This window comes from Lentzea albidocapillata subsp. violacea (assembly GCF_900100275.1).
Taxonomy (GTDB): domain Bacteria; phylum Actinomycetota; class Actinomycetes; order Mycobacteriales; family Pseudonocardiaceae; genus Lentzea; species Lentzea violacea.
Genome location: NZ_FNET01000001.1, coordinates 1 through 57553 on the forward strand (window position 1 = coordinate 1; position 57553 = coordinate 57553).

Sequence of the window (57553 nt, forward strand, 5' to 3'; positions counted from 1 at the left end):
CGCTTCAGACCGTGTCAGGGGTGGCACGCACCGGGCCGGGCGGGGCGGACAGAACAGAGATGGGTCCTGGTGAGACAGGCTCCTATCAGGTCACTTCCGCCCGCCTGGTGACGTGCACGCGAGACCGCCAGGCCGGACGACAGATCCGGCGAAAGACACCCTGGTCAGTTGCTTTGAGGGTCAGACCAGCCCAGGCGATCCCGCCACAACATCCTCTCTGTTGCTTTGAGGGTTGCGTTGGCGGTGGGGTCCCATCACGAGCCGAGCCAAGAGCGGGCCACACCTGAGGGGTGAGGTCAAGTCGACGAAAAGCGTGTCGACTTGACCTCACCCCTCAGGTGCAGCAAGTGCTGTGGCGCGACTCGTGATGGGACCCCACCGCCTGGCCCGTATGGAAGGACGGCTCGCCTGCGGCGTCGCGTGCGATCTGTTGTTCTGACGCGGTGGTGCGTCGTTGGGGGGATTCCTGGTTGGCACGCAACGGTTCCATGGCGCACGTTGAGCTGATGCGTGGGTTGTGGGAGCCGTGGGATTAGGACCACCACCTTGTGGTCGACTCCGCCCTTGAGAGTTCGGATGGTCGGTGTCGCTTGTGGTGGAAGTGGTGCGGGGTCTGCGGTCAACAGGGGAGACCGCAGACCCCGGGGTTGTGGGCGTTAGGCGCTTTCTGTTGCGGCTGCTCGGCCTGCTGCTCGGCCGGAGAAGAGGCAGCCGCCCAGGAACGTGCCTTCCAGTGCGCGGTAGCCGTGTACGCCGCCGCCGCCGAAGCCTGCTACCTCGCCTGCTGCGTACAGGCCGCGGATTGGCTGGCCGTTCGCGTTTAGTACGCGGCCCTGCAGGTCTGTTTGGAGGCCGCCCAGTGTTTTGCGGGTCAGGATGTTCATCCTGATCGCGATCAGCGGGCCGGAGCCTGGGTCCAGGAGTTTGTGCAGGCTTGCCGTTCGGGCGAGGCTGTCGCCGCTGTAGGCGAGGGAGTTGCGGATTCCCATCACCTGCACGTCCTTGGTGAACGGGTTGTCGGTCTGCTGGTCGCGGACGGTGATCTGGCGGCGCAGGTCGTCCAGGTTGATCAGGTTCTGGCCGGTCAGCGCGTTCATGCCTGCCACTAGGTCCGGCAGGTTGTTCTTGATGACGAAGTCGACGCCCTTGTCCATGAACGCCTTCACTGGCGGCGGTGTGCTGTTGAGCAGCCGCATCGCGAGGTAGGCGATGAGGTTCTTGGCGGTGATCTCCGGGTTCTGCTCGGAGCCGGAGAGCACGAACTCCTTGTCGATGATCTTCTTGTTGAGGACGAACCACGAGTAGTCGTAGCCGGACTTGCCGATCATCTCCAGCGTGCCGAGTGTGTCCAGTGACGGGATGCCTGGGTTGGGGAAGCGCTTGCCTCGCGCGTCGAGCCACAGGGACGACGGTGCCGCCAGCACGCGGATGCCGTGGTCCGGCCAGATCGGCGTGTGGTTGATCAGGCCCTCGGTGTAGTGCCACATGCGGTCGCGGTTGACCAGGCGGCCGCCTGCCAGTTCGGTGATCGCCAGCATCCGGCCGTCCACGTGCGCGGGGACGCCGGTGACCAGTCGCTGGGGTGCGGGCCCGAGGCGGGCGGGCCAGTTGCGCCGTACCAGGTCCTTGTTGGCGCCGATGCCGCCGGAGGTGACGATCACCATGGGCGCGTACAGCTCGAAGTCCCCGATCTTCTTGCGGGAGCTGGGGGTGCCGCGTGCCGCGCTGCTGGGTTCCAGCAGGCTGCCGCGCACGCCGGTGACGGCGCCGTTGCTGGTGATCAGGCCGTCGACCTGGTGGCGGAACTTGAAGGTGACCTTGCCGTCGCGGACTCCCTCGCGCGTCTTCTTCTCGAACGGCTCCATCACGCCCGGACCGGTGCCCAGCGTCATGTGGAAGCGCGGCACCGAGTTGCCCGGGCCGTCCGCGAGCTGTCCGCCGCGTTCGGCCCAGCCGACGATCGGCACCCAGCGCACGCCGAGGCCGTACAGCCAGTCGCGCTTCTCGCCTGCGGCGAAGTTCAGGTACGCCTCTGCCCACTTCGCGGCCCAGTGGTCCTCGCCCAGGGGATCGTTCACGCCGCGGTCGAACCCGGCGGTGTTGAACCAGTCGGCGCGGGCCAGCTCCAGCGAGTCCTTGATGCCCGCGGTCCGCTGCTCCTGGGAGTTGACGAAGAAGAGGCCGCCGAGCGACCAGAAGGCCTGTCCGCCCAGGCTGGCCTCGGGTTCCTGGTCCAGCAGCAGGACCTTGCGGCCCGCCGCGGCCAGTTCGGAGGTCGCCACGAGACCCGCCAGGCCGTGTCCGATGACGATCACGTCCGCGTCGACTCTCGGCGCGGCCCCGGCGACTGCCTGCCCCAGAGCCCCGCTCGCGGCGATCGCGCCACTCGCGGCCAGCAGGTTGCGACGGCTGATGTTCCGGTCTGACATCCCAGGGCCTTCCTCGTTGAAGGGTGGAGCCAACGCGAATTACTCTCGCGTATAGCAACTAACCAGTAACCGGAGAGCGGGGGATAGGGTCCCGCCACCAAACGGCGACGGCTGTGTTGTGGCCGTCACACAACGTGGTGTTCGGGAGTCGACGTGCCGGGTATGTCCGCGATGGTCCGCCAGGTGCTCGCAGCGGTCGCCGCCGACGACAAGGTTGTCGAACGGGTCGTCGACGCGGCCCGCGGCAACTCGCCGGAGGTCGCCCGGCTGCCCGCGGAGGAGAACCGCCGGCACATCGCGTTCCTGCTGTCCGAAGGGGTCGCTCACCTCGAACGCGGCGGTTCGCCCGACGACGGCGACTTCTCCGCCGCGTTGTCGCTCGGGGCCGACCGCGCTGCCCAGGGCGTGTCGATGGCGGGGTTGCTGCGCGGGGTGCACGCCGGGCGCACGGAGTTGATCAGGGCGAGTGTCGAGCTCGCGCGGTCGCTTGGGGTCGACGACGGCACGATCCTGGACTTCATGATCGACCTGGACCACTACGTCGGCGCGGTCGAGCGGCACATCATCAGCGGCTACCACACCGCCGAAATACAGCTGTCGCGCACGGCCCGCGATCTGAACGCCCAGGTGTTGCGGCGGTTGCTGGTGTCCGGCGAGTTCCCGGACGTCTCCGAACTCGCGCGCGCCGGCCTGCGTCCCGACGGGCGTTATCACTGCGTGGTGTCCGGGGTGACCGACCCGAGCCACGCGCGGACGCTGGAACAGCGGCTGCACGCGTTCGGCGGCGTGTACGGGCTGGTCGAGGGGCGCCTGGCGGGACTCACGCACGTGCCGCCGTCGTGGTCGGACGATCTGCTCGTGGTGTCGCCCGCGACGGCACTGAAGTCGTTGCGGGGCACGTACTCGATGTGCACGCGCGCATTGGCGGCCGCGGGAGCTTCTCTGGGTGTGCGGTTGCTGACGGATCTCGCTGGTGAGACCGCTCTCGCGGCGTTCCCCGGGCTGGCGGACACACTCGCCGACGCGCTGCTCGGCCAGCTGGACCCGAAGAGCACGTTCCACCACGAGATGGTCGTGACGGCGTTGTGCTACCTGGACAACGGCGGCCGGCTCAGTGCGACGGCCACCGCTCTGCACATCCACGCGAACACCGTGCGGTACCGGTTGGACCGGCTGGTGGAGCTGACCGGCGCGGACCTCGGCGAGAACCCGGATGCGGGACGTTCACATGTGCTGACGACGCTGCACACCTGGTGGGCGCTGCGGTCGTGGATCGACCGCAGCGCCGGGTGACGCCCTTTAGAGGCGGTAGAAGTTGGCGTAGTGGTCGGGGGAGAAGTAGACCGTGCCGGTGGTGCGGTCGACGATGATCCGGTACGCGTCCCGGGACGCGCCGCAGGCACGCGGGTACACGTCGAACTCCAGGTAGCTGTGGCCCGCGGGCAGCTGGCCCTCGCGGTTCTGGTGCACACCGCCCGCGAAGTTGCACTGGCCGTTCGGCCAGCTGTTCCAGCCACGTGTGCTCGGGTAGCCCTTGCCCGACCAGGTCGAGTTGGCGGTGCGGGCCGCGGAACAGCGCGACTGCGTGCAGGAGCTGTAGACGGCGGCGTCGGCCGCGGGAGCGACGGCCGTGGTCACGCCGAGGACGGACGCGACGACGGCGAGGGCGGCGAACAGGCGACGTGTCCGGTGCGGTTGCAGGGTTTGCACTTCAGACCTCCATCGGCAGGGAACGAGGAACGTCGTGATCCTTTCTGTTGATCACCACGAGCTGATGAACGGCAGGGAACCATCCGCGCAACTGTGGCCACCCCAAGCTCGCACATCCGGCGCCCCCGCGCACGGCTCGGGCCGTCCACGACTCTGAACGCCCGAGTTGATCAACTCCGAACAGCCGATTGCGGATGCTGCCTCCGGCGATAGATTTGTCCAATGACAGCACGAAAGCACTTGTTGGTGCTGTTGACCTTGCTCGTGGCCGGGTGCACGGCCCCGCAGGACGGCAGACCTTTCCCCGCGCCCCGCGTCTCTTCTCCTGACACAGCAGCGAAAGAGCCGTCCACAAAGGTGCGTGCCGTGGTGGACGGCCGCACCGTCGAACTGGCGGACGGCACGCGTGCCCGCATCTCGCTGCTCGCCGAGCCGACGCCGTGCGCCGCTCCCGCTGCTCTCGACTTCGCCACGAAAGCGTTGCTGGACAAAGAAGTCCGGGTGAGCAGCATCACGCCGGGCGAGGTCTCGCTGGCGCTGCCGGACGGCACCGACTACGCGTTGCTGGCCGTCCAGTACGGCTTCCTGCGCACCGCTGGAGTGGACGGTGGCCCGCTGGTCGAGGCGGAAAGCAAGGCGGAGAAGGCGAAACTCGGCCTCTGGGCGCAGGGCGGATGTCCCACGCCTCCCTCGTCGACCAGCGTCACGGCTCCGCCGCCGGCCGCGCCGTGCATCGTGGTCTACCGGGTCACCAACCAGTGGGCCGGCGCGTTTCAGGCCGACGTGACCATCCGCAACGTCAGCGGCGCGCTGGTCGAGGGCTGGACGGTGCGCTGGCGGTTCGCCGACGGAGAGACCGTGGCGCAGCTGTGGAACGGCACGGTGTCCCAGTCCGGCGCCGATGTGAGCGTGACCAACGCCGGCTACAACGCGCTGATCATCAAGGACGGCTCGGTGACGTTCGGGTTCAACGGCTCGGCCACCGGGCCGATCTCGGCGCCGAGCGCGTTCAGTGTCAACGGGACTGCCTGCACGACCGGTTGAGGCCAGCCACTCGATGGAGTGGCTTTCCGCTGAATGGAAAGAGTCGGTCGACTCCGATGCGACGTTTGCCTAGCGTTCGTTCGTGTGACGACCAGCCAGGAAGAGATCAGCGACGAGATCGCGAAGATCCAGGCCGACTCACCGAGAGGTGCGCCGCTGCTGGACTTCGTGCCGTACCGCAGCACGGCGTTGCGTCACCCGACGAAGGAACCGCGCCACGTCGACCCCGAAGGCGCCGAGCTGCTCACGCCCGTCTTCGGCCACTCCGACGTCGCCGCGATCGAGGCCGACCTGACCGTGCAGCGCGGCGGCGAGCCGATCGGCGAACGCATCCGCGTGCACGGCCGCGTGCTCGACGGCGACGGCCGTCCGGTGCGCCGCCAGCTCGTCGAGGTCTGGCAGGCCAACGCCGCCGGCCGCTACTCGCACCAGGGCGACCAGCACCCGGCGCCGCTGGACCCGAACTTCACCGGCGTCGGCCGCTGCCTGACCGACGACGACGGCTGGTACTCGTTCACGTCGATCAAGCCGGGCCCCTACCCGTGGCGCAACCACCACAACGCCTGGCGGCCCGCGCACATCCACTTCTCGTTGTTCGGCACCGACTTCACGCAACGGCTGATCACGCAGATGTACTTCCCCGGCGACCAGCTGCTGGCGCTGGACCCGATCGCGCAGTCGATCACCGACCCCGCCGCCCTGGCGCGGCTGATCGCGTCGTACGACCACTCGCGGTCCGAACACGAGTGGCTGCTCGGCTACCGCTGGGACATAGTGCTGACCGGCAGCCACGCGACCTACCTGGAGCCGTCCGATGACTGAAGCGACTCCCGGCCAGACCATCGGCCCGTTCTTCCACCACGCGCTCGCGTTCCCCGGCGACTCCGAACTGGTGCCGTTCGGCTCGGCCGGATCCGTGGTGCTGCACGGCTACGTCCACGACGGCGCGGGCGACCCCGTGCCGGACGCGATGATCGAGATCCGCCAGTCCGACGCCTCCGGTGACGTGCCGCGCGTCGGCGGGTCGCTGCGGCGACGCGGTGCCGGCTTCACGGGCTGGGGCCGGTCCTGCACCGACGGCGCCGGACACTACTGGTTCAGCACCGTCGAGCCCGCGCTGCCGTTCTTCGCGGTGACGGTGTTCGCGCGCGGCCTGCTCGACCGGCTGTTCACCCGCATCTACCTGCCCGATGCCGCGGACGCGATCGACGGGCTCGTTGCCTCGCGGGAGTCCGACGGGCGCCTCCAGTTCGACATCCACCTGCAGGGGCCGTCCGAGACGGTGTTCTTCAAGTTCCCGCGGACGTGATCGTGCTGCCTGGATCTCATCGTGCCGCCGGCCTCGTCGACGATGCCGCGCTGGTGCGGGCGATGCTGGAGGTGGAGGTCGCCTGGGCGCGCGTGCTCGGGACGTCGCTCTCGCTCGGCGACTGGGTTCCGTCGCTGGACCCGGCCGAGGTGGAGGCCGCCGGCAACCCGGTGCTGCCACTGGTCAACGCCTTGCGGGCGCGCGTCTCCGGCACCGTCCACACCGGACTCACCAGCCAGGACGTGCTCGACTCCGCGCTGATGCTACTGGCGCGCGGGGCTTTGGAGCGGATGTCGGCGGACCTGGACCGAATCGCCGGTGCGCTGGCAGGGCTGGCGGACGAGCACCGGTCCAGCGTGATGGCGGGCCGGACGCTGACACAGCACGCCGTGCCGATCACCTTCGGCCTCAAGGCCGCGCGGTGGCTGGTGGGCGTGCTCGACGCCATCGACGAACTGGACGTCGTGGCTGTCGCTTTGCCTGTGCAGTGCGGGGGTGCGGCTGGGACGATGTCGCGCGTGCCGGATCCGGTCGCGGCGGCGTCGGCGTTCGCCGGACATCTGGGGTTGGTGTGGCCCGGAATGCCTTGGCACACCTACCGTGCGCCGATCACGCGGCTGGGTGACGCGGTGGTGCGTTGTTGTGACGCGCTGGGGGTGATGGCGGCGGATCTCTTGACGTTGGGACGGCCGGAGATCGGCGAGGTTCGCGAGGGGTTCGTGGCCGGGCGGGGTGGGTCGTCGACCATGCCGCACAAGCGGAACCCGGTGCTGTCGGTGCTGGTGAACAGCGCGGCTCTGCGGGCTCCCGGGCTGGGCGCGCAGCTGCACCTCTGTGCGGCGCGGGCGGTGGACGAGCGGCCGGACGGGGCCTGGCACGCGGAGTGGCCGGCGTTGCGGGCGTTGCTGGAGCTGGCGGTGGTGGCGGCGTCGCAGGCTGCGGAGCTGGTGGAGGGGCTTGAGGTGCGTGCGGACGTGATGGCGCGGCGGGCCGCCGAGGCTGCTCCGGATCTGCTGGCGGAGCGGGGTGGTGGTGCCGATTCGGGCCTGTTTGCGGAGCGGGGCGGTGGTGCCGATCCGGATCTGCTGGCTGAGTCGGGCGGCGGCACTGATCCGGACCTGCTGGCTGAGCGGGGCGGTGGTACCGACTCGGGCCTGCTGGCTGAGCGGGGCGGCGGCATGGATTCGGGCCTGCTGGCTGAGCGGGGCGGTGGCATGGATTCGGATCTGCTGGCGGAGCGGAGCGGTGGTACCGACTCGGGCCTGCTGGCGGAGCGGGGTGGTGGTACCGATCCGGGCCTGCTGGCGGAGCGGGGCGGTGGCACGGCTCCGGATCTGCTGGCGGAGCGGGGTGGTGGCATGGATTCGGCCCTGTTGGCGGAGCGGGGCGGTGGTACGGACTCGGACCCGCTGGCGGAGCGGAGCGGCGGGACCGATCCGGCCTCATACCTCGGGGCGGCGGAGGTGTTCGTGGACGAGGCGCTCCGTCGGAATCGATCCCGATTGGCCCCCTCCGGGGGAGCACGGAGGCCCCCACTCCAATCGTCTCAGAGGGGTCTGACAGAAAATGACGACTGAGCTGAGCCTGACGCGGCTGGCTGGGGCCGAAGGGTCCGGGCAGTTGCTGGTGGTCGGACCTTCGCTGGGCACGTCGGTGAGCCTGCTGTGGCGGGACTGTGCGGCGGCGCTCGGTGACGGGTTCGAGGTGATCGGGTGGGATCTGCCCGGACACGGCAACGGTGCGCCGGCCGAGGAGGCCTTTACCGTGCCGCGTATCGCGGACGAGTTGACGGAACGTGCCGGGGCGTTGGCGGGTGGGCGGGCGTGTGCTTATGCCGGGGTGTCGTTCGGCGGGGCCGTCGGGTTCGAGTTGGCGGCGCGGGGCGAAGGGCCGTTCGAGGCCGTTGTGGGCATCGGGGCGGCGCGGCGGATCGGCGAGCCGGAGATGTGGCGTGCGCGGGCCGCGTTGGTGCGGCGGGCCGGGACGTCGGTGATGGTGGACGGGTCGGCGCGGCGCTGGTTTGCGCCGGGGTTCGTCGAGCGGGTGCCGCGGGTCGCCGGGGGACTGCTTACGGCGCTGGCGGGGACCGACAACGAGTCGTACGCCTTGGCTTGTGAGGCGTTGGCGGTGTTCGAGGCCGGTGGGGCGGTCAGGCCACTGCGGGTGGTGGTGGGGGAGCACGACGTCGTGGTGTCGCCGGACGGGGCGGACGTGGTGCTTGCGGGATGTGGGCATCTGCCGCCCGCGGAGGATCCGGTGGCGGTGGCGCGGACGTTGATCGAGCTGCTCAGGGAGATGCGGTGTCCTACGACGACGGCATGAAGGTTCGGCGTGAGGTGCTCGGGGATGCGCATGTGGACAGAGCGGCACCGGACGAGTTCACCCGCGACTTCCAGGAGTTCATCACCAAGTACGCGTGGGGCGAGGTCTGGACGCGGCCCGGTCTCGACCGGCGGATGCGCAGTGCGATCACGCTCACGGCGTTGATCGCGCACGGTCATTGGGACGAGCTGAAGCTGCACGTCGCCGCGGCCGTGCGGAACGGGCTGAGCGAGGCGGAGATCGGCGAAGTGATCTTGCAGAGCGCGATCTACTGCGGGGTGCCGGCGGCGAACCACGCGTTCTCGGTGGCGCGTCAGGTCCTGAAGGAGGGCCTGTGAACGTTCACTCGGTGGCGATCAACCTCGCTTTCCCCTTCACCAAGGAGCTTTGATGACGCGCACCCAGGTCGGCATCGTCGGTGCGGGACCGGCGGGGTTGATGCTCTCGCACCTGTTGTCCCTCAACGGGATCGACAGCGTTGTGATCGATAACAGAACGCGCGCCGAGATCGAGAACACGGTCCGCGCGGGCATCCTGGAAGCCGACAGCGCGCGACTGCTGGCCGGCACCGGGGTGTCGGACCGGGTGCTGCGCGAAGGGCATCCGCACGAGGGCATCGACCTGCGGTTCGGCGGCGAGAGCCACCGCGTCGACTTCCGGGCCCTGGTGGGCGAATCGGTCTGGCTCTACCCGCAGACCGACGTGTTCGTGGACCTGGCGAACGCGCGCGAACGCGACGGCGGCGACGTGCGGTTCGGCGTCAGCGACACGTCGGTCGACATCACGCAGCCCGCGATCCGGTTCACCGACAGCGATGGCGTGCCGCAGGAGGTGCGCTGCGACCTGCTCGTCGGGGCGGACGGCTCCCGCTCGATCTGCCGCGCCGAGGTACCGGAAGCGTTGCGCAGGCACAGTTCTCGCGAATATCCGTTCGCCTGGTTCGGCATCATCACGGAGGCGCCGCGCAGCGCCCCCGAACTGGTCTACGCGCACTCGCCGCGCGGGTTCGCGTTGATCAGCCAGCGCACCGAGACCCACCAGCGCATGTACTTCCAGTGCGACCCGGAGACCAACGCCGCGACGTGGTCCGACGACCGGATCTGGGAGGAGCTGCAGGCGCGGGTCGCCGGCCCGGACGGGTTCACGCTCAACGAAGGCCCGATCACCGAGAAGACGGTGCTGCGTTTCCGGTCGTTCGTCGCGGAACCCATGCGCCACGGCAAGTTGCTGCTCGCCGGCGACGCCGCCCACACCGTGCCGCCGACCGGCGCCAAGGGCCTGAACCTGGCGCTGGCCGATGTGAGCGTGCTCAGTGAGGTGATCGAACGCGCGTTGCTCAAGAACGACCCGGACGCGCTGGACGAGTACGGCCCGCGCGCACTGGAGCGGGTGTGGAAGGCGCAGCACTTCTCCTACTGGATGACCACGATGCTGCACGCCCTGCCCGGCGCGACGGACTTCGACGTGCGCAGGCAGCTCGGTGAGCTGGCCTCGGTCGTCGGGTCGCAGGCCGGGTCGAGGTACCTGGCCGAGGGGTACACCGGCTGCCGGCCCGCTTGAGCGAGGCTGGAGCGCCGTCGCCGAGACTGTCCTGATGGACATCGCGGCACTGCGCCTCGGCAACATCGGGCGGCTCCAGTCGGCGGAGGACGTCGTCCGCTCGCTCGGAGCCGTGCAGGGCCAGGACTACGGCCAGTCGCTGTGGGCGATCGGGCTGCGCACCGCCGCGGCCCGCATCGCCGACGTCGAGGAGGCGCTGCGGACCGGACGCGTCGTCCGCACCTGGCTGATGCGCGGCACCATCCACTACGTCCTGGCCGAGGACGTCCGGTGGATGCTCCGCCTGTTCGGCGCCCGCGACCTGGCCCGGCTGACGCCCAAGGCGTGGCAGTACCACCACATGACGCCCGAGCTGATGTCGTTGGCGCGCAAGACGTTCGTCGAGGCGCTCAGCGGCGGCGGCTGCCTCACCCGGCGCGAGATGATCGACCTGATGGCGGGCGTCGGCATCCCGGACGACCGGCAGCAGAGCTACTTCACGTTCATCCACCTCGCCCAGGAGGGCCTGGTGGTGCCGGGCCCTCCGCGCGGCAAGGAACAGACATTCGTGCTGCTGGACGAATGGGCGCCGAAGCAGCGGTCACTGGAGGGCGACGAGGCGATGGCCGTGCTGGCGTCACGGTTCTTCGGCAGCCACGGCCCGGCGACCCTGGCGGACTTCGCGAACTGGTGCGGCATCGGCGTGCGCGAGGCCTCCCGCGGCCTGGCGGCGGTGAAGAACTCGTTGGTGCGTGAGGAGTTCGACGGCAAGGAGTACTGGCTGCCGCCGGACCTCACGCCGGGCTCGGGCGCGTTCGTGCTGCCCGCCTACGACGAACTGCTGATCGGCTACAAGGACCGCAGCGCGTTCTTCACCCGCTACGACGAGATCCCGATCTCCACCTACAACGGCATGTTCCACGCGACGATCGTCGAGGACGGCCAGATCGCGGGACTGTGGCGGCGGGTCCTGAAGAAGACCTCGGTGGACGTGGAACTGCGGCCGCTGCCGGGCTTCGACGTCGACCGGCTCGCCGAGCACATCGCGCGGTTCGGCGAGTTCCTAGGGCTGCCGGTGCGGACGGTCGTCAAGGATGCACCGGAGGCGGGTTCGTCGAAGGTCAGCTGGCGCTCCCGCAGGTGAGCACCTCCACCTCGCCGCCCCGGTGACCAGGCGGAACGACCGCGAGCGCGTCGGCAAGGGCGGCGCCCCACAGGGAACCAGGGCGGTCGTGACCGGCGGGAACGGCCAGGCCGCCGGACCGGGTGACCGGGACCAGGCGGGTGTCCGTCCGGTGAGCGCCGACGTCGGGAAGCCAGGCCGTGACCGGTGGCCGGGCGGTGTGGCCGCCGAGGGCGTCGAGCAACGGGTGGAGCAGGGTCAGCACGGCGGCCAGGGCAGCGAACGGGTTGCCGGGCAGGCCCACGACGCAGCGGCCGTCGGGCAGGACGGCGAGCAGCATCGGGTGGCCTGGGCGGCAGGCGACGCCGCTGACCAGGACCTCGGCGTCCAGGTCGGCGAGCACCCGGCGCAGGTGGTCGGCCGGGCCGACCGAGGTGGCGCCGCACGTGACGAGGACGTCGGCCTGGCCGGACGCGAGGGCGTCGACGAGGGCGGACGGGTCGTCGCGCAGGTGGGTGGTGCCGATGAGGTCGGCCCTGGTGAGCAGGCCGGGGAGCATCGGGCCGATGGCGTCGCGCACCCGGCCTGGGTGGGGCAGGCCGGTGTGGAGGAGTTCGTCGCCGGTCACGATCACGGCGACTCTCGGGCGGCGGTGGGCCAGGAGGGTGTCATGGCCGGCTCCGGCCGCCAGACCCAGGACGGCAGGGGTGACGAGGGAGCCGGCCGGGACGAGTTCCGCGCCGGCCGACCAGTCCTCGGCCTGGCGGCGGATGTGCTTGCCGGGCAAGGCGTCGGCGACCAGGAGGGCGCCGTCGGCCGAACAGAGTTCGACGGGAACGACCGCGTCCGAGCCGTCCGGCACCGGCGCCCCGGTGGCCACCCCGAACGCCTCGCCTGAACGCAGGAACGCCTCGGGCACCGGGTCTCCGGCCGCCACCCGGCCGACGATGCGCCACGGGCCGGGGCCCGTCACCGCGTAGCCGTCCATGGCCGAGGTGGGGCAGGTCGGCTGGTCGGTGAGGGCCCGCACGCCCGAGGCGAGCGCGAGGCCCAGTGCGTCGGGCAGGGCGAGTTCGGTCGCGTCCAACGGCTTCGCGGCGTCGCGTGCCGTCTGGCGGGCGAGCGTCCAGGGCATGGTCATCGTGGCTCCCGTGGTATAGCCTACCGGATACTGTATGCAATCCTCGGGACGGGGTGAAGGGCATGCCAGTCGCGACTTACGTACGTGATCACGTCGGCAGGCTCTACCGGGTGGGGGAGACCGACGTCGAGGCGTCGGGGCGTTCGCGTCGCACGGTGCTGTGGGCCGCTTGGGCGGCGATGCTCGCGGCCGGCATCGGGCAGTACGGGTTCGGAGCGCTGATCCCTCAGTTGCAGGACCGGTGGAGCGTGCCGGAGTTGTTCTGGGCACTGGCGTTGTGGACCGTCTGCCAGGCGGGCACGGCGTTTCCGGCGGCCTGGTTGAGAGAGCAGAAGCGGCTCACGTCCACCGGTGCGATGTGGATCGGGGCGGTGCTGTGCGGCGCCGGGCTGCTGACGCTGGGGCAGGGCTGGCTGGTCGGCTACGCGATCCTCGGCGGCGTCGGCGCGGGGCTGGTCTACGCGACGTGCCTCGGCGTTGTCGTGCGGTGGTACCCGGAGCGCGTCACGCGGAAGGTCGCGTTCGTCAGCGGGGCGTTCGCGTACGGGTCGGTGCCGTTCGTGCTGGCCGCCGGGCTGTTCTTCGGTGGCGGGTTCCTCCTGCAGGCCGGGATCGTGATCGCCGTCGTCGTGGCGGTGGCGGGCGCGTTGATGAAGGACCCGCCCGAGCACTGGTGGCCGCCGCACGTCCCGCCGCGTGAGTGGGCGCTCGACCGGGCGCGCGTGCCGAACCGGTCCGCGCTCAAGGAGTTCCGGACGCACGAGGCCATGCGGTGCGGCACGTTCTGGTGGCTGTACGGCGGTATCGCTTTCGCGGCGGCGGTGTCCCTCTACGATCTGGCGTACCTGCCGTTGTTCGTCGGCGACAAGGTGCTCGGAGGAGTCGCGCTGGCCACGCTGGCGGCGGCGACGGGCACCGGGCGCGTGCTGGTCGGGTGGATCTCGGACCGGGTCGGCCGCAGGAAGGCGCTGGTCTGGACGCTCGCGACGGGCGGGCTGGCGCAGTTCGTGTTGCTGTACTCCCAGAACGTCGCGGGGCTGCTGATCGGTGCCACGCTCGCGGGGCTCGGCACCGGCTGCTGCTACTCCCTGCTGGTCGGCGTGACGAGGGAGTACTTCGGCGAGACGAACGGCGCGCAGAACTTCGGTGTCCTTTACACCGCGAAGGCCGCGGGCGCGTTGCTGGCCGCTGTTGTCCTTGCCTCGCAAGGGCCCACGTTCGCGTTCGTCGCGGCGGGCGTGCTCGGGCTGGCGGGCGCGGTGCTCACCGCGCACCTGTCGCAACCGGGAAGGCCGCGCCTGTGAGCCGCCTGCCGCGGCTCGCGAAAGGCTGGCACCGGACGCCGGCGGACGGCTGTTGCCTGATGGAACTGACGTCCCTGCTCGCGGGCGAGGTGTGGTCCGACCGGCCCGCCTGCGTGCATCCGGTGCTGGCGTGCGTGGCGCGGTGCGTCAACGACCAGTCCACAGAGGATGGACGGCGAAGGCTGCTGCCCTTCGCCACCAAGGTGATCGGCACGGAGCAGGCGCCCGCCGAACGCCTGCTCGCCCACTGTGCGAGCAGGGCCGGGATCGTCGCGCCGAAGTGGTGGCCGCGCGACTGGGTCGTGGCCAGGGCCGTCCGGGCGATGTCCGGGGACGAGGTGTTGCGGCGGCTGCTCGACGAGTGCGTCGCGATCTGCTGGGAGGCAGGGCATGGGACGAGTGACGAGCAGGCGGCGCGTGGTGCGGCTGGTGGACGACGCGGCCACCGTGCGACCGGACACGCTGGCGGTCGAGGAACCACTGGAGATCCGCGTGCGGGGCAAGTCCCTCGCCGTGACCATGCGCACGCCGGGTGACGACTTCGACCTGGCCGCGGGCTTCCTGGTCAGCGAGGGTGTGGTGCGGGCGCCGTCCGACATCGTGTCGATCCGGTACTGCGCGGGCGCCACTGCCGACGGCGGCAACACCTACAACGTGCTCGACGTCGGACTCGCGGACGGCGTCGCGCCACCCGACCCGTCGATCGAGCGCAACTTCTACACCACCTCGTCGTGCGGCCTGTGCGGCAAGGCGAGCCTGGACGCCGTGCGCACCGTGGCGACCTGGCAGGTGGCCGCCGACCCGATCCGCCTCGACCCGAAAACGATCACGGAGTTCCCGACGAAACTCCGTGCCGCGCAACGGGTCTTCGACCGCACCGGCGGCCTGCACGCGGCCGGGCTGTTCGACGCCCAGGGCAACCTGCTGTGCCTGCGCGAGGACGTCGGCCGGCACAACGCCGTCGACAAGGTCGTCGGCTGGGCGACGCGGGGCGGCAGGCTGCCGCTGACGAGCACCGTGCTGATGGTGAGCGGGCGGGCGTCATTCGAACTGGTGCAGAAGGCGGTCATGGCGGGGATTCCGGTGCTCACCGCCGTGTCCGCGCCGTCCTCGCTGGCCGCGGACCTCGCCGAGGAGATGGGCGTGACGCTGGTCGGGTTCCTGCGCGGGACGTCGATGAACGTCTACACCGGCGGACACCGGCTGGGCGTCACGGCCGGAGCACGTTAGCCCGTAAGGCGTCCTCCCTGAGGATGATGCCGCGCGGCGGACGCGATCTTGAACGCGACGATCTACCGTTCCTCCCATGTTGACTGTCAGGGGGATCAGCCGGAGCTTCGGCGATCACAGGGTGCTCGACGAGGTGAGCTTCGACGTCCGGCCCGGCCGGATGACGGGCTTCCTGGGCGCCAACGGGTCGGGCAAGACGACCACGATGCGCATCGTGCTGGGGGTGCTCGCCGCGCACGGGGGAACGGTGAGCTGGAACGGCCAGGAGGTCACGGCGCAGACGCGGCCGGACTTCGGGTACATGCCGGAGGAACGCGGGCTCTACCCCAAGATGAAGGTGCGCGACCAGATCACGTGGCTGGCTCGGTTGCACGGCGTCGACCGGGAGACCGCGCAGCGCAACACCGACGCGCTGCTCGAGGACCTGGAGCTGACCGAACGGGCCGGGGACCGGCTCGAGGAGCTGTCGCTCGGCAACCAGCAGCGCGTGCAGATCGCTGCCGCGCTGGTGCACGAGCCGGCCGTGCTGATCCTGGACGAGCCGTTCTCCGGCCTCGACCCGATCGCCGTCGAGACCGTGCTGGACGTGCTGCGCAAGCGGGCCGCCAGTGGCGTGCCGGTGTTGTTCTCGAGCCACCAGCTGGCGATCGTGGAACGGCTCTGCGACGACGTCGTGATCATCTCGAAGGGACGGGTCGTGGCCAACGGGTCACGCGAGGAGCTGCGGGCCAGGCACGCGGGGAGCCGCTACGAGATCGTCGTCGCGGAGGACGCGGGCTGGGTTCGCGACGTGCCCGGCGCCAGCATTCTCGAGCTCGACGGGCCGCGCGCGGTGTTCGAGGCGGAACCCCAGCAGGTGCTCAGGGCAGCACTCGAACGCGGCGAGGTTCGCTCGTTCACGCCCGTCGTGCCCACACTGGACGAGATCTTCAGGGAAGTGATCTGACATGGCTCGGGCCTCCTTCAGCCAGGCGACGTGGCTCGTCGCCGAACGTGAGATGAAGACCTTGGTCACCACCAAGGGTTTCTGGATCGGGTTCGCCTTCACGATCGTCGGGTTGTTCGCGCTCACGATCCTGCCGACGGTGTTCGGCGGCGACGACCCGAAGGTCGCCGCGGTCGGCTCGGCCGTGCAGGTGGTGCAGGGCAAGGAACTCGACGTGCGGGAGGTCGGCACCGTCCAGGAAGCCGCCGACCTGGTCAGAGCCGACGACGTCGAGGCCGCGATCGTGCCGGACGGCGCCGGGGTCAAGGTCCTCGCGCTCAACGACGCGCCGGACGACGTGGTCGCCCAGCTCGTCCAGGCGCCCCCGGTGGAGCTGCTGGACGCCTCGGCGGTGACCTCCGGTCAGCGGGCCGTCACGGTCATCGTGTTCGGGCTGGTGTTCCTGATGTTCGGCATGGGCGGCGCGGCGATCGCGCAGAGCACCGTGACCGAGAAGCAGACCCGGATCGTGGAGATCCTCGTGTCGACGGTGCCGGTGCGGGCCCTGCTCGCCGGCAAGATCCTCGGGCACACGATCCTCACCCTGGGCCAGGTCGTCGTGCTGGCGCTCGCGGCACCGATAGCGCTGCGGGTCGCGGGACTCGGCGAACTGCTGGGGGTGGTGGCGCCCGCGCTGGGCTGGTTCGTGCCGTTCCTGATGCTCGGGTTCGTGCTGATCTCGTCGATGTGGGCGGTCGCCGGCGCGCTGGTCAGCCGCCAGGAGGACCTCGGCTCGACGATGGGCCTGGTCATGATCGCGGTGATGGGGCCGTACTTCGGCGTGCAGTTCTTCTTCGAGAACCCCGTGGTGCTGAAGTGGATGTCGTTCGTGCCCTTCACAGCCGGTGTCGCGATGCCGGTGCGGTTGTTCGCCGAACAGGCGAAGCCGTGGGAGGCGATCCTGTCACTCGGCATCCTCGCGGCGACCGTCGTCGCAATCCTGCTGGTCGCGTCCAGGCTCTACACCAACTCGTTGTTGCAGACCGGAGCCCGGGTGAAGCTGTCCAAGGCCTGGGCACCTGCAGAATAGGCCCATGATCGCTGATCCGATTCGCCTCGCCGTCGTCGGCCTGGGAGCCATGGGCACCCGGATGCTGACGGCGGCGCGGCAGCATCCCGGCTTCACCGTGGTCGCCGGCGTCGACGTCGTACCCCGCACGCTCGACATCCCGGTCGTCACGACGCTGGACGACGTGCTGTCCGATGTGGACGCCGTGTACATCTCGACGCCGCCCGCCTCGCACGCCGAGCTGGTGCTGAAGGCCTTCGCTGCGGGCAAGGCGGTGTTCTGCGAGAAGCCGCTGGCCGTCGACCTCGCCGAAGCCCGCGCGATGGCCGAAGCCGCTGCCGGACGGCCGAACGCCGTGAACTTCGCGCTGTCGGACATGGTGGCGACGATCGAGATCGAACGGCGGCTGCCCGAACTGGGCACGCTGCGCGGCGTCGAGATCCGGCTGCAGTTCCCGCGCTGGCCCAGGGCGTTCCAGGCCGAGGCGGCCTGGCTGTCGCGCTCCGAGCAGGGCGGGTTCGTCCGCGAGGTGTTGTCGCACTTCGTCTACCTGACCGACCGGATGCTCGGACCGCTCACGGTCGAGTCGGTGTCGGCGGACTTCCCCGAGCCCGGCGCGGCCGAGGTGGCGGCACGGGGTGTGCTGCGGGGCAGCGGCGTGCCGGTGCACGTGTCGGCGTTCTCCGGACTGGCCGGGCCCGAGGTCTACGAGTGGACCGCCTGGGGCACCGAACGATCGCTGCGTCTCGACCAGTGGGCTCTGCTGTCCACTTCGGACGGCGGCGGGTGGGAACCGGTGGCGCTGGAGCAGACCGGCTCCGACTACTCGCGGCTCACGCTGTTCGCGCAGGCCGTGCGGGGCGAGTACCCGCGTGACCTGGCGGACTTCGCCAGCGGGCAGCGGGTGGCCGAGGTGGTCGAGGCCTTCCTGCGGTAATGCGTCCGGCGGCACGATTCGGCAGAACCTCGGCCGGATGCGTGCCGCCGGCGTCGTCCTCAGCCGAGGACTTCGCGGAGCTTGACGCCGAACTCCTCCGGCTTGCCCGCGTAACCGAACTCGCCGCCGAGGAAACCACCGTGGTGGCTGGGGAACACCACCGCCTCCTGGCCGAGCAGGCGTGCCGTGTGGACGGCCGTGCGGCCGGTGAACGTGTCACCGGTCTCCTCGCCGACGGCGATCACGACGCGAGTGGGCGCGGCGGCCAGCGCCTGCACGCGCGGGTAGTAGTCGGTGATGGCGAGCGAGGTGGTCCCGAGCAACGGGTCGTCGCGCTTGCCGTCGTCCTCGGCCGGCATCCCGAACTGCGCGGGATCCGGCAGGGGCAACGCGAAGTACTCGTCGGTGTACTCGCCCTGCCACGAGCTCATCTGAATGAACGCCGCCATGCCCGCGCCCTGGCCCTTGGCCTGGTAGGCGTTCATGAACCCGTCGCGTGCCCGGCGAGCGGCGGCCGCGTCGGGCAGCACGTCGATGATCGGCGGCTCGTGCGCGACGAGCGTGACCACGTCGTCCGGGTACGCGGCGACGAGTTCGAGGGCCGTGACCGCGCCACCACTCGACGCGAACAGGTCGACCGGACCGCCGACGGCCTCGATCACCGCGTGGACGTCCGCGGCCTGGGTCTCGGGGGTGTTGTCGGTACGACCGTCCGAACGGGTGCTGCGACCGAGGCCGCGCGGGTCGTAGGTGATCACCGTGCGGTCGGGGAACTGGGCGCGCAACGCGACGAACCCGCTGGCGTCCATCGGCTGGCCGATCATCATCAACGGACGCCCACCGGAGCCGCTCACGTCGTACGTGATCGCGGCGCCGTCGGTTTCCAGAACATGAGTTTCCATGTGATTCTCCCCAGTGGAGTCGGGTCTGATCAGCCTAGTCACAGACGTGAACTCCGGAGGGCCGGCAAACCGATCGACCTGCATGTTCGCCACTGGTATCAAGGCTCGCATGACGCGAACAGCAGTGGTGACCGGCGGCGGCACGGGCATCGGCAAAGCGGTGGCGGCCCGGCTCGTGGAGCAGGGTCTGGACGTGGTGATCACCGGACGCAGGGAGGACGTGCTGAAGGCGGCGGCCGACGAGATCGGGGCACGGGCGGTCGCGTTCGACGCGTCGGACCCGGTGGCGGTGCAGGCGGCGCTGGACGATCTTCCGTCGCAAGTGGACGTTCTGGTCAACAACGCGGGAGGCAACGTGGCGCGGCGTCGTCCCGCGCCGGAGAACCTGGCCGGCCTGCGGGACCTGTGGATCGCGAGCTACGAGGCCAACGTGGTCAGCGCCGTGCTCGTGACGACCGCGCTGGAGCCGCGCCTCGCGGACAACGCACGGGTGGTGACGGTCGGCTCGATCGCGGGCCGGCGTGGTTCGGGTTCCTACGGTGCGGCGAAGGCCGCGGTCGAGGCGTGGACGGCGGATCTCGCGTTCTCGCTGGGAAGCAGGGGGATCACGGTCAACGTGGTGTCGCCGGGCGTGACCGAGGACACCGAGTTCTTCGGCGGCACCCTGAGCGAGGAACGGCGCAAGGTGCTCGTGGGCAACACGGCGAACGGCCGCGCGGGCACCCCGGCGGACGTGGCCGCGGCGATCGCGTTCCTGACCTCGCCGGAGGCCGGGCACGTCACCGCCCAGGTCATCGGGGTGAACGGCGGAGCCGGGCTCGGACGCTGAACCCGATGACCGCCAGCAGCACGACCACGAGCGCGATCCAGGAGAACTCCGCGAGGTAGTGCTCGGCGGCCTCTCCGACGAAGTAGACGGCCGCCGTCGTGCCACCGGCCCACGCGATGCCGCCGGCGGCGTTGGCCAGCAGGAACTTCCCGTAGTGCATGCCCATCGTGGCCGCGAGCGGACCGGACAGGATCCGCAGCAACGCCACGAACCGGCCGAAGAAGACCGCCCAGGCGCCGAACCGTTCGAACAGCGCCTGGGCGCGGCCGACCTTGTCCGCGCTGAAGTGGCTGGGGAACTTCTCACCCGCCCAGCCGAAGATCCGCGGCCCGAACCGCTTGCCCAGCGCGTACCCGGCGGTGTCGCCGATGATCGCGCCGGCGGACGCGGCGACGCCGACCCAGAGCGGCGAGACGCCGTCGTGGTGCGAGGCCATGAGCGCCGCCGCGACCAGCACGACCTCGCCCGGCAACGGGATCCCCATGCTCTCGACCCCGACCACCAGACCCACGAGGACGTAGACCAGCAACGGTGGAACGGCGTCGAGCCACTCGGTCAGCACATCCGTGATCTTCCTCCAACCGGATGGCATCGGCCACGAGACGCGCCCGTCTCGGTACTCTGCTGATCATCTGGACGAGGGGGCGGTTGTGGCGAGCCAGTTCGGCTTACTGCTGCGTCAATGGCGGCAGCGGGCGGGCTTGAGTCAGGAAGCGCTCGCTCAGCGCGCTGCCGTGGGCATTCGCACGGTGCGTGGGCTGGAGACCGGCGAACGGACCGATCCCCGCATGGGCACCGTGCGCGCGCTGGCGGACGCACTGGAACTCACGGGTGCGGAACGGACCGAGCTGTTCTCCGCCGCAGGGCGCGACGAACCGCTGGTCGTGGAGCCGGTCCGGTTCGACCCACTGCACGAGGCCGTCGAGACGTTGAAGGTCGCGGTCGAGGCCCGCTGGCGGCGCGAGGAGGAGCAGCGGCAGGTCCACGACCCGGTGCCGCTGCCGGTGCGGTGGGACGAGGCGCCCGCGACGTGGATGGACAGCCGGCTCAACATCGGCGCGGATGCCGTGCTCGGCGGGCGGCTGGACCAGGTCGTCGAGGTCTACCGCAGGGTCGGGTCGCGGCGGCTGGTCGTGCTGGGGCGGGCCGGGGCCGGCAAGACGGTGCTGACCACGCGGTTCGTCCTGGACCTGCTCGGTGCGCGGAACCCGGCCGATCCGGTGCCGGTGATCTTCCACCTCGGCGCGTGGCATCCCGGACGTCTGGGGCTCCGCGACTGGCTCGCCGGCCAGCTGACGCGTGACCACCCGTTCCTCGCGGCGCCGGGACCCGGCGGTGGCACGCTGGCGGCGGCGCTGGTCGACTCGCAGCGGGTGCTGCCCGTGCTGGACGGTTTCGACGAGATCGCGGCCGGGCTGCACCGGCCGGCGCTCAACGCGTTGAACACCACCACTCTGCCATTGCTGCTGACCAGCAGGGTGGACGAGTATCGCGACGCCGTCGAGGGCACGGACGTGCTGACGTCGGCCGCCACGGTCGTGCTGGCCGATCTGACGTGCGACGACCTGGCGGACTACCTGCCGCGCACCACCCGCAAGACCGGGCCGGGCGGCAACGCCTGGAAGCCCGTGCTGGACGAGGTGCGCAACGGCGGTCCGCTGGCGCAGGTGCTGACGACGCCGCTGATGGTGGCGCTGGCGCGGCGGATCTACAGCGACACCCCGGACCACGATCCGATCGCGCTGCTGGACTTCCACGAGCCAGAGCAGATCGAACGCCACCTGCTCGGCAGCTTCATACCGGCTGTGTACGGCGTGCATGCCGAACGCGTGCAGCCTTGGCTCAGCCATCTCGCCGTCCACCTGACCAGGCTCGGCACGCACGACGTGGCGTGGTGGCGGTTCGGCACGTCGTCGTCGGTGACCGGACTGACCGTCGGGGTGGCGGTCGGGGTCGCGGACGTGGTGCTGGAGGCCGTACTGGTGGGCGGGCTGGTCGCCAGGGGCGTGGCGTTCGCGGTGATGATCGGGCTGGTCACCGGGGTGTTGTTCGGGGTGGCGCACCGGTACGTGGTGAGCAGGACGCCGCTCGAACCCGTGCGGACCCGGCTGCGGCTGCGCGGCCGTGCCGGGAGACGGGTGTGGTCACGCGGACTGCTCGGGCTGGCGTTCGGCGGCGCGGTCGGTGCCGCGTACGGGCTGGTGCGCGCCATGGCGTACTGGCTGGTCACGCCCGGTTTCGAGATGACGGCCGGGGTGCTGGTCGACGTCGGCGTGTTCGGGCTGGTGTTCGGTTTCGGCGCCGGGATGGTGTTCGCCGTGGTCGCCGCGATGGAGGCACCGCTCGACGTGCGGTCGGCGGGCAGTCCCGACGGGTTGCTGGCGGCGAACCGGCGTGCGGTGCTCGGGCTCGTCGGGGTGATGGTGCCGGTGTTCGCGGTGTTCGTCGCGGGGGCCACCGGGGTCGTCGCGAGCGGGCTGACGGCGTTGCGGTTCGTGGTGGTGTGGAGTCCGACGACGGCCCTGGCGCTCGGGCTCGTCGGCGGGATCGGCGGTGGGCTGGCGTACGTGCTGAGCCTGACCGCGTGGGGGCAGTGGGTGGTGTTCGCGCGCGTCTGGCTGCCGCTGACCGGGAAGCTGCCGTGGGGGATGCCGGCGTTCCTCGACGACGCCTACCGGCGTGGCGTGCTGCGCCGGGCGGGTGCGGTCTACCAGTTCCGGCACGCGCGCCTGCAGGAGCATTTCGCGCGTTTGCGCTGATCAGACAGACCGGCCATAAGTGGCCGGTCGTCTGGCCTGTCTTTCGTCCGGCCCCGCTGTGATCGTTTTGCCGGGGACGGACGAAGGGGGTCGAGGGGTGTCGCCTGGTGAGATCAACTGGGAGGCGTACAGCCACGAAGAGTTGCATCGGATGCTGTGGCAGGACGCTGACGTCGCGGATGTGAGCACGGTCGCCGACGAGTGGACGCGTCACCGCGCCGCGTTGGACGCGCACGCCGAAGTGCTTCGGGAGCAGCGGGCGGCGTTGCTCGACGGGTGGGCCGGGGCCGCGGCGGAGGAGGCCGCGGCGCGGCTCGGTGCGCTGGCCGAGCGGATCGGGAAGATCAGCGAACTGGCCGCGGCGGGGCAGAAGGCCGCGCAGGACTCGGCCGACGCGCTGGCCGCGGCTCGGGCCGCGATGCCGCCGCCACCGTCTCCGGGGACGACGATGCCGGCGTTCGCCGGGCTGCCCAGCGCGCCGGGGTCGTTCGCGCTGCCGAGTGCACCGGGGTCGTTCGCGCCCGCGCCGTTCGCGTTGCCGGGTGCGCCGGGGTCGTTCGCACCCGCGCCGTTCGCGTTGCCGAGCGCGCCCGCCCCGATGGCCCTGCCGAGTGCGCCCACGATGCCCGCGGGAGCGACCTCGGGCTTCTACTTCTACTTCGGCGCCGCCTCCGCCGACCAGCAGAAGGCCCAGGCGGTCCGGGCGATGCAGACCTACGAGTCCAGCCTCAACGGCAGCGGCCGCCTCATCGAGGACGCCAGGAGCAACGTCCCGCAGGCCGCCCCCACGCCCCGTGCCGCGGCCGTGGCCCAGGTGAAGACGCCCAGTTCGGGCGGTGTGCCGTGGCAGCGGCTGGTGGGCGGTTCGGTGGCGACGGCCACGCGGGGCCCGGTGGTCGGCGGGGCCACCCCGGTCAGCCAGCAGCTCACACCGGGCATGCGGGCCGGGGTGATGTTCGGTCAGCACGGCGGAATCGCCGCGGGCGGCACTCTCACCGCCGACGCGCGCACGTCCGGCCAGAACAACGCGATGGGCGCGTCTCCGGCGGGAGCGGCGCGCAAGGACGAGGACCAGGAGCACGAGAACCAGATGCCGACGCTCGACCACGACCTGTTCGCGGTGACCGAACGGGTGTCTCCGGCCGTGATCGGGGAGGAACAGTGACCGGCTTCGAAGTCGCGCCCGACCAGTTGCAGGACCGGGTGAGGATCCTGGGCAGGCTGGCCGAGCTGACCGCCGACCTCGTGGCGACGTCGAGCAGGCTGGCCGAGCGGCAGCCGTTGCTCGGGACCGCGCCGCCCGCCCAGGACCTGTCGCGCCGGCTCAAGGACGCCGGGTCGGGGCTCGCGGGCGAGGTGGGGGCCGCCGAACGCGAGGTGCGCGAGTTCCGGCAGATGCTCGCCGACATCAGGTCCACCTACACCGAGACCGACGCCGAGCAGGAGCGGAAGGCGGACCGGTGATCGCCTTCGACCTGGTGGAGATGGACCTGCTCGCCACGCACGCAGGCGTGCGCTGGCCGTTCCCGCTGCGGGTGCCGTCGTTCGGCAAGCTCGCGGACGAACGCGCGCGGCTCCTCGCCGAGGCGGGCCACGGGTTGCAGGCGCGCGGACTGGCCGCGGCGCACGGACCTGTCGGCATGGCCGCGTCGCTCGTCACCGCGTTGCACGAGCACACCGCCGTGGTCGATCTCGTCGTGCCCGGCACGGGTGCGGTCGCGCTGGTCTACGGCGACGAAGCCGTGGTGTGCACGCAGTCCGAGAGCACGGTCCGGGTGGCGCACGTCGAGGCGGAGACGCTCGGCGACGAGCTCGTGGCGTTGGTCCCGCACGCCCGGCCCGCGCAGCTCATGCCGATCACCCTGCCGCCCGGCGCCGGACTCGACCTGGAGGTCACCGGGCAGGGCCAGGCGGGCGTGGTCAGGGGCGGGCAGCGGCAGGAAGTGTCCTGGTTGGACAGTGCGAGCGGACGGGTCAGGGTCGACGCCGGTGATGACGGCTGGGTGAGCGTCAACCCGCTGCGGCACCACGACCTGGTCCGCATGATCGGTGAGCTCGCCGCAGTCGCGCGAGCCTGATTGAGGGGGAGAAGTGGATCCAGCACAGTGGCTGGCGGACTACCAGGAACGCCTGGAGCGCGTCGCCTACAGCGCGCGGTCGGCGAGCGCGAGCCTGGCCGAGGTGGGGGCGAAGGCGACCTCGCCACGCGGTGAGGTCACCGTGACGGTGAACGCGGGCGGTGTGCTCGGCGACGTCGCGCTGACGCCGGCGGCGCGCAAGCTCGACGTCGACACGCTCGCGATGCTGATCGTCAGCACCGCGCGGGAGGCGCAACGGCTGGCGAGCGCGCGGATGACCGAGGTCATGGCGGACTACCTCGGCGAAAGCGATGCGTTGCACCAGATCACCAGGCACCTGCCGGAGGCCGTGCGATGAGCTTCACCGCCGACCACGAGCAGTTGCGCCGCCACGCCAGGACCCTGACCGGGTACGCCGACCAGCTGTCTGACACCGGCACCCGGTTGCCCGGCCAAATCGGTCAGTCCTCGCTCGGCTCGTTCGCCCAGTTCCTCAGCTCCGGCCTGAGCGGTCCGATGGGGGAGACGATGGGCGCCTTCGCCCACGTCGCGTCCACAATGGACAAGGTCGGTGAGGGCATGCGGCGGACCGCCGAGAACTACCAGCGCACCGACGAGCGCAACGCCGAGGACATCACGGGAGCGGGCCGATGACCGCCACCACGACGGACGCGGGCACGATCGCCGCGCTGCTGAACGAGCTCCGCACCACCACGAACGCCATCGCGGGCGACGAGTGGCTGTCGTCCGACCTGGCCGCCACGCCCAAGGCCCCGATGAGCGAACTGGGCTCGAACGGGAAACCGTTGCAGGCACTGGACAGCGCGGGCGCCGGTTTCCTCACGCCGATGATCTCGTTCCTGGAGGAGCCGCTGAACGAGCTGCGCGGCGACCCGGACGGCGTCGGGCAGGGCGCGGGCGAGTTCCAGAACGCGAGCAAGGCCGCGACCAGCCTCGCCGGCGAGTACGGCGCCAAGGCGAGCAGCGAGACCGACGGCTGGACCGGCGACAGCGCGGCCGAGTACGCCAAGACGGGCCAGGAACTCGTCGACGGCGTGCTGTCCGTGGCCGAGACCGCGCTGACCAACGCCACCGCGCTGATCAAGGCGGGCGAGGTGGTCGCGCAGGTGGTCGTCGAGGTGACGAGGCTGATCACCGAGGCGGTCGGCAAGATCGTGCCGATCATGACCCAGGCGATCGCCGCGGCGGGCGTGACGTTCGGGCAGAGCATCGCCGTGGCGATCCCGCAGTGCGTGCAGATCGCCGTCGAGTGCGGTGGGCAGATCGCGGCCAAGCTCGGCGAGCTGCTGGCCAGCGGCGAGAACCTGATCAAGCTGGTCGAGGGCGCGCAGGCGGTGCTGAAGATCGTGCAGCAGGCGATGTCGGTGATCGGGAACAAGGCGTCCGGCTCGGCCGAACTGCCGACGGCCAAGGAGGTGACCGCGTGAAGCGCCTCACCGTGCTCGTCTGCGCGCTCCTGCTCCTCGGTGCCGCGCCGGCGAAGGCCGACGACGGCGTGCAGACGGTGCTCGACCAGTACCTGATGCAGGCGGGACCGGGCGCCGCCGTGCACACCGGGTCCGGTACGCGGTCGACCGGCACCGGGAAGCTCCACGAGCGGCGCCCGATCACCGCGGCCGACCACTTCCGGATCGGTAGCCAGACCAAGACGTTCACCGCCGTGGTGGTGCTGCAACTCGTCGACGAGGGCCGCGCCGAACTGGATGCCCCCATCTCGCGGTACCTGCCCGGCGTGGTCACCGGCAACTACGACGGTGATGTGATCACCGTCCGCCAGTTGCTGCAGCACACCGCCGGGCTCGTCCGCGACGTCCGCGACGCGAAGGCGGGCCCGGGCGGCACGTACACGCTGGCCGAGCTCGTCCGCTCGGCGATGGACGAGCCCGCCCAGAACGCTCCCGGTGCCGCTCAGAACTACTCGAACGTCGGCTTCCTGGTGCTGGGCATGCTGATCGAGCGTCTCACCGGCAGGCAGGCCGGCGACGCGATCACCGAGCGGGTCATCCACCCTCTCGGCCTGACCGGGACCCGCTTCCCGGCATCCGGTGACCGTGCGCTGAAGACGCCTTTCCTGAACGGCTATCTGGGTGGACGCCTCGGCCAGCTCTTTTTCTGGACCGAGGCGACCACCGCCGTCGAGTTGTCGTTCTGGAGCACCGCCGGTGCCATGGAGTCCACTTTGGACGACCTCCAGCGGTTCTACCGCGCGTTGGTCGGCGGCAGGCTCGTCTCACCCGCGGCGCTGGCCGAGATGAAGCGCACCTTCGGCCCCGCCGACGTCTACGGCCTGGCCCTGGTGAAGATGCCGCTGTCGTGCGGCGTGGTCGCATGGGGTCACAACGGTGCCCTGACCACCGGGCACTACTCGTTCACCCTGACCACCGACGACGGCCGGTTCGCGTCGGTCGTGACCAACACGAACTGGCAGGGCTCCGGCAAGCCCTCGGCCGTCGACGTGGCCGACCGGGCGATCTGCACTAGCTAGTCAGGATCGCCCTGGCCAGGGCCGCGGTCTCGGACGGCGTCCTGCCGACCTTGATCCCGACCGCCTCCATGGCCAGCTTCTTGGCCTCCGCCGTGCCCGAGGAACCCGAGACGATGGCGCCCGCGTGGCCCATCGTCCTGCCCTCGGGCGCGGTGAAGCCGGCGACGTAGCCGACCACGGGCTTGGACACGTTGTCCCGCACGAACTCCGCCGCCCGTTCCTCCGCGTCGCCGCCGATCTCGCCGATCATCACGATCAGCTCGGTCTCCGGGTCCGCCTCGAACGCCTTGATCGCGTCGATGTGCGTGGTGCCGACGATAGGGTCGCCACCGATGCCGACGCACGTGGTGAAGCCGAAGTCCTTCAGTTCGTGCATCAGCTGGTACGTCAGCGTTCCCGACTTCGACACGAGGCCGATCGACCCCGGCTTGGTGATGTCCGCGGGGATGATGCCCGCGTTGGACTTGCCGGGACTGATGATGCCGGGGCAGTTCGGGCCGATGATCCGCGTGGCCCTGCCCTGGGCGTGCGCCCAGAACCGTGCCGTGTCGTGGACCGGGACGCCCTCGGTGATCACCACGGCCAGGCCGATCCCGGCGTCGATCGCCTCGATCACCGCATCGCCGGTGAAGGCGGGCGGGACGAAGAGCACCGACACGGTCGCGCCGGTCTCCGCCATCGCCTGGGCGACCGTGCCGTACACCGGCAGCGTCACGTCGTCGAAGTCCACGGACGTGCCGGCCTTGCGGGCGTTGACGCCGCCGACGACCTTCGTGCCGGCCGCGAGCATGCGGCGGGTGTGCTTGGCACCCTCCGAACCCGTCATGCCCTGCACGATCACGCGGCTGTTCTCGTCGAGGAAGATCGCCATCAGGACTCCTTGCCGGCCAGGGCGGCGGCACGGCCCGCCGCGTCGTCCATCGTGTGCGCCACGGTGATCAGCGGGTGCCGGGCCGCGTCGAGGATGCGGTGGCCCGCCTCGGCGTTGTTGCCGTCGAGACGGACGACCAGGGGCTTGTCGGCGCGGTCACCGAGCATGCCGAGGGCCTGCACGATTCCGTCGGCCACCGCGTCGCACGCGGTGATGCCGCCGAACACGTTCACGAACACGCTGCGGACCGACGGGTCCGAGAGGATGACGTCGAGGCCGTCGGCCATCACCTGGGCCGAGGCGCCGCCGCCGATGTCGAGGAAGTTCGCGGGTGCGGCACCGGCCAGCGCCACGACGTCCAAAGTGGACATGACGAGCCCCGCGCCGTTGCCGATGACGCCGACGGTGCCGTCGAGCTTGACGTAGTTGAGGCCCTTCTCGGCGGCCCGCACCTCCAGCGGGTCACCCTCGGCGCTGTCCTGAGGTCGAGAGTGCCGGAACGACGCGTTGTCGTCCAGTGTCACTTTGCCGTCCAAAGCGATGATCCGGCCGTCCTTGGTGCGTGCCAACGGGTTCACCTCGACCAGGGTGGCGTCCTCGGAGACGAAGACCTTCCACAAGGCGGAAGCGACCGCGTTCACTTCCGCGGCGATCGAAGGCGGGAACGCCGCGGATGCGTCGAAGGACGAGGCCGGCATCCGGGTGATGGAGTCCGCCATCTCCTCGATCTCCATGCCACCGGTGGCTGAAGTCATGCCGATGAACGTCCTGTTGGCACGATCGAGCAGGAACGACAGGTAGTACTCCTCGGCGATCTCGCTCGCCTCGGTGATCAGGACCTTGTGCACGGTATGGCCCTTGATGTCCATCCCGAGGATGGCTGTGGCCGCGGCCAGAGCTTCGTCGGGTGACGAAGCAAGTTTGATGCCGCCGGCCTTGCCGCGTCCGCCGGTCTTCACCTGAGCCTTCACGACGACGGTGCCGCCGAGTCGTGCGGCGGCCTCGCGCGCGGATTCAGGAGTGTCCGCCACGAAACCACGCGGAACGGGCACCCCGTACCGCTCGAAGAGGTCCCGCGCCTCGTGTTCGAAAAGATCCACCGTCTACGTCCTCTCGCCGAAAACTTGCGGCCATCTCTGGACATCCGGTTGGTAGCGGAGTAACGATATGCCTACCTCATACGGTATGCAATCTACAGTCGAAGCGCCAAGGGGAGCTGATCGCCGATGACGAGTTCCGCGGAGCCGGAGTCGATTCCTGAGTCCATCTCTGGTGGCCACCTGGTGGCGAAGGCCCTCAAAGCCGAGGGCGTCGACACCATCTTCACGCTGTGCGGCGGGCACATCATCGACATCTACGACGGCTGCGTGGACGAGGGCATCGCCGTCATCGACGTCCGGCACGAACAGGTCGCGGCGCACGCGGCCGACGGGTACGCGCGGATCACCGGCAAGCCCGGCTGTGCCGTCGTGACCGCGGGGCCGGGCACCACCGACGCCGTCACCGGTGTCGCGAACGCGTTCCGCGCGGAGAGCCCGATGCTGCTGATCGGCGGCCAGGGTGCGTTGAGCCAGCACAAGATGGGCTCGCTGCAGGACCTCCCGCACGTCGACATGATGACGCCGATCACGAAGTTCGCGGCGAACGTCCCGCACACCGCCCGCATCGCGGACATGGTGTCGATGGCGTTCCGCGAGGCCAACGCCGGCGCGCCGGGACCGTCGTTCCTGGAGATCCCGCGCGACGTCCTGGACGCCAAGGTGCCGGTGAGCGCCGCCCGAGTACCGGAGGCGGGCCACTACCGCGCGTCCACGCGCAGCGTCGGTGACCCGGCGGACATCGAGAAGCTCGCGGACCTGCTGGTGCACGCCCGCAAGCCCGCGATCCTGCTGGGCAGCCAGGTGTGGACGACGCGGGCCACGGACTCCGCGATCGACCTCGTCCGCACCCTCAACATCCCCGCCTACATGAACGGCGCGGGCCGCGGCACCCTGCCGCCCGGCGACCCGCACCACTTCCAGCTGTCGCGCCGGTACGCCTTCGACAACGCCGACGTCATCGTGATCGTCGGAACCCCGTTCGACTTCCGGATGGGGTACGGCCGAAGGCTGTCCGCGAACGCGACGGTCGTCCAGATCGATCTCGACTACCGCACCGTCGGCAAGAACCGCGACATCGACCTCGGCATCGTCGGTGACGCGGACCTGGTCCTGTCGAGCGTCGCGCAGGCCGCGTCGGGTCGTGAGGACAACGGCGCGATGGGCCGCAAGGTGTGGCTGGAGGAGCTGCAGGCGGTCGAGGAGAAGGCCCGGCAGAAGCGCTTGGAGCACCTGCGTTCGGAGGACCTGCCGATCCACCCGTACCGCCTGGTGAGCGAGATCAACGACTTCCTCACCGAGGACTCCATCTACATCGGCGACGGCGGCGACGTCGTCACGTTCTCGGGACAGGTCGTGCAGCCGAAGTCGCCCGGCCACTGGATGGACCCCGGTCCACTCGGGACGCTCGGCGTCGGCATCCCGTTCGTGCTGGCCGCGAAACTGGCCAGGCCGGACAAGGAGGTCGTGGCCCTGTTCGGTGACGGCGCGTTCAGCCTCACCGGCTGGGACTTCGAGACGCTGGTCCGCTACAACCTGCCGTTCGTCGGCATCGTCGGCAACAACTCGTCGATGAACCAGATCCGTTACGGCCAGGCGGCCAAGTACGGGCTGGAGCGTGAGCGCGTCGGCAACACGCTCGGCGACGTGCGCTACGACCAGTTCGCCAAGATGCTCGGCGGCTACGGCGAGGAAGTGCGCGACCCCAAGGACATCGCGCCCGCGTTGCGGCGCGCCCGCGAGTCCGGCAAGCCGTCGCTGATCAACGTGTGGATCGACCCCGACGTGTACGCGCCCGGAACCATGAACCAGACGATGTACAAGTAGGTGAGCTGACCAAAATGGGTAAAACTCAGGCCAAGGCCCTGGAGGGCGTCAAAGTCCTCGACATGACGCACGTGCAGTCCGGACCGTCGTCGACCCAGCTGCTCGCCTGGCTGGGCGCCGACGTCATCAAGCTGGAAACGCCGGGACGGGGCGACATCACCCGCGGCCAGCTGCGCGATCTGCCCGAAGTGGACAGTCTCTACTTCACGATGCTCAACTGCAACAAGCGGAGCATCACCCTCAACATGAAGGCCCCCGAGGGCAAAGAGGTCTTCGAGAAGCTCGTCGGCGACGTCGACATCCTCGTCGAGAACTTCGGCCCCGGCGTCGTCGAGCGGTTCGGCTACCCGTGGGAGAAGCTGCAGGAGCTCAACGAGAAGCTCATCTACGCGTCGATCAAGGGCTTCGGGCCCGGCCGCTACGCCGACTTCAAGGCGTACGAGGTGATCGCGCAGGCGATGGGCGGCTCGATGAGCACCACCGGGTTCGAGGAGGGTCCGCCGCTCGCCACCGGCGCGCAGATCGGCGACTCGGGCACCGGCATCCACCTGGTGGCCGCGATCCTGGCCGCGCTGTACCAACGGACCAACACCGGACGCGGGCAGCGCGTCCAGGTCGCGATGCAGGACGCTGTCCTGAACCTGTGCCGGGTGAAGCTGCGCGATCAGCAGCGGCTCACCCACGGGCCGCTGGGGGAGTACCCGAACGAGCAGTTCGGGGACGAGGTGCCCCGCTCCGGCAACGCATCCGGTGGTGGCCAGCCCGGCTGGGCGGTGCGCTGTGCCCCCGGCGGCCCGAACGACTACATCTACGTGATCATCCAGCCCGTCGGCTGGGCCCCGCTGACCGAGCTGATCGGCAGGCCCGAACTCGCCGACGACCCGGCGTGGAACACGCCGGAGGTCAGGCTCTCCAAGCTGGACAAGGCGTTCGCGCTGATCGAGGAGTGGACGGAGAAGCACACCAAGTGGGAGGTGATGGACAAGCTCAACGCCCACAACATCCCGTGCGGACCCATCCTGTCCACAAAGGAGATCATCGAGGACGAGACGCTGGCCGAGCTGGGCACCGTGGTCGAGGTCGAGCACCCCGAGCGCGGCGCGTTCAAGACGGTCGGCAACCCGCTCAAGCTCTCCGACTCGGTCGTCGAGATCCAGCGCCCGCCGTTGCTCGGTGAGCACAACGACGAGGTCCTCGGAGCCCTGGGCTACAGCGCCGACCGGCTGGCCGGACTGCGCGCCGCCGGCGTCATCTAACCTCTAGGAGACGGAATCTCATGCCGGACAACGGCTACGACCGCGCCGCGGTCGAGAACGTACTCGCGAAGGTGCGGGCGGAGGGACGATCGTCGCTCACCGCGCCGGAGGGCAAGCGGGTCTGTGACGCCTACGGGATCGCGACCCCGGCCGAGGCGCTGGCGAAGTCGTCGGAGGGCGCCGTCGCGTTCGCCGAGGAGATCGGCTACCCGGTCGTGCTCAAGATCGTCTCACCGGACATCCTGCACAAGACCGAGGCCGGCGGCGTGCTGGTGGGCCTGCGCAACGCCGGTGAGGTCGCCGAGGGCTACCGCACGATCATCCACAACGCCGGGAACTACAAGGCGGACGCGGACATCACCGGCGTCCAGGTCCAGCAGCAGCTGCCGACCGGGAAAGAGGTCCACGAGGTCATCGTGGGCGCCACCACCGACGAGACGTTCGGCAAGATCGTCGCGTTCGGGCTCGGCGGCATCCTGGTCGAGGTGCTCAAGGACGTCACGTTCCGGCTGGCGCCCACCAGCCAGGACGAGGCCCTGTCGATGGTCGACGGCATCGCGGCGGCGGAGATCCTCCGCGGTGTCCGCGGCGCGCAGGGCGTCGACGCGGGCAAGCTCGCCGACCTGATCCACCGCGTGTCGGACCTGGTCACGGACTTCCCGCAGCTCGCGGAGGTCGACCTCAACCCCGTGCTGGCGACGCCTTCCGGGGCCACCGCGGTCGACGTCCGGATCCTGGTGGACCCCGACGCCGCCAAACAACCGCACAGGTTCACGCAGGACGAGATCCTCGCCTCGATGAACCGGATCATGAGGCCGTCCGCCGTCGCCGTGATCGGCGCCTCGAACGAAGAGGGCAAGATCGGCAACTCGGTGATGAAGAACCTCGTCAACGGCGGCTACCAGGGCGAGATCTACCCGATCAACCCCAAGGCGGACGAGATCCTCGACCGCAAGGCGTTCGCCAGCATCGCCGACGTTCCGGGTGACATCGACGTCGCGGTGTTCGCCATCCCGGCCAAGTTCGTGCCGGCCGCTCTCGAAGAGGTCGGCAGGAAGGGCGTCGGCGGCGCGATCATGATCCCGTCCGGCTTCGGCGAGACGGGCAACATCGACCTGCAGAACGAGATCGTGGCGATCGCCCGCAAGCACGGCGTGCGCATCCTCGGTCCGAACATCTACGGCTACTACTACACGCCGGAAAACCTCTCGGCGACGTTCTGCACACCGTACGACGTCAAGGGCGGCGTCGCCCTCACGTCGCAAAGTGGCGGAATCGGCATGGCGATCCTCGGATTCAGCCGTTCCGCGGGCATGGGCGTCTCGTCGATCGTGGGTGTGGGCAACAAGGCCGACATCGACGAGGACGACCTGCTCACGTTCTTCGAGTCCGACCCGAACACCCAGCTCGTCGCGATGCACCTGGAGGACCTCAAGGACGGCCGGTCCTTCGCGGAAACGGCGAAACGCGTCTCGGCGAAGAAACCGGTCGTGGTGCTCAAAGCGGGACGGACCGACCAGGGTGCCAAGGCCGCGAGCTCGCACACCGGTGCACTCGCCGGCAACGACCGGGTCTACGACGACATCCTCAGGCAGAGCGGTGTGATCCGCGCTCCCGGCCTCAACGACCTGCTGGAGTACGCGCGCGGAATCCCGCTGCTGGCCACGCCGAAGGGCGAGAACGTCGTCATCATCACCGGCGCGGGCGGCTCGGGCGTACTGCTCTCGGACGCCTGTGTGGACAACGGACTCAGCCTGATGAGCATCCCGGACGACCTGGACGCGGCGTTCCGGAAGTTCATCCCGCCCTTCGGCGCGGCGGGCAACCCCGTCGACATCACCGGCGGGGAACCGCCCTCGACGTACCGGAACACGATCGCGCTCGGTCTCGCCGACGACCGCATCCACTCGTTGATCCTCGGCTACTGGCACACCATCGTCACGCCACCGATGGTGTTCGCGAAGCTCGTGGTCGACGTCGTGGAGGAGTACCGGGCGAACGGGATCCACAAGCCCGTCGTCGCTTCCCTCGCAGGTGACGTCGAGGTGGAGGAAGCGAGCGAGTACCTGTACCGGCACGGAGTGGTTGCGTATCCGTACACAACGGAGAAGCCTGTCGCAGTACTGGGCGCCAAGTACAGGTGGGCCCGTGCTGCCGGCTTGCTGTAGGTAGTCGCGAGTGGTCGTGGCCTTGGGAGAGGCCACGACCATTTTGCGGCAGTACAAGGAGAGATGGCCCGTCCGCGACCGTGAACACGCCCACGGTCGCGAACCCGCCAAGGAGGTCAACGAAGACAGCCGGTCCTCTGGAGGTTGTTAACCGTGGATGATCCAAATCTGGCCGCTCGCACAGATACCAGCACGCCACCTGAGAAGGAACGTGTCTGGGCCGCGGGCAAGCTGGAAGCGATGCCCATCAGGAAACTCCCCGACGCACCACCGTCGATCCACCTGCTCGGCCCCACGGTGTTCCTGGTGGCTCTTGGCGTGGGCATGGGCGAGTCCTACATGTGGCCACGCCTGGTGCTGGTCTTCGGACCGGACATCAGGTGGCTCTTCCTGATCGGCGTGACGTTGCAGGCCGTCGTCATGCTCGAGATGGCGCGGTACGCGATGGCGACGGGGGAGAGCATCTTCTTCGGCGCCGCACGCGTGTTCAAACCGATCATGTGGTTCTTCTTCGTGGTCGCGATACTCGTCTACATCTGGCCAGGTCACCTGTCGGCCGGAGCGGCGGCTCTGGAAAAGATCACCGGCATACCCTGGACGGTGTCGGCCTGCGTGGGCCTGATCCTGGTCGGGGTGCTGTTCAGCCTCGCCAAGGTCATCTACAACCTGCTCGAGAACCTGCTGTCCATCCTCATCGGACTGCTCGTCGTCAGCACCGCGGTGGTGGCGGCGATGGTCGGCACCTGGGGAGACCTGACCAGCACGGTGTCCGGCATGTTCCAGTTCGGGTACTTCCCGGCGCAGGCCATGTCACCGGAGTGGTTCCCGATCATCGTCGGCTCGATCGCGTTCGCCGGCCCGTCCGGCATGCAGCAGATGTGGTACACGCTGCACCTGCGCGACAGCGGCGCCGGCATGGGCGCGCACATCCCGAAGGTCCGCGGGCTGCGGCACGCGGGCGACGAGGAGAAGATGCCGTCCCGCGGCTTCATGTTCGACACCGACGACAAGGCGGAGCTCGCGAAGTGGAAGGGCTGGCGGCGCTGGGTCACGTTCGACGCGCTGTTGCTGTTCTGGGGCATCACGATGCTCGTCACGGTCTCTTTCACGGTCCTCGCCCAGTCGGCTTCACGGACCTCGCCGGACGTCAAGGCGCTCATCGAGTCCGGTGAGCGTGAGGCCGCTTTGAACGCCATGTCGGATGCCTTCGCGTCGGCGGGCGGACCGGTGCTCGGCGCGGTGTTCCTCGGGTTCATCGCGTTGATCGGCATGAACGCCACGCTGGGTCTGTTCGACTCGTTCTTGCGCGGCCAGGCGGACATGACGTACCACTTCGTCAAGGGCGCGAAGAAGTTCCGCATGTCGCACCTCTACGCCGGATTCCTCTGGGGTGTCATCACCTTCGGCATCCTGATCCTGCTGTTCGGGCCCGCCGACGGACCGGGCGCCATCCTCGACGTGCTCGCGTTCCTGTCGACGTTCGCCATGGGCGCCTACTGCGTGGTGCTCCTGCTGGTGAACAACCGGATGCTGCCCAAGCCCATCCGCCCCAAGCTGATCACGAACATCATCATCGGCTTCGGCGCGGTGTTCTACCTGGGCATGCTGTTCTTCAGTCTCGTCAAGTTCGGAGTAGTGGTGGGCTGAGATGGCGATCCGCGAAGGCTTTCCCAAAGAAGCGGTACCCGGCGCGTTCGTCGGTCTCGCCGCCGGGCTCATCGCGGGAGGGCTGGCCGCGCTCGTCGGCCAGCCGCTCGGGTGGGCACTCGTCACGACGGTGGCGCTCGGCCTGCCGCTGGGCGCGTTCGGCGGCGGCTTCAGCCTGCTGGTGGCGGCGGGCCGGTTACCGGCCGGACGGTTCGCTCCGGTCGCTCTGTACTGGCTGGTCGCGTTTCCCGTGGCTCGGCTGGTGCACGAGACCACCGTGAGCCTCGTGCTCGCCGGTCAGGTCCGGCTGCCCCCGGATCTGGCCGGTTTCCTCGCCTACCAAGGCATCGTGAGCCTCGGCTGGGCCATCGGTTTCCTGTGGCTGCACGAGCGCATCGCGATGCGCTTGCGACTGCGACATCTCTTGGGAGCCACCGCCTCCCGCTGACCTTCCGCCGAAGGAGCCAAGGATGTTGGATCTTCCCGTCTGGGTCTGGGTCGCGACGATGGGCGGCATCGCCGCGATCATCGCGTTCGACTTCTACCTGGTGGCGCGCAAACCGCACGAACCGTCGTTCCGCGAGTCGTTGTACTGGGTGCTCTTCTACGTCGGCCTGGCCGTCCTGTTCGGACTCGGCGTCACGGTGTTCGCCGGGCCCGGTTACGGCGGTGAGTTCTTCGCCGGCTGGATCACCGAGTACTCGCTGAGCGTCGACAACCTGTTCGTGTTCGTGATCATCATGGCCCGGTTCGCGGTGCCGCGGGAGTACCGGCAGAAGGTGCTCATCGTCGGCATCGTCCTGGCCCTGTTGCTGCGCACCGTGTTCATCGCCCTGGGAGCACAGGCGATCTCGCGGTTCGACTGGCTGTTCTACTTCTTCGGTGCCTTCCTGATCTTCACGGCGTGGAAGCTGCTGAAGCAGGACGAGACCGAGGAGGCCGACGTCCCGGAGAACGCCGCTTTGCGCGCGGTGAAGAAGTTCCTGCCGGCGACCACGGTCTACCACGGCGCCGCGTTGACGACGCGCATCGACGGCAAACGCGTCGTGACGCCGATGCTGATCGTCATGGTCGCCGTGGGCACCACGGACCTGCTGTTCGCGGTGGACTCGATCCCGGCGATCTTCGGGCTCACCAAGGAGCCGTACCTGGTGCTGACCGCCAACGCGTTCGCGTTGATGGGCCTGCGCCAGCTCTTCTTCCTGGTGGGCGGTCTCCTGGATCGCCTGGTGCACCTGAGCAAGGGCCTCGCGGTGGTGCTCGCGTTCATCGGGTTCAAGCTCATCTTCGAGGCGATGCACCACCACGGTGTCTCGTGGGCTCCGGAGATCCCGATCGTGGTGTCTCTCGGGGTCATCGTGGCGACGCTCGCCGTCACGACGGTATGGAGCCTGCACACCTCACGACGGGCTGCCCGTTCCGCCGTGGAGGATGCCGAGAGTGCGCGAAGGAGCGAAGAAGACGCTCCTGTCAGGGACTCTCAGCCGTGAATGCTGTGGCCTTCGGCGTCCTTGCGGAGCGTCCTGGCCACGGCCGCCTGGGCCTCGGCGTCCTTGCGCTGTTCCGTCAGCGCGGTGGACAGTCCGAGGCCCAGCGCGCGGCCGTCAGCGGAGGCACCGTTGCGCGGCTCGGTGAGGGAACGCGCGAACTTCTTCAAGCGGGACATGGTCTTCCTCCTGTCGATGGTGGTTCCCGGGGCGCGCAGAGACCTGACAGGCACTGCGCCACGGGAGGAACAGGGTTGCGGCCGGGGTCTGTCCCACCGGGTACCCGGTGGGAAACTTCCTGCGGGTCTTCGTTGACCCCGTCCCTGTCGCGATTCAGCATACTGCGTTTTGTATGCAATCGTCCGCCATCGTGTCGCGGATCACCCGTATGGCGCCAAATGACCGAATTGGGTGATCCGAGAGGTCAGTCGCTCTTAGTGGAGCTTTCGGGTGACTTGCGGTCGTGGTAGGTCTGGCGGGTCTGCTCCGCGTGGCGGTGCATGACCTCGCCGGCCCGTTCCGCGTCGCCGTCGGCGATGGCCGTGACCAGCTCGGCGTGCTCGTTCCAGGAGTCGCGGCTGCGCGGGCGGGCGATCGGGGTGTAGTACCAGCGCACCCGGCGGTCGACCAGGCCGATCATCTCGGACAGGACCTTGTTGCGGCCGATCGCCGCGACGGCCGCGTGCAGGTCGGCGTTCGCCTTGACCAGGCGCTCGACGTTCGCGGTGCCCAGGGCCTCCTCGCCGGCCTTCTGCAGCTTCCTGAGAAGCTTCACGTCGGCCGCGGTGGCGTGCTCGGCGGCGAGCTTGGCCGAGTAGGTCTCCAGCACGCTGCGCACGGCGAGCAGCTGGTCGGCCTCCTCCTCGGTCGGGGTGTGCACGAAGGCACCCTGGGCGGGGCGCAGGTCGACCCAGCCGTCGGTCTGGAGTCGTTGCAGGGCCTCGCGCACCGGCTGCCTGCTCACGCCCAGGTACTCGGCGAGCTCGGCCTCGACCAGATGCTGGCCGGGCGCGAGGGTGCGATTGATGATCAGCTCGAGCAGGGCGTCGTAGACGGCCTGTCGCAGCGGTGCGGGACGTTCGACCCGGCGGGTCGCCGCGGCACTGAGTGAACCGCGGGGCGCCCGGCGGCCACTGGGCAAAGAGGTCATGCCGGACAGAATACAGCTTTTCGTATGCAAAAAGCACTTCTAGAGATTTACCCGTGCTGTCCGTATACTGTATGCAATCTTAGCGAGCGGGGCGTGCTATGAAGATCGCTGTTCTCGGAGCCGGAGCGATCGGTGCCTACGTCGGTGCGGCTTTGCATCGTGCGGGCGTGGAAGTCCATCTGATCGCGCGTGGGGCCCATCTCGCCGCAATGCGTGAACACGGCGTGCGAGTGCTGAGCCCGCGTGGTGATTTCACCGCGCGTCCACATGCGACCTCGGATCCCGCGGAGGTGGGCGAGGTCGACTACGTTTTCCTCGGCCTGAAGGCGTACTCGTACGCGTCGTCAGGCGATCTGCTGGCACCGCTGATGGGCCAGGACACGGCCGTGATCGCGGCGCAGAACGGGATCCCGTGGTGGTACTTCCACGGCATGACCGGACATCCCCTTGAGGGACAACGGATCGAGGCGGTGGACCCTGGCGGGTCGGTCACCGCGGTGCTGCCCATGGAACGGGCGATCGGCTGCGTCGTCTACTGCTCGACCGAGATCGAGTCGCCGGGCGTGATCCGGCACCTGGAGGGCACGAGGTTCTCGATCGGCGAGCCGGACCGGTCGATCTCCGAGCGGTGCGTCGCGCTGAGCGAGGCGATGATCGCGGGCGGGCTGAAATGCCCGGTGGAGAAGGACGTCCGCGAGGACATCTGGATCAAACTCATGGGCAACGTGGCGTTCAACCCGCTGAGCGCGCTGACCCGCGCGACCATGGTGGAGATCTGCGACCACGACGACAGCCGCGACCTCGTGGCCCAGATGATGGCGGAGACCCTGACCATCGCGCGGGCCGCGGGCTGCGACCCGCAGATCTCCATCGACAAGCGCATCGACGGCGCCCGCCGCGTCGGGCACCACAAGACGTCGATGCTGCAGGACCTGGAGGCCGGGAAACGGCTGGAGATCGACGCGATCATCGCCGCCGTGGTGGAGATCGCGGAGCTGACCCGCGTGCCGGCGCCGACGCTTCGGCACGTGTACGCGGCGATCGACCTGCTGTCGCGGACGTCGCTGGTGTCCTGAGCTGATGCTGCGACAGCTGGAGCGGCTTGTCGGCCCTGGCCCGTGAACGCCACTTCGCGCGCGCCGCGGAGGCCTGCCACGCGTCACAGCCGTCGCTGTCGGCGGAGATCAGCAAACTCGAACGCTAACTCGGGGCGCCGATCGGGTCCTGCGGCCGCCGGTTCGAGGCGCTGACGCCGGAGGGGGAGCGGGCGACGAGCCGGGACGCCGTGGTGCGAGCACTGCAGAGCGGTCGGCTGGCCGGTTACGCCGGGGACGTGTGGTTCCCGCAACCCGCGCCCGCCGACCACCCGTGGCGGACGATGCCCCACCACGGCATGACGCCGCACATCTCCGGCAGTTCGCTGTCCGCGCAAGCCCGGTATGCGGCCGGCATCAGGGAGATCCTGGAGTCGTTCTTCTCGGGCACGCCGAACCGCGACGAGTACCTCATCGTCGACGGCGGCAAGCTGGCCGGCACGGGCGCGCATTCGTATGCGATCCGCGGCTGACTTCGATTAACTTCTCCCTCAATGACCGATTTGGGCATGTCTGGGGGAGCAAGTTGAGCAGGAAGATCTGCATGGCGGTGGCACTGGCCGGTCTCCTCGCGGCCTGCACCGGCGGCGGGCCGGTGGCGTCACCGGCCACCACCAGTTCGACGGCACCACCGTCGCCGGCGGAGCTGGACGAGCGTGTCAAGAAGGCGCTGGCGCCGCCCGGTGCTTTCGACGTGTTCGGTGGCAGGGTGGCGCTTACCAGTCCGGCGAACGACAGTGATCCAGGACACGAGCAGTCAAACGTGAGCGCCGCCTGCGGGGGTAGTCCGCTGCGTGTCGACAGCGGTATCTCGGTCAGCCGGTCCCGGGCCTGGACCGGCGGGGTGAACCTGGCCGAGAGTGTGCACGCCATGTCCGATCTGCCAGGATCGGTGCTGCTCACCACGGTGCAGCGGCGGTCGCGCCTCTGCACGACTTACTACCCTTATGGCCGGACTGCGCACACGGTGGTTCCGGACGTCCCACACGTCAAACCGCACGGCATCGACGAGTCCTACGTGTTCTGCGAACGGGTCGACCATCCCGAGATGCCGCTGTGGCAGTGCTACGCGTATCTCGCGCGGGGCACCCTTCTGGCGGTCATCTTGGAGGTGGGCAACCGGACCAAGGAAGCAGCGTTGCTGCGGCTCACCTCCGCCGTGCCGATCTTCGCGGAGTCACTGGTCAAGGCCTGAGCAGGCATCTCTGAACCCTGCAAGCCGGGCATCTCCGGCTTGCCAGGCAACAGAAACACAACTGGGGCTAGCGCATACCGAAGATTGCATACAGTATGGGCACAGGAGGTGCAGACGATGAGCAGGCGGAAGAAGACCGAGCCCTACGTGCGGCTGACCCAGCCACTGGTGCGCGACGCGGGAGTCCTGCGGCCGGCCACCTGGGACGAGGCGCTGGACAAGGCAGCAGAGGGCTTCCGCAGGAACGTGGCCAACGGCGGCCCGGACGCGTTCGGCATGTTCTCCTGTGCGCGGGCCACCAACGAGATGAACTACATGGCCCAGAAGTTCACCAGGGCCGTGATCGGCACGAACAACGTCGACAGCTGCAACCGCACCTGTCACGCCCCGAGCGTGGCCGGGTTAGCCAAGGTGTTCGGCAGTGGTGGCGGTACCTCCTCCTACCAGGAGATCGAGGACGCCGACCTGATCGTGCTCTGGGGGTCGAACGCACGGGAGGCGCACCCGATCTTCTTCCAGCACGTGCTGAAGGCGGTCAACAAGGGTGCGAAGCTCTATGTGGTCGACCCGCGGCTGACCAGCACCGGTAAGTGGGCGCACGGGTGGTTGCGGCTCAAGGTCGGCACGGACATCCCGTTGGCGCACGCGATCGCGCGGGAGATCATCGCGTCGAACCTCACCAACATGTCGTTCGTCGAGCGGGCCACCGAGGGTTTCCAGGAGTTCGTGAAGGCCGTCGAGCCGTGGACGCTGCCGGTCGCCGAGCTGGAGACCGGTGTGCCGGCCGAGCTCATTCGCGAGCTCGCGCACGCCTACGCCAAGGCGGATCGCGGTCAGCTCAGCTGGACGCTCGGCATCACGGAGCACCACAACGGCACCGACAACGTGCTGAGCCTCATCAACCTGTCGCTGCTGACCGGGCAGGTCGGGCGGTACGGCGCGGGGCTGAACCCGTTGCGCGGGCAGAACAACGTGCAGGGCGGCGGCGACATGGGCGCCATCCCCGACCGGCTGCCCGGCTTCCAGGACATCACGGATCCCGGTGTCGCCAAGAAGTTCAACGACGCGTGGGGCTCGAACTTCAAGGCCTCCAAGGGCTGGAACCTCACCCAGATGCTGGAGGCGATGGAACGCGGTGACATGACCACCGTGTACATCATCGGCGAGAACCCGGTGCAGTCCGAGGCGGACTGCGAGCACACGATCAAGCGACTGTCCAACTTGGACCACGTGGTGGTGCAGGACATCTTCCTCACCAAGACCGCGCAGCTCGCGCACGTCGTGCTGCCTGCCGCTGCGGCCTGGTGCGAGACCGACGGCACGTTCACGAACAGCGAGCGCCGGGTGCAGCGCGTGAGAAAAGCTCTCGCCCCACCCGAGGGCGCGCGTGACGACATCGAGATCATGGGCGAGATCGCCACGCGGCTTGGCGCGGACTGGCAGCACAAGGCCGGCCAGGACGTGTGGGATGAACTCCGCAGCCTGTCGCCGATTCACACCGGCATGACCTACGACCGGCTCGAGAAGCTCGGCGGCATCCAGTGGCCGTGCCCGGACGAGGACTCCCTTGAACCCAGCTTCCTGCACGGCCGGTTGTGGGAGGAGGACCCGGCGAAGCGCGGCATGCCCGCGACGTTCTCGCCGGTGCTGCACAGCCCGCCCGTCGACGAGCTGACCGAGGACTTCCCATTCCGGCTCACCACCGGGCGGCGGCTCGACTCCTACAACACCGGGGTGCAGTCGCACGGGTTCGAGTCGCCGATGCGCATGGGCGAGACGCTCGACCTCTGCCCGCAGGACGCCGAGACGCTCGGGGTCACCGCGGGTGAGGAGGTGTCGATCACCAGCAGGCGCGGGCAGATCCAGGCGCCGGTGCGGATCGACGACGGACTGACGCCGGGTCTGGTGTTCATGACGTTCCACTTCCCGGACGAGATCGACGTCAACGTGCTCACGATCGAGGCGACCTGCCCGATCGCGGGAACGGCGGAGTACAAGGCCGCGGCAATCCGCATCGAGAAGCTTCCGGTGAAGGTGGGCTGAGTGGATCTCAAACTGCTCGACGTCGAGCCGTCCGAGGCGGAACGCGTCGTCGTGGACCTGTTCACCGGCATGGGCCGGGACCAGTTGTTGCCCGCCCTGCACGCGGTCAACGACCGGGTCGGCTGGATCAGTCAGGGCGCGCTGAACCACATCTGCCGCGTCCTGCACATCCCTCCGGCCGAGGCGTACGGGGTGGCGAGTTTCTACTCGTTGTTCTCGTTGACCGAACGGCCGGCGAAGGTCGTGCACGTCTGTGTCGACCTGGCCTGCCAGGTCAACGGCGCGAAGTCGTTGTGCGACAGGCTGACCAGCGAGCTCGGTCCGGCGGGAGCGAAGAGCGGCTGGTTGCGCAGCCCGTGTCTCGGGGTGTGCGAGAAGGCTCCGGTCGCGCTTGCGTTCGAGGCGGGGGAGGTGGCGGCGGAGCAGCTCCTGGCGCCCACCACCGCCGAGGAGGTGATCGCGGTGGCGGCCGCCGGTCCCTCTCATGTGGACGGTGAGCGCGCGGAGGTGCCGCAGGCCGGGTCTCCTGGCCTGCGGTTGCTCCAGCGGGTCGGCGTCGTCGATCCGGAGTCGCTCGACGACTACCGGGCGACGGGCGGCTATTCGGCGTTGCGGACGGCTCTCCTGCTGGGGCCGTCGGGCGTGATTCGCGAGGTCACCGACGCCAAGCTGATGGGTCGCGGCGGTGCGGCGTTCCCGACCGGCCGGAAGTGGGACGCGGCCGCCCGCCAGCCCGTGCGCCCGCACTACCTGGTGTGCAACGCGGACGAGAGCGAGCCCGGCACGTTCAAGGACCGCCTGCTGATGGAGGGCGACCCGTACGCGGTGATCGAGTCGATGACGATCGCCGGGTTCGCGGCCGGCTGCTCGCGCGGCTACCTCTACCTGCGCGGCGAGTACCCGAGGGCGCTGCACCTGCTGCGCAACGCCATCGCGCGCGCCAAGGAACGCAACTTCCTCGGCGAGAACATCATGGGCCACGAGGGTTTCTCGTTCGAGATCGAGATCCGCCGCGGCGCGGGCGCGTACATCTGCGGCGAGGAAACGGCGACCTTCAACTCCATCGAGGGCTTCCGCGGTGAACCGAGGTCGAAGCCGCCGTTCCCGGTGGAGTCGGGGCTCTTCGGCAAACCGACGGTGGTCAACAACGTCGAGACGCTGGTCAACGTGCCGGTGATCCTCACGGAGGGATGCGAGGCCTACACCCGCATCGGCACCTCCGGTTCGGCGGGCCCGAAGCTCTTCTGCCTGTCTGGCAACGTCAGTCGTCCGGGCGTGTACGAGGTGCCGTTCGGCACCACGCTCGGGGAACTCCTCGATCTGGCGGGTGGCGTGCCGCCAGGCCGGGAGCTGCGAGCGGTACTGCTCGGCGGGGCGGCAGGCGGGTTCGTCCGCCCGGACGAGCTCGACCTGCCGCTCACCATGGAGGACGCGCGGGCGGCGAACACCACGCTCGGCTCCGGCGTCGTGCTGGTGCTCGACGACACGGCCGACCTGGGCAGCTTCCTGTTGCGCATCGCCGCGTTCTTCCGCGACGAGTCGTGCGGGCAGTGCGTGCCGTGCCGGATCGGCACCGTGCGGCAGGAGGAAGCGATGCACCGGCTCGTGGGCAAGCGTCCGCTGAGCACGAGCGCGGAGGATCTCCAGCTGCTGCGGGAGGTCGGGCAGGTCATGCGCGACTCGTCCATCTGCGGTCTCGGGCAAACAGCCTGGAACGCCATCGAATCAGCCCTCGATCGCCTGGGTTACGCGGAGGAGGCAGCATCATGACGATCGTCGAAATCGGACTGCCGAAGCGACTGGTCGAGCTGACCCTGGACGGCGAGTCCGTGCGCGTGCCGGAGGGCGCGACGATCCTGGACGCCTGCACTGCCAAGGGAAAGTCGATCCCGACGCTCTGCTACGGCGACACTCTGAGGCCGGCGAACGCCTGCCGCGTCTGCATGGTCGAGGTCGAGGGCTCCCGCACGCTCGTGCCGTCGTGCTCGCGCAAGGTCGAGCCGGGCATGGTCGTGCGCACGGACTCCGAGCGCACGACGCACAGCCGCAAGCTGGTTCTCGAACTTCTCGGGTCCGCGACGGACCTCTCCACCACGCCGCACGTGGACGAGTGGATGTCCGCGTGCGGTGCCGACCCCTCCCGCTTCGGCCCGCCGGCACCCCCGTCGACCGACCGGGACGACCGCCGCCCTGGCGAGCACGAGGAACCCGACGGCCAGACGGCCGCCACCGTGCGGCAGCCGACCAAAGTGGACAATCCGCTCTACGTCCGCGACCTGGGCAAGTGCATCATGTGTTACAAGTGCGTCGACGCGTGCGGCGACCAGTGGCAGAACACCTTCGCGATCTCGGTGGCCGGCCGCGGCTTCGACTCGCGGATCTCCACGGAGTTCTCCACGCCGCTGCCCGAAAGCGCCTGCGTCTACTGCGGCAACTGCATCGAGGTCTGTCCGACGGGTGCGCTGAGCTTCAAGCGCGAGCACGACAAGCGCGAGGACGGCACCTGGGACGAAGAGGCCCAGACGCAGACCACGACCATCTGCACGTTCTGCGGGGTCGGGTGCAACCTCACCCTGCACGTGCAGGACAACGAGATCGTGAAGGTCACGTCGCCGCACGAAAGCACGGTCACGCACGGAAACCTGTGCATCAAGGGCCGTTTCGGCTGGCAGCACGTGCAAAATCGCTGAGCAGTGACACCACTTCCGTAGTGGAGGGCCGCCCAATGTCGTTGATCCTCAAGCCCGGCACGTCGTGGCACGACGTCTACTCGCAGTGCGTGAAGGCCGCACCCGAAGCGTTCCACGAAGACCGGCTGCTCAACCACTTCGGCGGCGAGTGGAGTCGTTCCGGCGAACCGATGCCCGCCACCAGTCCGGTCGACGGTTCCACCATCGCGGGCCCGCCGTTCCTCGACTTCGACGTCGCGGGACGGGCGGTCGTCGCGGCCGTCGACCAGCACATCGAGTGGCGCAACGTGTCTCTGGCGGATCGCAAGGCGCGTGTGTCGGAGGCTTTGGACGCTCTCACCGAGCACCGCGACCTGCTGTCGTTGCTGCTGGTGTGGGAGATCGGCAAGCCGTGGCGGCTCGCCACGGCCGACGTCGACCGCTGCATCGAGGGCGTGCGCTGGTACGTCGGCGAGATCGACTCGATGCTGGCCGGTCGTGCGCCGCTGAACGGCCCGGTCAGCAACATCGCCTCGTGGAACTACCCGATGAGCGTGCTGATGCACGCGATGCTGGTGCAGGCGCTGGCGGGCAACGCCGTCATCGCCAAGGCGCCGACGGACGGCGGCGTCAGCTGCCTGACGCTGGCGACCGCGCTGGCCGTCCGGTCGGGGCTGCCGCTGACGCTCGTGTCCGGCAGTGGGAGCGAACTCGCGCCGGTGCTGGTCGGGTCGTCGTTCCTGGGCTGCGTGTCCTTTGTGGGCGGTCGCGATGTCGGCAGCGCCATCGCGACGCGCCTGGTCGACTCGAACCGGCGACACGTCCTGGAGCAGGAGGGCCTGAACTGCTGGGGCGTCTGGGAGACCGACTCCTGGGACATGCTCGGGACGCAGATCCGCAAGGCGTTCGACTACGGCAAGCAGCGCTGCACCGCCTATCCGAGGTACGTGGTGCAACGGTCGCTGTTCGACAAGTTCCTGAGCGTCTACCTGCCCGCGGTGCGGGACGTGCGGTTCGGGCACCCGCTCGCCGTCGCTTCGCCTGGCGACGAGCTGCCGGAGCTGGACTTCGGGCCGTTGATCAACGACGCGAAGGCCAAGGAGCTCGGCGACGTCGTGGACGAGGCGATCCGGGCCGGCGGTGTGCCGCTGTACCGGGGATCGGTGGACTCCGGCCGGTTCCTGCCGGGCCAGCAGACCGCCGCGTACCTCGCGCCGGTCGCGATCCTCGACCCGCCACGCTCGTCGGTGCTGCACCACGCCGAGCCGTTCGGGCCGGTCGACACGATCGTCCTGGTCGACACCGAGGCGGAGCTGCTGGCCGCCATGAACGCCTCGAACGGCGCTCTGGTCGCGTCGCTGGCCTGCGACGACGAGGCCACCGCGCGGCGGCTGAGCGAGGACGTGCAGGCGTTCAAGGTAGGTATCAACAAGCCCCGGTCGAGGGGCGACCGGGACGAGGTGTTCGGCGGTCGCGGCGCCTCCTGGCGTGGCGCGTTCGTCGGCGGCTCGCTGCTGGTCCACGCCGTCACCGAGGGCCCGCCCGACGAACGGCCGTACGGCAACTTCCCCTCCTACTCGCTCTACCCACCCACGTGACGTACCGGGCGGACCTGCTCCGCATCGTGCAGACCGTGGTGGCACCGAACGCCGCGGACGTCGACCAGCACTCCAGATTCCCGCGCGCCGCCGTGAACGCCCTGGGCACACGGGGCCTGCTGGGAATGACGATCTCGCGCACGGTCGGCGGGGGAGGCCAGGACGTCCGGTCGGCCGGCAGGGTGGTCGAGGAGGTCGCCAGGGTCTGCGGCGCAACGGCTTCCGTGCTGCGCTCGCACTACTCCGCGGCCGCCGTGCTGGACCGCTCCGGCCCGCACTGGTTGCGGGCCGAGATCGCGGCGGGCCGGCACCTGTCGACGCTGGCGGCTTTCGGTCCTACCGGCGAGATGTCGATCCACGGCGACGTGGTGCAGGTGCGGGCGCGCAAGAGCTGGGTGATCGCGGCCGGTGAGGCGGACAGCTACGTCTGGTCGTGCGGCTCGGCGTTGTGGCTCGTTCCCGCCGAGGCGCCGGGCCTGCTGGTCCCGGCCGATCATGCCGGGATGGGCCTGCGGGGGACCGTCGCCACCTGCGTGGAGGCGGATCCCGTGCGAGTGCCCGCGTCCAACCGGCTCTGGTCGGAGGAACTCGCGTTCCCGTGGTTCATGGTGCTCGGGGCGGCGGTGTCGCTGGGACTGATGGAGGGCGCGCTCGCGGCGGCGATCGGGCACCTCGGTGGCGGTGATCCGCGCACCCGGTCCGACCTCGCCCGGATGCGATTGCGCACAGATGCGCTCCGGGTGCTGTACAACGACACCCTGTCCGCGGTGACGTGGCATCCGGAACGGTCGGCGGACCGGGTCCGGCTGCTGGCGGTCACCGCGACCGAGGCCGCCGTCGCGGTGACGGACCTGGCGATGAAGGTGTGCGGGGACGCGGCCTTCCGCCGTGATCTCGGCATCGAGCGGCGGTTCCGGGACGCACGCGCGGCGGCCGCGATCGAGCCGACCGTCGACCAGATGCTGGACTCAGTCGAGATTTGAGGCCAGCGGCAGGAAGTAGACGAGAGCGTCGTCCACGCCGTCGAGACCGATGACGTCGTGGGCGATGTCGTCGTAGAACCCGCCGACGAGTCCGGTGCGGATGCCCAGGTTCGCCGCCGTGACGGTGAGGTTCTGGGCGAGGTGCCCGGCCTCGGTGAACGCGAACCTGAGCGCTCGCAGGCCGTAGGTCTGCCGCAGTGCGCCGAGTCTGATGTAGAGGGCCAGCACGGCGGGGGTGCCGGAGAGTTCCGTGGTGCCGGGGCCGAACCACATCGAGGTCGCTTCCAGGTCCCCGATCGGCGGCGCCTCGCCGAACCACGTCAGGGCGCGCTTGACCTCGTTCACCTCGTACCGGCCCCTGGCCAGGCCGTCGACGTTCAGCGCGATGAGCCTGATCCTGGCGCAGTACTGGGCTCCGGCGCTCGGGTACGGCCACCGGCCGTCCCTGGGGGACATGGAGTTCCACAGCAGGGTGCCGAGCTGTTCCGCGTTCAGGTCACCGGTGAGGTCGCGGCTGGTCCGGCGCGCTCTGAGCGTGTCGGTGTCCACGGTGGACGGCAACGACGTCGTGGCGGGCCACTGCTGCCTGTTCGGTGCGGCCTTGCGGGGCAGCTGGTCGTGGAAGCCCGGCAGGAACTTGCTCGCCTCCAGATAACGGCGGTCCGGCGCGGTCTCGCCGTCGTCGTGGAAGTCCGTCAGGCCGTTGGGGGACATGGCGGCGGCCGCGGTGGTCCAGCAGATCATGCGTTCTTCGTTGGGGGTGATGCCCAGGCGGTTGAGCAGCATGTGCAGCTGCGAGGCCCAGACGTACGGCAGCCAGACGTCGAGTCTCTGCTTGGCCTCGTTGATCGTGCTTCGCCAGTGGGCGACCGCGCCTCGCGGCTCGCGGTGCCAGCGCGCGGCCAGGTCGCGGCCGCGCTTGGCCATGAGCTGGTTGGCGGCGTGCTGGGAGCCGATGGTGGGCACGGGTGCCTGCTCCTGGACGTTGCGCCAGCCGGAACCCAGGCTGCGCAACCAGCTCGCGGCCTGTGGCAGGTTCAGGTCGAGCGCCTTCGCAGTGGCGATCGTGAGGTCGATGGCGGCGGTGAGGCGGGCGCTGTCCGTGTGGGTCGCCTTGAGCACGGCGACCGCTACTTCCGTGCTGTGGCAGAAGACTTCCTCGGCGATCGGCAGTGCCTGCGGGCCGCCGTACCGTTCGGTCTCCGGGACGTACTCGACCTCGCGGACGTCGCCGTGCGGGAGCCAGTCCGGTTCTCCCTGCTCCTGCGCGAAGTCCTGCGCCGCGATGAGCTCCCGCAGCCGCACTTCGAGCTTGTCTGCGTTCTGCGCGTTCCTGATCCTGACCCGGAGGTGCGGGCCGGTTTCCCAGTAGCGCAGGAAGTACCACTCCTGGCCGGCCATCGCGGGGGCCAGCGAGTCGGCGACGAACGTGTCGAGGTCCGCTCGGTTCCAGTTCACCCTGCAGTGCAGGCCGGTCCAGGTCACAGCTGCTCCAACGGCGGTTCAGGGGAACGGGTGGGGGTGGCCGGCGGTCCTGCCGAGGCGGGACAGGCCTGTCGTCCGGCGGTGGAGGTGGCCGAACGTCATGGGCAGCGTGCCCGGCACGATGACCTTGGCGCAGTGCAGCCCGAGGGTGTTCGTGGTGTGCGGGTCGGACTGGTCGACGGCGATCAGCTCCAGGCCTTTGCCACGCAGGTCTTCCGTGTAGCGGTCGAGCAGATCGCGCAGGTCCGTGTGATCTCGCCGGTCCGGGAGGACCTGCGGAGGCTCGTCGCTGACCAGGTTCGCGTACCGTTCCCTCGCCTCCGGGAGGGTGTTGACGGCGACGTGGTCGTCCATGCTCCGCACCTGCGTCGGGTCGCGGAGGAGGCCCAACAGGCGTTCTCTGCTGTAGTTCTCGGGATTCGCCCTTGCGCGGTCGGCGAACGCCTCGACGTCCACGGCCACCTCGACGGCGGCCGACCGCAGGGCCTTCGCCGGGTCCGGACTGGCGCCGGCGGCGAAGAACGCCTGGGGCAGGCCTTTCCCGGTGGTCCTGGCCAGGGTCAGCACGGCCGGGATGCCCAGGTCGTTGGTGGCGTTGAGGAACAGCAGCTCGTAGCCCAGTTCTTCGAGCCGGTCGGTGAGGTGGTGCAGCAGCGGGTCCGGTGGGAGCTTGATCCTGGTCAACGGCGTCTCGGCGTACCAGGCCAGCAGGAACGCGTCACGTTCGGCCACCTCGAACAGGCCGTGCAGCACCGCCTCGGTCAGGCTGTTGCCGAGCCCGCAGCCGTTGGACGTCTCGTGGACGAACCGCTGCTCTGCCGGTGTGTGCGCGGCCCAGTACGCGACCTGCTCCGGCACGAGGATCGGCCTTTTGTGCGTGTAGGACCAGCCTTCCGCCCAGCGCATCCTCAGGTCCGGGTGGTAGGCGTTGCCGAAGTCGTTGAGTCCCAGGCGTTCCGGGTCTAGTGCCTGGTCTGGTCCCAGTTCGGCGAACGAGATCTCCCTCGGGTCCGGGTGGCGCGGACGCATGCCGTTGCGGCGTTCGATCGCTTCGAAGATGGCCACGCGTTCGGCTTCTTCGAACGACGTGGTGCGGCCGTAGCCGGCGGTGTGGGAGTCGAGTTCGGCGGTGACCGTGGCGAGCGGCAGGTCTCCCGTGCGGAACAGCGCGGTGACCGGGCCGTGCCGGAAGTCGACCACGGTGTCCCTCAACCCGGTGCTCCTGTTCGGGGTGCGGAGTTCGCCGTTGGGAGTCCTGGTGTCCTCGTTGGCTTCGGGCGTCGGCGAACAGCAGTTGCCCGGCGTGATCCGGTGGGTGGACACCAACCCGAGGTCGGTGCGGATTGCGATCACGGTGTCGTGCTGCCGGCTTTCGAGTGCGGTCACCAGCGGCTGGAACGCCGGTGCGACAAGGCCTTTCAGCCGCACGTCGCGGGGCGCTTTGGCCGTTACGAGCCGTGCTGTCTCCGCGCAGCCGACGCAGACGTTCACGGTCGGGCCGATCAGGACGAGCCCGCCGTCCACGCGAGTCATCGGTAGGCCCTGAGGCCGGCGGCGCGGAGTTCCGGGTCGAGCCGGAGCGGCCTGATCCTGACGCCGGGCAGCATCGCGATCGCTTGCTGGAGCCGTTCTTCGCGGTCCCGCACGTCGGCGAGCCAATGCCATTGCCGGGTGACCCAGTCGGGGTGATCAGCGGGTTTGAGCGGGGCGGCGCCGTTGAGGTGGGCGGTGCCGGTGCGGCCTGCCTGGGCGTAACCGGTGGCGGCCAGGGCGGCGAAGGCCACGGCGTCCGCGGCCGTCGCTTCGACGGCCCACGCCAGAACGTGCCGCCCGTCGCTGATCTCCGCCTTGTGGACGCCTGGTGCGAGGCGCTCGGTCCGGACCACGGCGGGGATGCCGAACCTCGCGGTGAGCGCCTTCCACCACCTGTGCGCGGTCGGGTCGCCGGTCCACTCGTGCGCGTCGGCCGGCTCGCCTCGGTGGTGGCGTGCGGCCAGGCGGAGGGCGGCGCCTCGGGCGTGGGTCTCGTCGATGCCGATCACGCCGTCGGTCTTGAGGGCGTTGAGGGCGGCGTTGAGGCGGGCGCTGTCGGCCGTGGTGCCGATGCCCAGTGCGTCTCCCGAGGTGGCGAGGTTGGCCGGGACCTGGGGGAGAGGGCCGAACACCGGGGTGTCGACCGGGCCGAGTTCGTCGTCGGTGAGGGCTTCGAGGGCTTGCCAGGGATCGGACGGGGGAGCGCCGTGCAGGAGTGGGTGGTAGGTGGCGGTGAGGGGGTCGGCGTGGGCGACCAGGACCATCGGGTAGGTGCCCGTGGCCGGGTCCGGCAGGCCGGCGACGGCGCAGACGAGGCGGTGCACGGCGGCGGATCCGATGAGGGCGGCCAGGATCTCGGGCGGTTCGCCCGTGACGCCGAGTCGTGCGGCGGTTCGCATAGTGATTTCAGCGTTGACCGAAGACAACCCCGCTGTCGGTGGCAGTACATAGCCGACACCGGTGCCACAATCCGCTATGACGACGAGATCTCCTGCGGACACGACGAGTTCGCGGTTGCCGTCCGACCACTGAACCTTCAGCCCGACCGCCTCCACCGCCCGGACGGCCGCGTCCTCCAGCAGCCCATGGCCCGCCACGACCACCGTGGCCGCGCGAAGCCGCCGCCAGGCCTCCACCGGCTCCGCGGCCGCCGACTCCAGCCAGGCCGCCACCTGCGGAGCAGGCGCGTCCGCATCCCACGACGGCATCTCGACCAGCATGTCGTGCTCCCACAACTGTTCCAGGATCAGCGAGACCGCGGCCCGCACGGCCGGAGCAGTGCCTTCGGGTACCTCCAGGGAGGCGCGCGGGATCCCCGCCTCCAACTGCGGAGCCAGGCGCTGCCACACCTTCCACAGGCCGGAGCCACCGGAGAGCGTGCAGCTCGACGCCCAGCCGCGCAGGTGCAGGCCGTCGGCGGTCCGGGTGGCCTGGACGACCGGGCGCAGCCGCACGAGCATGCGCGTCACCCGACCTTCGGCAGGGCGGCGAACTGTTCGGCCCACGTGGTGCCCAGAATCTGCTGCGCGGCGTTGGCGAGCAGGTGGGCCGCGGCGTAACGCTCCATCGGGGTGACGTCGCAGATCGCCAGCAGCTGGTAGAGGACGTTGGTGCCGATGCGGTAGACGGCCATCGAGCGCGCGATCGCCGGGTCGGAGAGGTCCACGGTCCACATCGCTGTGTGGTAGTCGCTGAACTTCGTGCGCTCGCCGTAGTTGTAGCGGCGGATCGCGTCCTCGTCGCCGACCTCGTAGGCGCGTTCGCCGTGGCGGGGGTTGGGGTCCGCGGTGAGCAGGCCCGCGTCGTAGCGTTCCTGGGTGGTCAGGCGCAGGGCGATGGTCCAGGTCTGCCAGGCCGCTTCCAGGTGGGTGGTGGGGTGGCCCAGCGCCACCTGCTCGACCAGGGCGCGGGCGGCGGAAGCGTTCGCGGTCCAGATCGAGTCCAGTTTGGACCGGATGGTGCCGTCGGAGTCGTTGGCCAGCAGGAAGTCTTCTACGTGCGAGACGAACGAGTGGTAGCCGTACCGCAGGCCGGCCGGGTAACGGCTGGCGTGCACGGCCATCGCGGTCAGCGCCAGGGTTGCGCGAGGCACGGAGAAGGATTGGCGTAAGGCCGGAACGCCCAATCTCAGGCCTTCGGCGCGCACGTCGATGTGTGCTTCTGACAGGAGCGAACGCAGACGCGTGTCGTCGGTCGGTTCGATGCGCACGGAGTTGTTGGGGTGGAACGGGGTGAACGGCGGCAGGAGCAGTTCGGCGATGGCCGCCGACTCGGCGTGGGCGAGCAGAGAAGCCTCGTCCAGCTCCACAGTGGACGGATGAGCGGCCAGGTAGGAGCGCAGCAGGGTGGCCAGCAGCAACGCCGCGGTCGGTGAGGACGGGCCGGACAGCACGACCCGCACGTGCGGGCCGTGCAGCCAGTGGCGTTCCACGTGGCCCGTGATGTCGGGGAAGGCGGCCTCGGTGGCGGCGAGGGCGGGCAGAACGCCGTCCCGCAGCAGCGGTGCCTTGATCGGGTCGTGGTAGTAGCAGACGACGTCGGTCATCCGGCCCTCCGATAGGTCTCCGCGACGACCTCCAGCACCTGCCCGGACGGCACCGGGAGCGCCTCGGTCAGCCGGACATGATCGCCGTAGCGGGGCGTGAGGCGCGGCAGGCAACGCAGGTGCAACGCGTTGGTGAGGTCGGCGTACTGCGGTTTCGGGCCGTTCACGCGCGCCTCGAAGTCCTCGCGGGAGCTGATGACGCCACCCATGCCCGCGAACAGCTGCGCGGGCATGCCGTACCGGGCGCGCAATGCGGTCGCACCGGCCACGGAAGAGAACGCCTCTTCCAGAGCAGCGGAAGGGAAGTCCCAGTAACGCCGGCCTAGCACGACATCGCGGTAGCGCAACCGATCGGCGACGCGCACGTCACCGCAAACCTCGACGGGCTGCAACGGCGAGAGGTCGGCCGCGCCGCACGAGAGGTCGGCGTGCAGGGCAGCGACGCGGTCGGGTAGCGAGATCGGCATGAGGTAGCCGAGGTACAGCACGTCCAGCACGGCACCGTTGTCCCGGCGCCGCAGCCGCAGTTCGTCGGTCTCCTGGTCGTGGAAGATCTCCAGCGCGTCCGGTGTGTGGTCGGCCCAGCGCGGGTCCTCGCCGATCTCGGCGCGGCCGAGCAGCGGGTGCAGGTTCGGGTTGAAGCCCTGCACCGGCCGGTACTCGGCGAACCCGCGCGGGAACACACCGTCCAAAGTGGCCCGGACGGTCGCGTAGGCCTCGGGCGGCAGCAGGTCCAGGAACCGGCCGGGGAACCGGCCGAACCCGCCGTAGACGTGGTTCACCACCAGGCCGTCCGGCGACGGCTGGGCGAAGAACGAGTACGAGACGGGCCTGGTCTTCATCCACGCGGGCAGCAGGTCCGCGGCGGCGGTGACGACCTCGTCGGTGATCACGCCGTCCCGCACCAGATCGGCGACCTGCGCGCGGCTCGCCCCGAGACCTCCTGTCGGTGCACCGGACATGGCCTCGTGCATGAGCGGCGCGCACTCGGCGAGGCGAGCGGAGCCGCCGTGACCGAACTTCGTGACGAACAGGTCGCGTGAGTGCCGCCGGATCGCGAGGTGCCGGTCGAACAGCATCAGCAACGGGGTCAGCCCGGCCAGCGACCGCACGCCGTCGTAGCCGTGCGCACGGCCGAGCCGGACCGGCTGGGGCAGCACGACATCCTCGCTCAACGGCGTCACGCCGCCCAGGTCCGTCCCGACGACCGAGCCCAGTTCTTCCCACGCCGCGAAGAGGGCGGCGAGCGCGGCAGGCCGTTCAGCGGCGTCGATCTCGGCGAATGCCAGGGTGTCGCGGTAGATCGAGACGACGCGGTCGGCGAGTTCGGGACGTCCGGTGTCGCGCAGCCACGAGGCCAGCGCGGGACAGGCGGCGGGATCCTGCGGGTCCATCGGCAGCACCGGCACGAGCAGCTTGATGTCGAGCAGCAACGCGACGTAGTGCTGCGCGCGATCGGACTCGCCGTCGGGCAGCCGGGTCGCGAGCGCGCTGGCGAGCTCGGCCGGGCTGATGCCCTTGGGGTTCGCGCCGGTGAGGCCGACGAGGAACCGCAGTGGCGCGCTCGACGCCAGTTCCACGTCCTCCTGGATGCCGACGTACGCGCGCAAGGGTCCCCGAGCGGGAACGTCGCGGCGGAACTTCATCTGGCCGCCGTCGAGGTGTACATCGGGGGCGAGGCGGTGCGGGTGGTCGAAGAGGTGCGCGCGGTCGGCGAGCAGGGCGGCGGTCAACCGCGACAGCAGCACCTGGCTGACCCGCGTGACGGCGACCGGCGTGCCCCAGCCGGGTGTGGGCGCGTCGGGGGACCAGGTGGCCCAGCCGACCGCCGCGTACCAGGACAGGGGACTGGTCTTCGCCGTCGCGCGCAGGGCGTAGCGCAGCACGGTCGGTTCGGCCTTGCGGGAACGCTTGTCGCCCGCGCCCGCCCGCGCGAGTCCCTGCCACAGGTCGCGGCCGCTGAAGACGGCCGCTTTCCGCACGGACTCGTTGCCGCACAACGACGCGAGCACCTCGCGTTCGGCGGCGAGCGCGTCCGGCAGCAGCCGTTCGATCTCGTCGGTGAGTGCGGCCCGCCGGTCCATCGCGGACAACCACTCGCCGAGCTGTGGAAAGCGCGAGCCCAGCGAATCGGCCTCACCGCGCAGAGAGGGGCGAGGCGACCGTCCGTTGTGGACGTCGCGGCGCAACGGCAGCACGACGGTGCGGTGGTAGTCATCGGAGTGCGTGCCGGCGCTGTCGTGCAACAGGTCCGACACCGGGCCGGCCAGCGACGCCAGCGAGGCTTCCACCGCCGCCAGCGCCTCCACCGCCCGCCGGAACGGCGCTGCCGTCGCAGCGCCGTCCGGGTGCGGCAGGGCCGCCAGGCGCACGAGTGCGTATGGCGCTGTTTCTCCCTGCACGCGATCGCTCATGCGGTCTGGACGGGAGGCTGGGTGCAGCTGCTGCACGACGAGCTGCCGCACGAGCACGACGACGCGCCACCGGACGCGCCGGACTCCGGCAACGCGACCGAGTCGCGCAGGGAGGTGACCGCGAGGTCGCCGAGCTCCAGGTCGTCAGGGTCGAAAGAGAGATCCTTCATGCCGTGTCCTCACGTCTTCAGTTGTGGCGAACTCGCCCGCGGGCTGTTCGGAACAGGCTGAAGAAACGCGATACGGCACGGATCGCACTTTGCTTGATCGGCCGGTCAAAGACGTGAACGGACCTCGTCGGCCTTGGGCTCGCCCAGCTCCTCGAACAACGTCACGGACTCCAGCCAGCACTTCTCCGCGCCACGGCGATCACCGAACCCGTCCAGCGCCAGCCCGAGGTTGTCCAGCGACTCGGCCTGCCCGTAGAGGTCACCGATCGCCCGGAACGTCTCCAGCGCCCGTTCGACGTACGACACGGCCTCGGTGAAGTCGAGCAGCCCCCGGTACACCTCGCCGATGTTGTTGAGCAGGATGGCCTCGCTGTACGGGTCCTTGATGTCCGCGCGGATCTCCAACGCCCGCAGGTACCGCGACAACGCGACGTCGAACCGGCCCGCGTCGGCGTGCAGCAGCGCGATGTTGTTCAGCGTCACCGCTTCCGTGTGCAGATCGCCCAACTCGCGGGCGATTTCGGCGCACTGCTCGTAGCACGCCAGCGCGTCCTCGGGCCGGCCCTGCACCATGTGGACGATGCCGAGGTTGTTGAGCGTCGGCACCTGGCGCGACCTGTCGCCGGTCGCCCGGAAGATCGCGAGCGCCTGCTGGTAGCACTCGACGGACTCGTCGTGCCGCCGGACCTCGCGCAGCGCGATGCCCAGCGTGATCAGCATCCGGCCCTCGGCGCCGCGGTCGCCGACCGAGCGTGCGGCGGCCAGCGCGACGCCGTGCGTGTCGATCCAGTCCGCCCAGTGCTTGCGCAGGTTGAAGAAGTCCCACAGGCATTGAGCCAGGCTCCAGGACTGCTCGGGCAGCTCGTGCTGGGCGGCGTCGCGGATCGCGGCGACGAGGTTCGCTCGTTCCGTGTCGCACCACAGCAGGGCCGTGTCACGGTCCGCGAACGTGCGCGGGTGCACGGCCGGGTCCGCGGGACCGATCTCCAGTTTGCGCTGCGGGTTGAGCTGCAGCGCGCTGTGCCAGGACGTGTGCACGTACCAGTCGAGCACCCGGCGCCGCGCGAGTGCACGGGCCGGCGGCGGATCGGCGGCCATGACCTGCTCGACGGCGTACGCGCGCAGCAGGTCGTGCAGACTGTAGCGACCGGGGGTGTGCTGCTGC

At 69.7% G+C, this 57553-nt stretch carries 55 protein-coding genes (1 of these 55 cut by a window edge); 39 read left to right on the forward strand and 16 right to left on the reverse strand.

Features of this window, described 5'->3' with window-relative positions; genetic code table 11:
- Positions 1-656 precede the first annotated feature (656 nt).
- Entirely contained in the window at positions 657-2429 is a 1773-nt protein-coding gene (locus tag BLR21_RS00005) for an FAD-binding dehydrogenase (RefSeq protein ID WP_090003575.1), read from the reverse strand.
- A gap of 162 nt (positions 2430-2591) precedes the next feature.
- Between BLR21_RS00005 and BLR21_RS00010 the strand changes: the two genes are divergently transcribed.
- Positions 2592-3722, forward strand: coding sequence for a PucR family transcriptional regulator (locus BLR21_RS00010; protein WP_090003576.1), 1131 nt, complete (start codon positions 2592-2594; stop codon positions 3720-3722).
- A 6-nt stretch (positions 3723-3728) separates the two neighbouring features.
- Here the strand turns inward: BLR21_RS00010 and BLR21_RS00015 are convergent, their stop codons facing one another.
- On the reverse strand, positions 3729-4139 hold the full coding sequence (locus BLR21_RS00015; RefSeq protein ID WP_090003577.1) for a ribonuclease domain-containing protein: 411 nt from the start codon (positions 4137-4139) through the stop codon (positions 3729-3731).
- A 366-nt stretch (positions 4140-4505) separates the two neighbouring features.
- Here BLR21_RS00015 and BLR21_RS00020 point away from each other — a divergent pair, with 366 nt between their 5' ends.
- The 8 genes from BLR21_RS00020 to BLR21_RS00055 all read left to right on the forward strand — a co-directional run bounded on the left by BLR21_RS00020 (position 4506) and on the right by BLR21_RS00055 (position 11497).
- Positions 4506-5183 carry a cellulose binding domain-containing protein gene (locus tag BLR21_RS00020; protein ID WP_176929385.1) on the forward strand — a complete coding sequence of 226 codons (678 nt, stop codon included), beginning with the start codon at positions 4506-4508 and terminating at the stop codon, positions 5181-5183.
- 84 nt (positions 5184-5267) lie between these two features.
- Entirely contained in the window at positions 5268-6005 is a 738-nt protein-coding gene (pcaH, locus tag BLR21_RS00025) for a protocatechuate 3,4-dioxygenase subunit beta (RefSeq protein WP_256334338.1), read from the forward strand.
- Positions 5998-6492, forward strand: coding sequence for a dioxygenase family protein (locus BLR21_RS00030; protein ID WP_090003580.1), 495 nt, complete (start codon positions 5998-6000; stop codon positions 6490-6492). Before pcaH ends, BLR21_RS00030 begins: the two co-directional genes overlap by 8 nt.
- Before the next feature lie 2 nt (positions 6493-6494).
- Complete coding sequence (locus BLR21_RS43075; protein ID WP_256334339.1) at positions 6495-8069, forward strand: lyase family protein; 1575 nt, start codon at positions 6495-6497, stop codon at positions 8067-8069.
- Complete coding sequence (locus BLR21_RS00040; RefSeq protein ID WP_090003581.1) at positions 8059-8814, forward strand: alpha/beta fold hydrolase; 756 nt, start codon at positions 8059-8061, stop codon at positions 8812-8814. The genes BLR21_RS43075 and BLR21_RS00040 overlap by 11 nt, the downstream gene beginning before the upstream one ends.
- Positions 8811-9152: a carboxymuconolactone decarboxylase family protein gene (locus tag BLR21_RS00045; protein WP_256334465.1), complete on the forward strand. Its 342-nt coding sequence runs from the start codon at positions 8811-8813 to the stop codon at positions 9150-9152. Before BLR21_RS00040 ends, BLR21_RS00045 begins: the two co-directional genes overlap by 4 nt.
- A gap of 52 nt (positions 9153-9204) precedes the next feature.
- A complete protein-coding gene (locus tag BLR21_RS00050) occupies positions 9205-10374 on the forward strand; it encodes a 4-hydroxybenzoate 3-monooxygenase (RefSeq protein ID WP_090003582.1) in 1170 nt (389 codons plus the stop codon).
- A gap of 34 nt (positions 10375-10408) precedes the next feature.
- Positions 10409-11497 carry a winged helix DNA-binding domain-containing protein gene (locus BLR21_RS00055; RefSeq protein ID WP_090003583.1) on the forward strand — a complete coding sequence of 363 codons (1089 nt, stop codon included), beginning with the start codon at positions 10409-10411 and terminating at the stop codon, positions 11495-11497.
- Here BLR21_RS00055 and BLR21_RS00060 read toward each other — a convergent pair.
- Positions 11475-12617: a molybdopterin molybdotransferase MoeA gene (locus tag BLR21_RS00060; protein ID WP_090003584.1), complete on the reverse strand. Its 1143-nt coding sequence runs from the start codon at positions 12615-12617 to the stop codon at positions 11475-11477. The genes BLR21_RS00055 and BLR21_RS00060 overlap by 23 nt on opposite strands.
- A gap of 62 nt (positions 12618-12679) precedes the next feature.
- Between BLR21_RS00060 and BLR21_RS00065 the strand changes: the two genes are divergently transcribed.
- The 6 genes from BLR21_RS00065 (at position 12680) to BLR21_RS00085 (ending at position 18082) form a co-directional block, all read left to right on the forward strand.
- Positions 12680-13921: an MFS transporter gene (locus BLR21_RS00065; protein WP_090003585.1), complete on the forward strand. Its 1242-nt coding sequence runs from the start codon at positions 12680-12682 to the stop codon at positions 13919-13921.
- Positions 13918-14457 carry a hypothetical protein gene (locus tag BLR21_RS43425; RefSeq protein WP_256334340.1) on the forward strand — a complete coding sequence of 180 codons (540 nt, stop codon included), beginning with the start codon at positions 13918-13920 and terminating at the stop codon, positions 14455-14457. The genes BLR21_RS00065 and BLR21_RS43425 overlap by 4 nt, the downstream gene beginning before the upstream one ends.
- Positions 14351-15151 (forward strand): formate dehydrogenase accessory sulfurtransferase FdhD, encoded by an 801-nt coding sequence (gene fdhD / locus BLR21_RS00070; protein ID WP_256334341.1) that lies wholly within the window; start codon positions 14351-14353, stop codon positions 15149-15151. Before BLR21_RS43425 ends, fdhD begins: the two co-directional genes overlap by 107 nt.
- A gap of 76 nt (positions 15152-15227) precedes the next feature.
- The gene (locus BLR21_RS00075; RefSeq protein WP_090003587.1) at positions 15228-16097 is read left to right on the forward strand and encodes an ABC transporter ATP-binding protein; all 870 of its coding nucleotides are present in this window, start codon (positions 15228-15230) and stop codon (positions 16095-16097) included.
- 1 nt (position 16098) lies between these two features.
- On the forward strand, positions 16099-17166 hold the full coding sequence (locus tag BLR21_RS00080; protein ID WP_090003588.1) for an ABC transporter permease: 1068 nt from the start codon (positions 16099-16101) through the stop codon (positions 17164-17166).
- A 4-nt stretch (positions 17167-17170) separates the two neighbouring features.
- Positions 17171-18082 carry a Gfo/Idh/MocA family protein gene (locus tag BLR21_RS00085; RefSeq protein WP_090003589.1) on the forward strand — a complete coding sequence of 304 codons (912 nt, stop codon included), beginning with the start codon at positions 17171-17173 and terminating at the stop codon, positions 18080-18082.
- A gap of 59 nt (positions 18083-18141) precedes the next feature.
- Here the strand turns inward: BLR21_RS00085 and BLR21_RS00090 are convergent, their stop codons facing one another.
- Positions 18142-18984 carry an alpha/beta fold hydrolase gene (locus BLR21_RS00090; RefSeq protein WP_090003590.1) on the reverse strand — a complete coding sequence of 281 codons (843 nt, stop codon included), beginning with the start codon at positions 18982-18984 and terminating at the stop codon, positions 18142-18144.
- Positions 18985-19093: 109 nt separating this feature from the next.
- Here BLR21_RS00090 and BLR21_RS00095 point away from each other — a divergent pair, with 109 nt between their 5' ends.
- Positions 19094-19813: an SDR family NAD(P)-dependent oxidoreductase gene (locus BLR21_RS00095; protein ID WP_090003591.1), complete on the forward strand. Its 720-nt coding sequence runs from the start codon at positions 19094-19096 to the stop codon at positions 19811-19813.
- Here the strand turns inward: BLR21_RS00095 and BLR21_RS00100 are convergent.
- Positions 19776-20375 (reverse strand): DedA family protein, encoded by a 600-nt coding sequence (locus tag BLR21_RS00100; RefSeq protein WP_256334342.1) that lies wholly within the window; start codon positions 20373-20375, stop codon positions 19776-19778. The two genes, BLR21_RS00095 and BLR21_RS00100, sit on opposite strands and share 38 nt — an antisense overlap.
- Positions 20376-20463: 88 nt before the next feature.
- Here BLR21_RS00100 and BLR21_RS00105 point away from each other — a divergent pair, with 88 nt between their 5' ends.
- From BLR21_RS00105 to BLR21_RS00140, 8 genes are all read left to right on the forward strand, one after another.
- Entirely contained in the window at positions 20464-22572 is a 2109-nt protein-coding gene (locus BLR21_RS00105) for an XRE family transcriptional regulator (RefSeq protein WP_090003593.1), read from the forward strand.
- 97 nt (positions 22573-22669) lie between these two features.
- Positions 22670-23737 (forward strand): hypothetical protein, encoded by a 1068-nt coding sequence (locus BLR21_RS00110; RefSeq protein WP_176929386.1) that lies wholly within the window; start codon positions 22670-22672, stop codon positions 23735-23737.
- Positions 23734-24036 (forward strand): hypothetical protein, encoded by a 303-nt coding sequence (locus tag BLR21_RS00115; RefSeq protein ID WP_090003595.1) that lies wholly within the window; start codon positions 23734-23736, stop codon positions 24034-24036. Before BLR21_RS00110 ends, BLR21_RS00115 begins: the two co-directional genes overlap by 4 nt.
- Entirely contained in the window at positions 24033-24650 is a 618-nt protein-coding gene (locus BLR21_RS00120) for an ESX secretion-associated protein EspG (RefSeq protein WP_338061019.1), read from the forward strand. The genes BLR21_RS00115 and BLR21_RS00120 overlap by 4 nt, the downstream gene beginning before the upstream one ends.
- A gap of 13 nt (positions 24651-24663) precedes the next feature.
- The gene (locus BLR21_RS00125; protein WP_030478699.1) at positions 24664-25008 is read left to right on the forward strand and encodes a YbaB/EbfC family nucleoid-associated protein; all 345 of its coding nucleotides are present in this window, start codon (positions 24664-24666) and stop codon (positions 25006-25008) included.
- A complete protein-coding gene (locus tag BLR21_RS00130) occupies positions 25005-25304 on the forward strand; it encodes a type VII secretion target (RefSeq protein ID WP_090003596.1) in 300 nt (99 codons plus the stop codon). Before BLR21_RS00125 ends, BLR21_RS00130 begins: the two co-directional genes overlap by 4 nt.
- Entirely contained in the window at positions 25301-26098 is a 798-nt protein-coding gene (locus tag BLR21_RS00135; protein WP_256334343.1) for a hypothetical protein, read from the forward strand. Before BLR21_RS00130 ends, BLR21_RS00135 begins: the two co-directional genes overlap by 4 nt.
- Positions 26095-27156 (forward strand): serine hydrolase domain-containing protein, encoded by a 1062-nt coding sequence (locus BLR21_RS00140; protein ID WP_256334344.1) that lies wholly within the window; start codon positions 26095-26097, stop codon positions 27154-27156. Before BLR21_RS00135 ends, BLR21_RS00140 begins: the two co-directional genes overlap by 4 nt.
- Here BLR21_RS00140 and sucD read toward each other — a convergent pair.
- Together sucD and sucC are read right to left on the reverse strand one after the other, a co-directional pair.
- Positions 27149-28027, reverse strand: coding sequence for a succinate--CoA ligase subunit alpha (sucD, locus tag BLR21_RS00145; protein WP_090003597.1), 879 nt, complete (start codon positions 28025-28027; stop codon positions 27149-27151). The two genes, BLR21_RS00140 and sucD, sit on opposite strands and share 8 nt — an antisense overlap.
- On the reverse strand, positions 28027-29127 hold the full coding sequence (gene sucC / locus BLR21_RS00150) for an ADP-forming succinate--CoA ligase subunit beta (protein WP_090003598.1): 1101 nt from the start codon (positions 29125-29127) through the stop codon (positions 28027-28029). The genes sucD and sucC overlap by 1 nt, the downstream gene beginning before the upstream one ends.
- 126 nt (positions 29128-29253) lie before the next feature.
- Here sucC and BLR21_RS00155 point away from each other — a divergent pair, with 126 nt between their 5' ends.
- The 6 genes from BLR21_RS00155 (at position 29254) to BLR21_RS00180 (ending at position 37512) form a co-directional block, all read left to right on the forward strand.
- On the forward strand, positions 29254-30951 hold the full coding sequence (locus BLR21_RS00155) for a thiamine pyrophosphate-binding protein (protein WP_090003599.1): 1698 nt from the start codon (positions 29254-29256) through the stop codon (positions 30949-30951).
- Positions 30952-30965: 14 nt separating this feature from the next.
- Positions 30966-32207: a formyl-CoA transferase gene (gene frc, locus BLR21_RS00160; protein WP_090003600.1), complete on the forward strand. Its 1242-nt coding sequence runs from the start codon at positions 30966-30968 to the stop codon at positions 32205-32207.
- Positions 32208-32227: 20 nt separating this feature from the next.
- Complete coding sequence (locus BLR21_RS00165; protein WP_090003601.1) at positions 32228-34375, forward strand: acetate--CoA ligase family protein; 2148 nt, start codon at positions 32228-32230, stop codon at positions 34373-34375.
- A gap of 240 nt (positions 34376-34615) precedes the next feature.
- On the forward strand, positions 34616-36022 hold the full coding sequence (locus tag BLR21_RS00170; RefSeq protein ID WP_090003602.1) for an Nramp family divalent metal transporter: 1407 nt from the start codon (positions 34616-34618) through the stop codon (positions 36020-36022).
- 1 nt (position 36023) lies between these two features.
- Positions 36024-36470, forward strand: a complete 447-nt coding sequence (locus BLR21_RS00175) for a hypothetical protein (protein ID WP_090003603.1) — start codon at positions 36024-36026, stop codon at positions 36468-36470.
- A gap of 25 nt (positions 36471-36495) precedes the next feature.
- Complete coding sequence (locus BLR21_RS00180) at positions 36496-37512, forward strand: TerC family protein (RefSeq protein ID WP_176929458.1); 1017 nt, start codon at positions 36496-36498, stop codon at positions 37510-37512.
- On the opposite strand, the gene BLR21_RS00185 is transcribed toward BLR21_RS00180, so the two are convergent.
- Both BLR21_RS00185 and BLR21_RS00190 read right to left on the reverse strand, forming a co-directional pair.
- Entirely contained in the window at positions 37503-37688 is a 186-nt protein-coding gene (locus BLR21_RS00185) for a hypothetical protein (protein WP_090003605.1), read from the reverse strand. The two genes, BLR21_RS00180 and BLR21_RS00185, sit on opposite strands and share 10 nt — an antisense overlap.
- A 245-nt stretch (positions 37689-37933) precedes the next feature.
- Complete coding sequence (locus tag BLR21_RS00190) at positions 37934-38659, reverse strand: GntR family transcriptional regulator (RefSeq protein WP_090003606.1); 726 nt, start codon at positions 38657-38659, stop codon at positions 37934-37936.
- 98 nt (positions 38660-38757) lie between these two features.
- On the opposite strand from BLR21_RS00190, the gene BLR21_RS00195 reads away from it, so the two are divergent.
- From BLR21_RS00195 to BLR21_RS42185, 9 genes are all read left to right on the forward strand, one after another.
- Positions 38758-39735, forward strand: a complete 978-nt coding sequence (locus BLR21_RS00195) for a 2-dehydropantoate 2-reductase (RefSeq protein ID WP_090003607.1) — start codon at positions 38758-38760, stop codon at positions 39733-39735.
- A 26-nt stretch (positions 39736-39761) separates the two neighbouring features.
- Positions 39762-39863 carry a LysR family transcriptional regulator gene (locus BLR21_RS43080; protein WP_218130689.1) on the forward strand — a complete coding sequence of 34 codons (102 nt, stop codon included), beginning with the start codon at positions 39762-39764 and terminating at the stop codon, positions 39861-39863.
- A gap of 81 nt (positions 39864-39944) precedes the next feature.
- The gene (locus BLR21_RS00205; protein ID WP_256334345.1) at positions 39945-40226 is read left to right on the forward strand and encodes an NAD(P)-dependent oxidoreductase; all 282 of its coding nucleotides are present in this window, start codon (positions 39945-39947) and stop codon (positions 40224-40226) included.
- Between the two features lie 53 nt (positions 40227-40279).
- Complete coding sequence (locus BLR21_RS00210; RefSeq protein WP_143027565.1) at positions 40280-40948, forward strand: hypothetical protein; 669 nt, start codon at positions 40280-40282, stop codon at positions 40946-40948.
- A 117-nt stretch (positions 40949-41065) separates the two neighbouring features.
- The gene (locus BLR21_RS00215) at positions 41066-42991 is read left to right on the forward strand and encodes a molybdopterin oxidoreductase family protein (RefSeq protein ID WP_090004388.1); all 1926 of its coding nucleotides are present in this window, start codon (positions 41066-41068) and stop codon (positions 42989-42991) included.
- Positions 42992-44761: an NAD(P)H-dependent oxidoreductase subunit E gene (locus BLR21_RS00220; RefSeq protein ID WP_090003609.1), complete on the forward strand. Its 1770-nt coding sequence runs from the start codon at positions 42992-42994 to the stop codon at positions 44759-44761.
- Positions 44758-45681 (forward strand): 2Fe-2S iron-sulfur cluster-binding protein, encoded by a 924-nt coding sequence (locus BLR21_RS00225; protein WP_090003610.1) that lies wholly within the window; start codon positions 44758-44760, stop codon positions 45679-45681. The genes BLR21_RS00220 and BLR21_RS00225 overlap by 4 nt, the downstream gene beginning before the upstream one ends.
- A gap of 35 nt (positions 45682-45716) precedes the next feature.
- Positions 45717-47258 (forward strand): aldehyde dehydrogenase family protein, encoded by a 1542-nt coding sequence (locus tag BLR21_RS00230; RefSeq protein ID WP_090003611.1) that lies wholly within the window; start codon positions 45717-45719, stop codon positions 47256-47258.
- Positions 47255-48241: an acyl-CoA dehydrogenase family protein gene (locus tag BLR21_RS42185; protein WP_090003612.1), complete on the forward strand. Its 987-nt coding sequence runs from the start codon at positions 47255-47257 to the stop codon at positions 48239-48241. The genes BLR21_RS00230 and BLR21_RS42185 overlap by 4 nt, the downstream gene beginning before the upstream one ends.
- Here the strand turns inward: BLR21_RS42185 and BLR21_RS00240 are convergent.
- From BLR21_RS00240 to BLR21_RS00265, 7 genes are all read right to left on the reverse strand, one after another.
- Positions 48227-49726 carry a thiopeptide-type bacteriocin biosynthesis protein gene (locus BLR21_RS00240; protein ID WP_090003613.1) on the reverse strand — a complete coding sequence of 500 codons (1500 nt, stop codon included), beginning with the start codon at positions 49724-49726 and terminating at the stop codon, positions 48227-48229. The two genes, BLR21_RS42185 and BLR21_RS00240, sit on opposite strands and share 15 nt — an antisense overlap.
- Positions 49727-49744: 18 nt before the next feature.
- Positions 49745-51259, reverse strand: coding sequence for a YcaO-like family protein (locus BLR21_RS00245; protein WP_176929387.1), 1515 nt, complete (start codon positions 51257-51259; stop codon positions 49745-49747).
- On the reverse strand, positions 51256-52728 hold the full coding sequence (locus tag BLR21_RS42190) for a hypothetical protein (protein WP_176929388.1): 1473 nt from the start codon (positions 52726-52728) through the stop codon (positions 51256-51258). The genes BLR21_RS00245 and BLR21_RS42190 overlap by 4 nt, the downstream gene beginning before the upstream one ends.
- Entirely contained in the window at positions 52725-53804 is a 1080-nt protein-coding gene (locus BLR21_RS00250; RefSeq protein ID WP_090003615.1) for a hypothetical protein, read from the reverse strand. Before BLR21_RS00250 ends, BLR21_RS42190 begins: the two co-directional genes overlap by 4 nt.
- Positions 53801-56218, reverse strand: coding sequence for a lantibiotic dehydratase (locus BLR21_RS00255; RefSeq protein WP_090003616.1), 2418 nt, complete (start codon positions 56216-56218; stop codon positions 53801-53803). Before BLR21_RS00255 ends, BLR21_RS00250 begins: the two co-directional genes overlap by 4 nt.
- The gene (locus BLR21_RS00260; protein WP_094030666.1) at positions 56215-56388 is read right to left on the reverse strand and encodes a thiazolylpeptide-type bacteriocin; all 174 of its coding nucleotides are present in this window, start codon (positions 56386-56388) and stop codon (positions 56215-56217) included. Before BLR21_RS00260 ends, BLR21_RS00255 begins: the two co-directional genes overlap by 4 nt.
- Before the next feature lie 105 nt (positions 56389-56493).
- Positions 56494-57553: the end of an AfsR/SARP family transcriptional regulator gene (locus BLR21_RS00265; RefSeq protein WP_090003617.1), read on the reverse strand. 1625 nt of this gene lie beyond the right edge of the window; only the last 1060 of its 2685 coding nucleotides appear in the window; its start codon lies off the right edge, out of view; the stop codon is at positions 56494-56496.

Coding starts and splice junctions, on each gene's coding strand:
- BLR21_RS00080 (WP_090003588.1), top strand. CDS start 16,099: ATGGCTCGGGCCTCCTTCAGCCAGGCGACGTGGCTCGTCGCCGAACGT.
- BLR21_RS00135 (WP_256334343.1), top strand. CDS start 25,301: ATGACCGCCACCACGACGGACGCGGGCACGATCGCCGCGCTGCTGAAC.
- BLR21_RS00225 (WP_090003610.1), top strand. CDS start 44,758: ATGACGATCGTCGAAATCGGACTGCCGAAGCGACTGGTCGAGCTGACC.
- BLR21_RS00040 (WP_090003581.1), top strand. CDS start 8,059: ATGACGACTGAGCTGAGCCTGACGCGGCTGGCTGGGGCCGAAGGGTCC.
- frc (WP_090003600.1), top strand. CDS start 30,966: ATGGGTAAAACTCAGGCCAAGGCCCTGGAGGGCGTCAAAGTCCTCGAC.
- BLR21_RS00185 (WP_090003605.1), bottom strand. CDS start 37,688: ATGTCCCGCTTGAAGAAGTTCGCGCGTTCCCTCACCGAGCCGCGCAAC.
- BLR21_RS00190 (WP_090003606.1), bottom strand. CDS start 38,659: ATGACCTCTTTGCCCAGTGGCCGCCGGGCGCCCCGCGGTTCACTCAGT.
- BLR21_RS00170 (WP_090003602.1), top strand. CDS start 34,616: ATGCCCATCAGGAAACTCCCCGACGCACCACCGTCGATCCACCTGCTC.
- BLR21_RS00195 (WP_090003607.1), top strand. CDS start 38,758: ATGAAGATCGCTGTTCTCGGAGCCGGAGCGATCGGTGCCTACGTCGGT.
- sucD (WP_090003597.1), bottom strand. CDS start 28,027: ATGGCGATCTTCCTCGACGAGAACAGCCGCGTGATCGTGCAGGGCATG.
- BLR21_RS00065 (WP_090003585.1), top strand. CDS start 12,680: ATGCCAGTCGCGACTTACGTACGTGATCACGTCGGCAGGCTCTACCGG.
- BLR21_RS00050 (WP_090003582.1), top strand. CDS start 9,205: ATGACGCGCACCCAGGTCGGCATCGTCGGTGCGGGACCGGCGGGGTTG.
- BLR21_RS00165 (WP_090003601.1), top strand. CDS start 32,228: ATGCCGGACAACGGCTACGACCGCGCCGCGGTCGAGAACGTACTCGCG.
- BLR21_RS00250 (WP_090003615.1), bottom strand. CDS start 53,804: ATGACCGACGTCGTCTGCTACTACCACGACCCGATCAAGGCACCGCTG.
- BLR21_RS00090 (WP_090003590.1), bottom strand. CDS start 18,984: ATGGAAACTCATGTTCTGGAAACCGACGGCGCCGCGATCACGTACGAC.
- BLR21_RS00215 (WP_090004388.1), top strand. CDS start 41,066: ATGAGCAGGCGGAAGAAGACCGAGCCCTACGTGCGGCTGACCCAGCCA.
- BLR21_RS00005 (WP_090003575.1), bottom strand. CDS start 2,429: ATGTCAGACCGGAACATCAGCCGTCGCAACCTGCTGGCCGCGAGTGGC.
- BLR21_RS00060 (WP_090003584.1), bottom strand. CDS start 12,617: ATGACCATGCCCTGGACGCTCGCCCGCCAGACGGCACGCGACGCCGCG.
- BLR21_RS00075 (WP_090003587.1), top strand. CDS start 15,228: ATGTTGACTGTCAGGGGGATCAGCCGGAGCTTCGGCGATCACAGGGTG.
- BLR21_RS00260 (WP_094030666.1), bottom strand. CDS start 56,388: ATGAAGGATCTCTCTTTCGACCCTGACGACCTGGAGCTCGGCGACCTC.
- BLR21_RS00055 (WP_090003583.1), top strand. CDS start 10,409: ATGGACATCGCGGCACTGCGCCTCGGCAACATCGGGCGGCTCCAGTCG.
- BLR21_RS00045 (WP_256334465.1), top strand. CDS start 8,811: ATGAAGGTTCGGCGTGAGGTGCTCGGGGATGCGCATGTGGACAGAGCG.
- BLR21_RS00230 (WP_090003611.1), top strand. CDS start 45,717: ATGTCGTTGATCCTCAAGCCCGGCACGTCGTGGCACGACGTCTACTCG.
- BLR21_RS00085 (WP_090003589.1), top strand. CDS start 17,171: ATGATCGCTGATCCGATTCGCCTCGCCGTCGTCGGCCTGGGAGCCATG.
- BLR21_RS00130 (WP_090003596.1), top strand. CDS start 25,005: ATGAGCTTCACCGCCGACCACGAGCAGTTGCGCCGCCACGCCAGGACC.
- BLR21_RS00095 (WP_090003591.1), top strand. CDS start 19,094: ATGACGCGAACAGCAGTGGTGACCGGCGGCGGCACGGGCATCGGCAAA.
- BLR21_RS00010 (WP_090003576.1), top strand. CDS start 2,592: ATGTCCGCGATGGTCCGCCAGGTGCTCGCAGCGGTCGCCGCCGACGAC.
- BLR21_RS00175 (WP_090003603.1), top strand. CDS start 36,024: ATGGCGATCCGCGAAGGCTTTCCCAAAGAAGCGGTACCCGGCGCGTTC.
- BLR21_RS00030 (WP_090003580.1), top strand. CDS start 5,998: ATGACTGAAGCGACTCCCGGCCAGACCATCGGCCCGTTCTTCCACCAC.
- BLR21_RS00155 (WP_090003599.1), top strand. CDS start 29,254: ATGACGAGTTCCGCGGAGCCGGAGTCGATTCCTGAGTCCATCTCTGGT.
- BLR21_RS00255 (WP_090003616.1), bottom strand. CDS start 56,218: ATGAGCGATCGCGTGCAGGGAGAAACAGCGCCATACGCACTCGTGCGC.
- BLR21_RS00245 (WP_176929387.1), bottom strand. CDS start 51,259: ATGACTCGCGTGGACGGCGGGCTCGTCCTGATCGGCCCGACCGTGAAC.